This is a genomic window from Ruegeria sp. CJ6 (genome assembly GCF_056536665.1).
The window spans coordinates 112878-169440 of record NZ_JBQFQB010000007.1; the positions used below are offsets into that span (position 1 = coordinate 112878).

The 56563-nt window shown below is 58.8% G+C and carries 55 protein-coding genes and 1 tRNA gene (2 of these 56 only partly in view); 34 read left to right on the plus strand and 22 right to left on the minus strand.

The window, feature by feature from the left end:
* The 6 genes in view from napA to ACR0BT_RS18525 are tightly spaced (at most 27 nt apart) and all read left to right on the plus strand, a layout consistent with a single transcriptional unit that may run on beyond the window.
* On the plus strand, positions 1 to 1989 hold the 3' portion of the coding sequence (napA, locus tag ACR0BT_RS18500) for a nitrate reductase catalytic subunit NapA (RefSeq protein ID WP_480763799.1). The gene continues 504 nt to the left of window position 1, outside the view; the window shows 1989 of its 2493 coding nt (coding positions 505-2493); its start codon lies beyond the left edge, outside the window; its stop codon occupies positions 1987 to 1989.
* A gap of 27 nt (positions 1990 to 2016) precedes the next feature.
* Positions 2017 to 2835 carry a ferredoxin-type protein NapG gene (napG, locus tag ACR0BT_RS18505; protein ID WP_170737076.1) on the plus strand — a complete coding sequence of 273 codons (819 nt, stop codon included), beginning with the start codon at positions 2017 to 2019 and terminating at the stop codon, positions 2833 to 2835.
* Positions 2832 to 3743 (plus strand): quinol dehydrogenase ferredoxin subunit NapH, encoded by a 912-nt coding sequence (gene napH, locus ACR0BT_RS18510; RefSeq protein ID WP_480763800.1) that lies wholly within the window; start codon positions 2832 to 2834, stop codon positions 3741 to 3743. The genes napG and napH overlap by 4 nt, the downstream gene beginning before the upstream one ends.
* 12 nt (positions 3744 to 3755) lie before the next feature.
* Positions 3756 to 4190, plus strand: coding sequence for a nitrate reductase cytochrome c-type subunit (locus ACR0BT_RS18515; RefSeq protein WP_170398181.1), 435 nt, complete (start codon positions 3756 to 3758; stop codon positions 4188 to 4190).
* A gap of 26 nt (positions 4191 to 4216) precedes the next feature.
* The gene (locus tag ACR0BT_RS18520) at positions 4217 to 4921 is read left to right on the plus strand and encodes a NapC/NirT family cytochrome c (protein ID WP_170398176.1); all 705 of its coding nucleotides are present in this window, start codon (positions 4217 to 4219) and stop codon (positions 4919 to 4921) included.
* A 1-nt stretch (position 4922) separates the two neighbouring features.
* Positions 4923 to 5180, plus strand: a complete 258-nt coding sequence (locus tag ACR0BT_RS18525) for a hypothetical protein (RefSeq protein ID WP_170408114.1) — start codon at positions 4923 to 4925, stop codon at positions 5178 to 5180.
* Between the two features lie 33 nt (positions 5181 to 5213).
* Here the strand turns inward: ACR0BT_RS18525 and ACR0BT_RS18530 are convergent, their stop codons facing one another.
* Positions 5214 to 5915: a Crp/Fnr family transcriptional regulator gene (locus ACR0BT_RS18530; protein WP_170398170.1), complete on the minus strand. Its 702-nt coding sequence runs from the start codon at positions 5913 to 5915 to the stop codon at positions 5214 to 5216.
* Positions 5916 to 6100: 185 nt separating this feature from the next.
* On the opposite strand from ACR0BT_RS18530, the gene hemA reads away from it, so the two are divergent.
* On the plus strand, positions 6101 to 7324 hold the full coding sequence (gene hemA / locus ACR0BT_RS18535) for a 5-aminolevulinate synthase (protein WP_170513608.1): 1224 nt from the start codon (positions 6101 to 6103) through the stop codon (positions 7322 to 7324).
* A 59-nt stretch (positions 7325 to 7383) separates the two neighbouring features.
* Here hemA and ACR0BT_RS18540 read toward each other — a convergent pair whose 3' ends face one another.
* Genes ACR0BT_RS18540 through ACR0BT_RS18565 form a run of 6 tightly spaced genes read right to left on the minus strand, consistent with a single transcriptional unit; the run spans position 7384 to position 12802 of the window.
* Positions 7384 to 7671 (minus strand): cytochrome C oxidase subunit IV family protein, encoded by a 288-nt coding sequence (locus tag ACR0BT_RS18540; RefSeq protein ID WP_480459885.1) that lies wholly within the window; start codon positions 7669 to 7671, stop codon positions 7384 to 7386.
* Between the two features lie 5 nt (positions 7672 to 7676).
* Positions 7677 to 8225 (minus strand): cytochrome c oxidase subunit 3, encoded by a 549-nt coding sequence (locus tag ACR0BT_RS18545; RefSeq protein WP_170425549.1) that lies wholly within the window; start codon positions 8223 to 8225, stop codon positions 7677 to 7679.
* Positions 8222 to 10144 carry a nitric oxide reductase activation protein NorD gene (locus tag ACR0BT_RS18550; protein WP_480763801.1) on the minus strand — a complete coding sequence of 641 codons (1923 nt, stop codon included), beginning with the start codon at positions 10142 to 10144 and terminating at the stop codon, positions 8222 to 8224. The genes ACR0BT_RS18545 and ACR0BT_RS18550 overlap by 4 nt, the downstream gene beginning before the upstream one ends.
* Before the next feature lie 9 nt (positions 10145 to 10153).
* Positions 10154 to 10963, minus strand: a complete 810-nt coding sequence (locus ACR0BT_RS18555) for a CbbQ/NirQ/NorQ/GpvN family protein (RefSeq protein WP_170398158.1) — start codon at positions 10961 to 10963, stop codon at positions 10154 to 10156.
* A 5-nt stretch (positions 10964 to 10968) separates the two neighbouring features.
* Positions 10969 to 12336, minus strand: a complete 1368-nt coding sequence (locus ACR0BT_RS18560) for a cbb3-type cytochrome c oxidase subunit I (protein ID WP_170398155.1) — start codon at positions 12334 to 12336, stop codon at positions 10969 to 10971.
* A gap of 16 nt (positions 12337 to 12352) precedes the next feature.
* The gene (locus ACR0BT_RS18565) at positions 12353 to 12802 is read right to left on the minus strand and encodes a c-type cytochrome (RefSeq protein ID WP_170398152.1); all 450 of its coding nucleotides are present in this window, start codon (positions 12800 to 12802) and stop codon (positions 12353 to 12355) included.
* A gap of 272 nt (positions 12803 to 13074) precedes the next feature.
* Between ACR0BT_RS18565 and ACR0BT_RS18570 the strand changes: the two genes are divergently transcribed.
* Positions 13075 to 14187 (plus strand): Hint domain-containing protein, encoded by a 1113-nt coding sequence (locus ACR0BT_RS18570; protein WP_480763802.1) that lies wholly within the window; start codon positions 13075 to 13077, stop codon positions 14185 to 14187.
* A 15-nt stretch (positions 14188 to 14202) separates the two neighbouring features.
* Here the strand turns inward: ACR0BT_RS18570 and ACR0BT_RS18575 are convergent, their stop codons facing one another.
* Positions 14203 to 15393 carry an NnrS family protein gene (locus ACR0BT_RS18575; protein WP_480562910.1) on the minus strand — a complete coding sequence of 397 codons (1191 nt, stop codon included), beginning with the start codon at positions 15391 to 15393 and terminating at the stop codon, positions 14203 to 14205.
* Between the two features lie 242 nt (positions 15394 to 15635).
* Between ACR0BT_RS18575 and ACR0BT_RS18580 the strand changes: the two genes are divergently transcribed.
* The 20 genes from ACR0BT_RS18580 (at position 15636) to ACR0BT_RS18675 (ending at position 36040) form a co-directional block, all read left to right on the plus strand.
* Positions 15636 to 17312: a cytochrome D1 domain-containing protein gene (locus tag ACR0BT_RS18580; protein ID WP_170398146.1), complete on the plus strand. Its 1677-nt coding sequence runs from the start codon at positions 15636 to 15638 to the stop codon at positions 17310 to 17312.
* Between the two features lie 125 nt (positions 17313 to 17437).
* Positions 17438 to 19222: a NapC/NirT family cytochrome c gene (locus ACR0BT_RS18585; RefSeq protein WP_480763803.1), complete on the plus strand. Its 1785-nt coding sequence runs from the start codon at positions 17438 to 17440 to the stop codon at positions 19220 to 19222.
* Between the two features lie 54 nt (positions 19223 to 19276).
* Positions 19277 to 19678 (plus strand): plastocyanin/azurin family copper-binding protein, encoded by a 402-nt coding sequence (locus ACR0BT_RS18590; protein WP_170398140.1) that lies wholly within the window; start codon positions 19277 to 19279, stop codon positions 19676 to 19678.
* Between the two features lie 189 nt (positions 19679 to 19867).
* Complete coding sequence (cobA, locus tag ACR0BT_RS18595) at positions 19868 to 20629, plus strand: uroporphyrinogen-III C-methyltransferase (RefSeq protein ID WP_480763804.1); 762 nt, start codon at positions 19868 to 19870, stop codon at positions 20627 to 20629.
* Positions 20630 to 20711: 82 nt separating this feature from the next.
* A complete protein-coding gene (locus ACR0BT_RS18600; protein WP_170398540.1) occupies positions 20712 to 20993 on the plus strand; it encodes a c-type cytochrome in 282 nt (93 codons plus the stop codon).
* Positions 20990 to 22135: a cytochrome D1 domain-containing protein gene (locus tag ACR0BT_RS18605; protein WP_480763806.1), complete on the plus strand. Its 1146-nt coding sequence runs from the start codon at positions 20990 to 20992 to the stop codon at positions 22133 to 22135. The genes ACR0BT_RS18600 and ACR0BT_RS18605 overlap by 4 nt, the downstream gene beginning before the upstream one ends.
* A 1-nt stretch (position 22136) precedes the next feature.
* Positions 22137 to 23126 carry a siroheme decarboxylase subunit beta gene (gene ahbB, locus ACR0BT_RS18610; protein WP_480763807.1) on the plus strand — a complete coding sequence of 330 codons (990 nt, stop codon included), beginning with the start codon at positions 22137 to 22139 and terminating at the stop codon, positions 23124 to 23126.
* Positions 23123 to 23572: an Lrp/AsnC family transcriptional regulator gene (locus ACR0BT_RS18615; protein ID WP_170513576.1), complete on the plus strand. Its 450-nt coding sequence runs from the start codon at positions 23123 to 23125 to the stop codon at positions 23570 to 23572. Before ahbB (ACR0BT_RS18610) ends, ACR0BT_RS18615 begins: the two co-directional genes overlap by 4 nt.
* Complete coding sequence (gene ahbB / locus ACR0BT_RS18620; protein ID WP_170398124.1) at positions 23569 to 24051, plus strand: siroheme decarboxylase subunit beta; 483 nt, start codon at positions 23569 to 23571, stop codon at positions 24049 to 24051. Before ACR0BT_RS18615 ends, ahbB (ACR0BT_RS18620) begins: the two co-directional genes overlap by 4 nt.
* A gap of 3 nt (positions 24052 to 24054) precedes the next feature.
* Positions 24055 to 25269: a heme d1 biosynthesis radical SAM protein NirJ gene (gene nirJ / locus ACR0BT_RS18625; RefSeq protein WP_480562906.1), complete on the plus strand. Its 1215-nt coding sequence runs from the start codon at positions 24055 to 24057 to the stop codon at positions 25267 to 25269.
* Entirely contained in the window at positions 25244 to 26797 is a 1554-nt protein-coding gene (locus ACR0BT_RS18630; RefSeq protein WP_170425514.1) for a nitrite reductase, read from the plus strand. The genes nirJ and ACR0BT_RS18630 overlap by 26 nt, the downstream gene beginning before the upstream one ends.
* Complete coding sequence (locus ACR0BT_RS18635; protein WP_480763808.1) at positions 26754 to 27017, plus strand: hypothetical protein; 264 nt, start codon at positions 26754 to 26756, stop codon at positions 27015 to 27017. The genes ACR0BT_RS18630 and ACR0BT_RS18635 overlap by 44 nt, the downstream gene beginning before the upstream one ends.
* A 102-nt stretch (positions 27018 to 27119) precedes the next feature.
* Positions 27120 to 27584 (plus strand): DUF2946 family protein, encoded by a 465-nt coding sequence (locus tag ACR0BT_RS18640; protein ID WP_170737087.1) that lies wholly within the window; start codon positions 27120 to 27122, stop codon positions 27582 to 27584.
* Positions 27585 to 27601: 17 nt separating this feature from the next.
* The gene (locus ACR0BT_RS18645) at positions 27602 to 29752 is read left to right on the plus strand and encodes a 4Fe-4S binding protein (protein ID WP_480763824.1); all 2151 of its coding nucleotides are present in this window, start codon (positions 27602 to 27604) and stop codon (positions 29750 to 29752) included.
* A gap of 15 nt (positions 29753 to 29767) precedes the next feature.
* Positions 29768 to 31675: a TAT-dependent nitrous-oxide reductase gene (gene nosZ, locus ACR0BT_RS18650; RefSeq protein ID WP_170466506.1), complete on the plus strand. Its 1908-nt coding sequence runs from the start codon at positions 29768 to 29770 to the stop codon at positions 31673 to 31675.
* 2 nt (positions 31676 to 31677) lie between these two features.
* The gene (locus tag ACR0BT_RS18655; RefSeq protein WP_480562903.1) at positions 31678 to 32934 is read left to right on the plus strand and encodes a nitrous oxide reductase family maturation protein NosD; all 1257 of its coding nucleotides are present in this window, start codon (positions 31678 to 31680) and stop codon (positions 32932 to 32934) included.
* Positions 32924 to 33817 carry an ABC transporter ATP-binding protein gene (locus tag ACR0BT_RS18660; RefSeq protein ID WP_170398101.1) on the plus strand — a complete coding sequence of 298 codons (894 nt, stop codon included), beginning with the start codon at positions 32924 to 32926 and terminating at the stop codon, positions 33815 to 33817. Before ACR0BT_RS18655 ends, ACR0BT_RS18660 begins: the two co-directional genes overlap by 11 nt.
* Positions 33814 to 34635, plus strand: a complete 822-nt coding sequence (locus tag ACR0BT_RS18665) for an ABC transporter permease (RefSeq protein WP_480562902.1) — start codon at positions 33814 to 33816, stop codon at positions 34633 to 34635. Before ACR0BT_RS18660 ends, ACR0BT_RS18665 begins: the two co-directional genes overlap by 4 nt.
* On the plus strand, positions 34632 to 35147 hold the full coding sequence (locus tag ACR0BT_RS18670) for a nitrous oxide reductase accessory protein NosL (protein WP_170595018.1): 516 nt from the start codon (positions 34632 to 34634) through the stop codon (positions 35145 to 35147). The genes ACR0BT_RS18665 and ACR0BT_RS18670 overlap by 4 nt, the downstream gene beginning before the upstream one ends.
* The gene (locus ACR0BT_RS18675) at positions 35144 to 36040 is read left to right on the plus strand and encodes an FAD:protein FMN transferase (protein ID WP_480562901.1); all 897 of its coding nucleotides are present in this window, start codon (positions 35144 to 35146) and stop codon (positions 36038 to 36040) included. Before ACR0BT_RS18670 ends, ACR0BT_RS18675 begins: the two co-directional genes overlap by 4 nt.
* A 27-nt stretch (positions 36041 to 36067) precedes the next feature.
* Here ACR0BT_RS18675 and ACR0BT_RS18680 read toward each other — a convergent pair.
* A tRNA-Thr gene (locus ACR0BT_RS18680) sits at positions 36068 to 36143 on the minus strand.
* 160 nt (positions 36144 to 36303) lie between these two features.
* Here ACR0BT_RS18680 and ACR0BT_RS18685 point away from each other — a divergent pair.
* From ACR0BT_RS18685 to ACR0BT_RS18700, 4 genes are all read left to right on the plus strand, one after another.
* Positions 36304 to 37497 (plus strand): YcaO-like family protein, encoded by a 1194-nt coding sequence (locus tag ACR0BT_RS18685; protein WP_480763809.1) that lies wholly within the window; start codon positions 36304 to 36306, stop codon positions 37495 to 37497.
* Positions 37494 to 38831, plus strand: a complete 1338-nt coding sequence (locus ACR0BT_RS18690) for a TfuA-like protein (RefSeq protein WP_480763810.1) — start codon at positions 37494 to 37496, stop codon at positions 38829 to 38831. The genes ACR0BT_RS18685 and ACR0BT_RS18690 overlap by 4 nt, the downstream gene beginning before the upstream one ends.
* A 12-nt stretch (positions 38832 to 38843) precedes the next feature.
* The gene (locus tag ACR0BT_RS18695) at positions 38844 to 40154 is read left to right on the plus strand and encodes a gluzincin family metallopeptidase (protein ID WP_480737474.1); all 1311 of its coding nucleotides are present in this window, start codon (positions 38844 to 38846) and stop codon (positions 40152 to 40154) included.
* Positions 40155 to 40291: 137 nt separating this feature from the next.
* A complete protein-coding gene (locus ACR0BT_RS18700; protein ID WP_170397991.1) occupies positions 40292 to 41212 on the plus strand; it encodes a pentapeptide repeat-containing protein in 921 nt (306 codons plus the stop codon).
* 101 nt (positions 41213 to 41313) lie between these two features.
* On the opposite strand, the gene ACR0BT_RS18705 is transcribed toward ACR0BT_RS18700, so the two are convergent.
* Positions 41314 to 42078: a nuclear transport factor 2 family protein gene (locus tag ACR0BT_RS18705; protein ID WP_480763811.1), complete on the minus strand. Its 765-nt coding sequence runs from the start codon at positions 42076 to 42078 to the stop codon at positions 41314 to 41316.
* A gap of 181 nt (positions 42079 to 42259) precedes the next feature.
* Here ACR0BT_RS18705 and ACR0BT_RS18710 point away from each other — a divergent pair, with 181 nt between their 5' ends.
* Positions 42260 to 42637 carry a winged helix-turn-helix transcriptional regulator gene (locus tag ACR0BT_RS18710; RefSeq protein ID WP_170397987.1) on the plus strand — a complete coding sequence of 126 codons (378 nt, stop codon included), beginning with the start codon at positions 42260 to 42262 and terminating at the stop codon, positions 42635 to 42637.
* Between the two features lie 27 nt (positions 42638 to 42664).
* On the opposite strand, the gene ACR0BT_RS18715 is transcribed toward ACR0BT_RS18710, so the two are convergent.
* From ACR0BT_RS18715 to ACR0BT_RS18770, 12 genes are all read right to left on the minus strand, one after another.
* Positions 42665 to 44434 (minus strand): adenylate/guanylate cyclase domain-containing protein, encoded by a 1770-nt coding sequence (locus ACR0BT_RS18715; RefSeq protein ID WP_170407986.1) that lies wholly within the window; start codon positions 44432 to 44434, stop codon positions 42665 to 42667.
* Positions 44435 to 44512: 78 nt separating this feature from the next.
* A complete protein-coding gene (locus tag ACR0BT_RS18720; RefSeq protein WP_170425435.1) occupies positions 44513 to 45148 on the minus strand; it encodes a GNAT family N-acetyltransferase in 636 nt (211 codons plus the stop codon).
* A 175-nt stretch (positions 45149 to 45323) separates the two neighbouring features.
* On the minus strand, positions 45324 to 45623 hold the full coding sequence (locus ACR0BT_RS18725; RefSeq protein ID WP_039542759.1) for a lipid-A-disaccharide synthase N-terminal domain-containing protein: 300 nt from the start codon (positions 45621 to 45623) through the stop codon (positions 45324 to 45326).
* Positions 45620 to 46381: a glycosyltransferase family 2 protein gene (locus ACR0BT_RS18730; RefSeq protein WP_170425432.1), complete on the minus strand. Its 762-nt coding sequence runs from the start codon at positions 46379 to 46381 to the stop codon at positions 45620 to 45622. The genes ACR0BT_RS18725 and ACR0BT_RS18730 overlap by 4 nt, the downstream gene beginning before the upstream one ends.
* Positions 46382 to 46522: 141 nt before the next feature.
* Complete coding sequence (locus tag ACR0BT_RS18735; protein ID WP_170425430.1) at positions 46523 to 48007, minus strand: glycosyltransferase family 39 protein; 1485 nt, start codon at positions 48005 to 48007, stop codon at positions 46523 to 46525.
* 138 nt (positions 48008 to 48145) lie between these two features.
* The gene (locus tag ACR0BT_RS18740; RefSeq protein WP_480763812.1) at positions 48146 to 49135 is read right to left on the minus strand and encodes a C45 family autoproteolytic acyltransferase/hydolase; all 990 of its coding nucleotides are present in this window, start codon (positions 49133 to 49135) and stop codon (positions 48146 to 48148) included.
* 8 nt (positions 49136 to 49143) lie between these two features.
* Positions 49144 to 50592 (minus strand): biotin carboxylase, encoded by a 1449-nt coding sequence (locus tag ACR0BT_RS18745; RefSeq protein ID WP_170407976.1) that lies wholly within the window; start codon positions 50590 to 50592, stop codon positions 49144 to 49146.
* A gap of 22 nt (positions 50593 to 50614) precedes the next feature.
* On the minus strand, positions 50615 to 53347 hold the full coding sequence (locus ACR0BT_RS18750) for an aminotransferase class I/II-fold pyridoxal phosphate-dependent enzyme (RefSeq protein WP_480763813.1): 2733 nt from the start codon (positions 53345 to 53347) through the stop codon (positions 50615 to 50617).
* A 42-nt stretch (positions 53348 to 53389) separates the two neighbouring features.
* Positions 53390 to 54358 carry a carbon-nitrogen hydrolase family protein gene (locus ACR0BT_RS18755; protein ID WP_480763814.1) on the minus strand — a complete coding sequence of 323 codons (969 nt, stop codon included), beginning with the start codon at positions 54356 to 54358 and terminating at the stop codon, positions 53390 to 53392.
* Between the two features lie 130 nt (positions 54359 to 54488).
* On the minus strand, positions 54489 to 54839 hold the full coding sequence (locus tag ACR0BT_RS18760; protein WP_170397963.1) for a hypothetical protein: 351 nt from the start codon (positions 54837 to 54839) through the stop codon (positions 54489 to 54491).
* The gene (locus tag ACR0BT_RS18765; protein WP_480763815.1) at positions 54836 to 55309 is read right to left on the minus strand and encodes a VOC family protein; all 474 of its coding nucleotides are present in this window, start codon (positions 55307 to 55309) and stop codon (positions 54836 to 54838) included. The genes ACR0BT_RS18760 and ACR0BT_RS18765 overlap by 4 nt, the downstream gene beginning before the upstream one ends.
* A 137-nt stretch (positions 55310 to 55446) precedes the next feature.
* Positions 55447 to 56013 carry a cupin domain-containing protein gene (locus ACR0BT_RS18770; RefSeq protein ID WP_480763816.1) on the minus strand — a complete coding sequence of 189 codons (567 nt, stop codon included), beginning with the start codon at positions 56011 to 56013 and terminating at the stop codon, positions 55447 to 55449.
* Between the two features lie 149 nt (positions 56014 to 56162).
* Here ACR0BT_RS18770 and ACR0BT_RS18775 point away from each other — a divergent pair, with 149 nt between their 5' ends.
* Positions 56163 to 56563: the 5' portion of a 4-aminobutyrate--2-oxoglutarate transaminase gene (locus ACR0BT_RS18775; RefSeq protein WP_480763817.1), read on the plus strand. 877 nt of this gene lie beyond the right edge of the window; the window shows 401 of its 1278 coding nt (coding positions 1-401); it begins with the start codon at positions 56163 to 56165; the stop codon falls past the right edge of the window.

The following is a 56563-nucleotide window of genomic DNA, read 5'->3' on the forward strand; positions in this document are numbered from 1 at the left end:
TTCCGGTCCAACAACATCGACCCGAACGCGCGCCACTGTATGGCCTCGGCGGTTGTCGGCTTCATGCGCACCTTCGGCATTGATGAACCAATGGGCTGCTATGACGATTTCGAGCACGCAGACACATTCGTGCTCTGGGGCTCGAACATGGCCGAGATGCACCCGATTCTGTGGTCACGCCTGACCGACACACGTCTGACCAAACCGGGATCCGAAGTGCATGTACTGTCGACCTATGAACACCGCTCGTTCGAGTTGGCCGACAATGGAATGGTCTTTGCGCCGCAGACCGATCTGGCGATCCTGAACTATATCGCCAACTACATTATCCAGAACGGCGCGGTGAACGAAGAGTTCGTCAACAAACACGTCAACATCACCAAGACCGCCACCGATATTGGCTATGGACTGCGCGATAACAACCCGCTGCAGGAAGAGGCAGAGAATCCAAACTCTGGCAAGATGGAGCCGATCAGCTTCGAAGAATATGCCGAAGCGGTATCGGAATACACGCTGGAATACACATCGGAACTCTCCGGTGTTCCTGCCGCTCAGCTTGAGCGTCTGGCCCAGCAATATGCCGACCCCAACCGCAAAGTGATGAGTCTGTGGACCATGGGCTTCAACCAGCACACTCGCGGATCGTGGGTGAACTCGCTGATGTACAATGTGCACCTGCTGGTGGGTAAGATTTCCGAACCCGGAAACTCGCCCTTCTCGCTCACCGGTCAACCTTCGGCCTGTGGTACGGCACGTGAGGTCGGAACCTTCGCTCACCGTCTGCCAGCTGATATGGTTGTTGCAAACGACAAACACCGCGAGATTTGCGAGACCGCGTGGAAAATTCCTGCGGGCACCATCCCACCCAAACCCGGGTTCCACGCCGTTTTGCAGCACCGCAAGCTGAAGGACGGCGATCTGAATGCCTATTGGGTGCAGTGCACCAACAACATGCAGGCCGCGCCCAATATCAACGAAGAAGGCTATCCCGGCTATCGCAACCCGGAGAACTTCATTGCCGTCTCCGATCCTTATCCTACTGTAACAGCCCTGTCGGCTGACCTGATCCTGCCTACCGCCATGTGGGTCGAGAAGGAAGGCGCCTATGGCAACGCCGAGCGTCGCACCCAATTCTGGCGGCAACAAGTCAAAGCTCCGGGCGAAGCGAAATCCGATCTGTGGCAGTTGATGGAGTTCTCCAAACGCTTCACCGTTGAAGAGGTTTGGGGCGAGGAACTGCTGGCCACCATGCCAGAACATCGTGGTAAGACCATGTATGACGTGCTGTTCGCCAATGGCACGATCGACAAGTTCCCGCTGTCAGAGACCGCAGAAGGATTCGACAACGACGAGTCCGAGCACTTTGGCTACTACGTGCAAAAGGGCCTGTTCGAGGAATATGCCGAGTTTGGGCGCGGCCACGCGCACGATCTGGCCCCATTCGAAACCTACCACCAGGCGCGTGGCCTGCGCTGGCCAGTCGTGGATGGCAGGGAAACACTGTACCGCTTCCGAGAAGGCTATGATCCGTATGTGCCTGAAGGCGAAGACGTGAAATTCTATGGCCATAAGGACGGCAAGGCCAAGATCATCTTCGCGCCATACGAACCCGCCCCCGAGGTACCGGATGAGGAATTCAACCTGTGGCTCTGCACCGGGCGTGTGCTGGAACATTGGCATTCAGGTTCGATGACCCGCCGCGTGCCCGAACTGCACCGCTCCTATCCCGCCGCCGTTGTCTACATGCACCCGGATGATGCGCGCGACCGCGGTCTGCGCCGCGGGCAGGAGATCGTTCTTTCCACCCGCCGCGGCGAAGTTAACAGCCGGGTCGAAACCCGAGGCCGGAACAAAGTGCCGCGTGGCCTGGTGTTCATGCCATGGTTCGACGAAGGCCAGTTGACAAACAAGCTGACTTTGGACGCGACCTGCCCGCTCTCGAAAGAGACCGACTTCAAGAAATGCGCTTGTAAGGTCGAGCGCGCGTAAAAGGCTGGCAAGGCAAAGGTCGTCCCCATGTCTCGTGTTGGCACACCCCTTTCGCCGCAGCGGCGCCGGTTCCTGCAGGACTCAGCGCGCGCAGCGGGTGGCTGCGTAGCAGCCGGGTCCTTGCTGGCCTGGCTGGCGCGGGACGCACGGGCGTTGCCGGCCGAGGCATTGCGCCCCCCCGGTGCCTTGCCGGAAAAAGACTTTCTGTCAGCCTGCATCCGCTGTGGTCTGTGCGTGCGAGAGTGTCCCTATGACACGCTGAAACTGGCCGAGCTGGGTGTCGATGCGGTGGCCACCGGCACGCCGTATTTCACCGCCCGCGATATCCCTTGCGAAATGTGTGACGACATCCCCTGCGTCGCTGCCTGCCCGACCGGGGCGCTGGACCCGGGACTGGACAATATCGACGACGCCAAGATGGGTGTCGCCGTTCTGGTCGATCAGGAAAACTGCCTAAACTTCTTCGGCCTGCGCTGCGATGTCTGTTACCGCGTCTGCCCCGTCATCGACGAGGCCATTACGCTGGAGACCGAACACAACGCCCGCTCAGGCAGTCATGCAATCTTCATTCCAACCGTTCACGCCGATCATTGCACCGGCTGCGGCGTTTGCGAGAAAAGCTGCGTTCTTCCTGAAGCCGCAATTAAGGTTTTGCCCGCCCGACTGGCCCGGGGCAGCAGCGCCGACCATTACCGCAAGGGCTGGGAAGAGAAAGAAGCCAAAGGCGCGCCCGTCGTCGAAGGTATCATCGATTTGCCTGATCGCCTGCCGGGACCGGGCACCGATAACCTTGTCGCACCGGGCGGGTTTGAGCCCAGATTCAAATTGCCGGAGGTCACTCAATGACCGTCCGCACAAACATGCCGCTGGGGCATGAAGCTATCGCCGCCAAAGGTTGGCTGAGTGCCCATAAATACCTGCTGCTGCGCCGTGCCAGCCAAGTGTTCTTCCTGGTACTGTTCCTGTTGGGCCCGTGGTTCGGCATCTGGATTGTGCAGGGCACTCTGGCCGGGTCGCTGACCCTAGGCGTACTGCCCCTGACCGATCCGTTCGTCTTGCTGCAAAGTCTGATCGCAGGGCACTGGCCCGAGCTGACCGCCGCCATTGGTGCCGTCATCGTTCTGGCGACCTACGCGTTGGTCGGAGGCCGCGTCTATTGCTCGTGGGTCTGCCCGATCAACCCTGTAACCGACGGCGCGCACTGGCTGCACCGCAAGCTGGGTCTGCAAAAAGGCTGGCAGCCCAAACGCGGAACGCGGCTGTGGATCATGGCCACTGTGCTGATCGTCTCTGGCCTGACTGGCGCAATTGCATGGGAACTGGTCAACCCGATCACCATGCTGCATCGCGGGTTGATCTTTGGCATGGGCTTCGTCTGGGCGATGGTCGCCGCGATCTTCCTGTTTGACTTGCTTGTCTCGCGCCATGGATGGTGCGGCCATGTCTGCCCCGTAGGCGCATTCTACGGACTGGTGGGCAGCAAGGCGATGCTGCGGGTCAGCGCCGCCAATCGCGACGCCTGTGACGATTGCATGGACTGCTACGCGGTTTGCCCGGAAAACCATGTGATCTCTCCGGCGCTGAAAGGCAAAGACAACCCGCTGATCCTGTCGCCCGACTGCACCAATTGCGGTCGCTGCATCGATGTCTGCGCTGAAGACGTTTTCAAATTCACCCATCGGTTCGACGCCCTGACCGTCGCGCCACCGGAATCAACCGCCGCGCCCCAGCCGCGCGCCTCAAGACCTTTTTGAAGGAGTGAGAAGATGAAAAAGCCGATCCTAGTGGGCCTTGCCCTGATCCCGCCGCTGCTCCTCGGTGGCCTGGCCCTCGCGCAGTCTGCCGGAGTTAACAGCCTACGCGGTGCCGAAGTCGATGAACCCGCCGTCCTGGATCAGGTGCATCGGACAGTCGAAGGCCGTATGCAGCGTAATTATCGCCAGCAGCCGCCGCTGATCCCACATTCGATCGAACAGTACCAGATCGACCTGCGCACCAATCAGTGCCTCTCCTGCCATGACTGGACCAAGGCTGGTGAACGCAACGCTCCGACGTTGTCGATGACTCACTATCTGGACCGCGAAGGGCGAGAGTTGGATCAGATCGCCGGCACACGGTATTTCTGCAATCAGTGCCACGTACCACAGGCCGATGCGCTGCCTCTGGTCGATAACACTTTTGAACCTTCCTCCGGAAACTGAACACAGGTCGAAAAGGAGAGCGCGACATGTCCGACTCCCAAGAAAAACAAGGACTCATCCGGCGCCTCTGGACCTGGTTCTGGAGCCCGATCGCCGTCCTCAGTGTCGGCTTTACACTACTGGCCGGGTTTCTGGCAGGCATCCTGTTCTGGGGTGGGTTCCACTGGGCACTGGAATTGACCAACACGGAAGAGTTCTGCGTATCCTGCCACACGATGGAAACCAATCTGGGCGAATATCGGGAAACGGTCCATTACAATAACGATTCCGGCGTGCGGGCCATCTGTTCCGATTGCCACGTCCCGGACGAGTGGAACCACAAGATCAAAGCCAAGATCATGGCCGTGAAGGACGTCTACCACGAACTGGCAGGCACCATCAGCACGAAAGAGAAGTATGAGGACCATCGTCTTTCCATGGCGTCGGCCGTATGGAAGAAGATGAAGGAATCCGACAGCCGCGAATGCCGCAACTGCCACAACTTTGACTATATGGACTTCACCCTTCAGGAAACCCGCGCAGCCAGCGAACACCAGCGCGCAATCGACACCGGCATGACCTGCATCGATTGCCACCAGGGCATCGCACACAGTCTCCCACCCAACTATTTGGAAACGTATGAGAAGATTGCGAAAGAGGTAGATGGTGAGGTTCTGCAGGAACACGCTGCAGCATCAGGGGACGACATCCGCGCGTTCCTGAACAAAAGCTCGGAACAAGGTGGGGACTGAGATGTTAGAGATACTTGGAACCATCGGCGGTAACGTACTGGGTCTGCCCGGCATTCTGGGTCTGGCACTGGGAATGATGACGCGCCAATACTGGTTGGGTGCACTGATGGGTGGATTGGTTGGCCTAATCGCGCCTCTGCTCTTTGCCGGTTGGCAGATTTCCCACGTTGGAACGATAGCGCTGCTGATCGCAATTATCGTTGGTCTCTGCGCCGGAAGTCTGGGCACCGCCATTCGCCGCAAGGGCGCAACCGTCTGAAGTGGTTGGTCGGGCCCGGCGGCAATTCCGGGGTCACCGCCCCCAGTTTTCCGCCGGATCGCTTTCCGCATAGTCCCGCAAAAGCGCGATATCCGAGATTTCGGCGTGGTTGCGGTTGATCTTCACACCCACCGCCTTGAGCCGCGAAAACGCCCGGCTCAGGCTTTCCGGCTTCATCCCCAGACGGCCTGCGATGAGCATCTTATCGTAGGGCAGCAAAACCTCGCATCCGCCTTTGTCGCTGTCGCAGAGATTCAACAAAAACTCGGCCACGCGTTGCGCTCCGGTCTGAGCCTTGAGTTGCTCTAGCTGCGCCACCAACGAGTGAAGATGGGTAAAGGTCGCGGCCAGAATAGAAATACCGATCTCAGGGTCCTCTCTCATCAATGAGATCAGGATCGGACTGGGGATATGCATGACATCACAGGCCGATACGGCCTCGGCGGATACAGGATAGGGAACGTTACGCAGAGCTACGGCCTCACCAAAGCTGTCACCACGTTTGAAGACGCTCACGACGGCTTCGGCCCCGGTGGGGGTCATGCGGAACAGCTTGACCCAACCCTCAAGCACGACGTGGATGGCCTGCGCTTTTTCCTCCTGCAGGAATATTGTCTCACCACGGTCATACTGACGCCAGATCGCGTGGCTCAGCAGTGTTTCCACATGCTGTTCCGGTAAACTGCGCAGCAGCAGCGACTGACGTGCGATCGCTTTTTGTGCTTCGTGAGACAAGAGAATACCCCTGTTATTTCCTGCCGGCGCATGGGCGCGGTCGGTCCATCCCTGTTCCACGCTATGCCAGAGCCGGCAGTTGTGCACCATAGTTTTATGTTGCCTAAACTTGACTATTGTCATGTTGCGGCTTGGTTCGCTGCCCTATTCTCGGCTCAAAGCCAGTATTCCGGGGAGCACGTAACATGGACTACGAGCGTTATTTCAGTCAAAGCCTCAGTGACCTTCGGGATGAAGGGAACTATCGTGTTTTCATAGACTTGCAGCGTCGCTGTGGTTCTTTCCCGAACGCGCGTCAGACGGATGGATCTGTCCAGCGAAATGTGCGGATCTGGTGTTCGAATGACTATCTTGGCATGGGTCAGCACCCATCTGTTATCGATGCAATGCATGACGCATTGGATCGCTGCGGCGCGGGGGCCGGGGGCACGCGAAACATATCAGGCACCACTCACGACCACGTGCTGCTTGAGGCCGAACTGGCCGATCTGCATGGAAAGGAAGCCGCGCTTCTGTTTACTTCCGGGTATGTTTCGAATTGGGCAGCCCTTGGCACTCTCGCCGCGAAAATCCCCGGCCTGATCGTATTCTCTGATGCACTGAACCATGCCTCGATGATCGAAGGCATCCGCCACTCGCGGGCGCAGAAGGTGATCTGGAAACACAACGATTTGGATGACCTTGAAGCCAAACTGGCCGCAGCTGATCCCGATGCGCCGAAGATGATCGCGTTCGAGTCGGTCTATTCGATGGATGGTGACATCGCCCCCATCAAAGAGATTTGCGATCTCGCCGACAAATACGGCGCGATGACCTATCTGGATGAGGTTCATGCCGTTGGCCTCTATGGGCCACGCGGCGGTGGTATCGCTGAACGAGAAGGCCTTATGGATCGCCTGACGGTGATCGAAGGCACGCTTGGCAAAGCGTTCGGTGTGGTGGGCGGGTATATTGCTGCCTCGGCTGCGCTGTGCGATTTCGTGCGCAGCTTCGCCAGCGGGTTTATTTTTACCACCGCCCTGCCACCATCGATCGCGGCCGGGGCCGCGGCCTCGATCCGGCATTTGAAACAATCGAATGCTGAACGCGACCTGCAGAAAGCCCGTGTATCGCAGGTTCGGGCTCGTTTGGATGCGGAAGGTATTCCTCATATTCCTAACCCCAGCCACATCATCCCGGTGATGGTTGGCGATCCGGTGAAGTGCAAGTTTATCTCGGACACGCTGCTGGAAGAGTTCGGCATCTACATTCAGCCGATCAATTATCCCACCGTACCAAAAGGGACCGAGCGTCTGCGGATCACGCCGTCTCCGGTACATACGGATGAGGATATCGAGCATCTGGTTGGCGCGCTGTCCACACTCTGGCAACGCTGTCAGATTGCGCGCATGCCGATGGCAGCCCAGTAACCAAGAAGCGCCCCCTAGCGTAAAACTTCGCCGTCTCCCCGGAGGCGGCGTTTTTTGAGTCAGATCAGGTAGAGGGCGAAGACAATGATGGCAAAGCCCGTCAGCACCATGGTGAAACCTCGCAGCCAGGCCGGGCTGTTTACGAGATCAAGATAACAAGCCAGGATAACGCGACATTTCGCCAGTGCGAGGACCAGAATACACCCCGCCAGAACGGCTGGCGGGATGGGCAGCACAGTCAGCAGTGCAGATGCAACGCTGAGCGCCAGAAGGCTGAGCCATGCGCGCGTGAGCGTATTCGGGAGCCTCCGGCGGGAGTATTTGGGAAAAGATGAAGCTGCGGGCATCCGTATTATCCCAACAGGTAGATCACGGGGAAAAGCAGGATCCAGACCAGATCGACCATGTGCCAGAACTGCGCACCTGCCTCAATGTTGCGTGGATCGTCACGCCAGGCGACCAGCAGCAGGATACCGACCCCTGCCAACACATGTGCGGCGTGAAACCCGGTCAGCAGATAATAGAACAGGAAAAATGGGTGGGTCTCATAGGTGATCCCCTGTGCGGCTTTGCCCGCGTATTCCGCACCTTTGATGATCAGGAACACGACACCCAGCACGGCGGCAGTGATCAAGGCCATTCGAGCCACGCCCCGGCGCGCGATTTTTCGCCACTGCAGCGCCTGCGCCGCCAGATAGCCCGAAGTGACCAGCACCACCGTGTTTAGCGCTGCCCCTGTCCGGTAAAGGTGCGATTGAGCCTCGGCAAATCCTGTCGGGTCGGTCAGGCGCACGCCCATAAAGGCAATCAGGCCCGCGCCGAAAACCAGCAATTCCGAGATGATCAGAACCCACATCAGCAGCTCGCCCGGAAGCTCATCGATCAAAGAGGCGTCGCTCATGCTCCAACCAGTTGGCGGTAGATCTGAGGCAGGGCCATGATCAGCCGGTGCGGGTCGGGGATGACGGCGAAGCCGCCTTGACCGAACATGCGCGGGAACCAGCTTTTGCCGGTTTTGTCGATGGTAACGCCAAAGACCGATTGCCCTGCCCTACGCGCCTCGCGCACGGCCATGCAGGTGTCTTCGATACCGTGGCGACCCTCGTAATGGTCCAGGTCGTTGGGTTTGCCGTCAGTGATGATCAATAGCAACCGGCGTTTGCGCGATTGGCCGGCCAGATCGGCGGAACAATGGCGTATTGCGGCGCCGAGGCGGGTATAGTGGCCGGGGCGCAGCGAGGCGATGCGCTGTTCCACCAAACTACCCATCGGCTCATCGAAGCGTTTACAGCGCTGCACATAAACCCGCTGGCGTTTCAGCGAGCTGAAGGCGTGGATGGCGAAATCGTCGCCGCAGGCGTTCAGACCCCAGGCGAGTGCCGCAAGAGCCTCGCGTTCAATGTCGATTACGGCGCGGCCTGTGACGGCGCTTTCGGTCGAGCGGCTGACATCCAGCAGGATAGACACCGCCAAATCGCGCGCCTCGGGGCGCGATTGCATCCAAATACGTTCGGTGCCTTCGCCATTGGCACAACGGTCTACCTGCGCCCGAACGGCTGCCTCGATATCCAATTGATCACCATCCAGATGACCGCGTGTCATCACGCGGCCCGGGCGCAGCGCCTCGAACTGGCGTTTCACGGCGCGGATGCGGCGGGCAGTGGCGGGGTCTTTGCCGAACTCGGCGGCATCTTCGCGAATCTCGGCATCCGAGGTCAGAACGTTGACATGATCGGGCAAGTATTGGCCGATGCGCACGTCCCATTCGGGATACAAAACCCGTCCCGACAGGCGTTCGCGGTTCACGTCCTCCGGAGCGAGGTCCAGATGAAGTTTCAGTTTGGTCGGCGGCGCCTTCGAGATCTGACCCAAGCCAATCTCTTCCTGATCATCGGCGGCTTTCTTGGCGTTATCAGGATCGTCATCGTCGATGCGCCGGTTGATGTTCAGGAACTCGGCCCAACTGAGGATCGCTTCGAACTTGTGCAGGATGAAACTGTCGCTGCGGTTGGCCTGATCCGATTTGCGGCGGCGGGCACGGTGGGTTTTTTCGCCGGATTCCTCAGGCGGTCCTTCGGTTTCGGGGTTCTCCACTTCGTTATGTTCGGAGAACCCGACCGGGCGCAACTCGGGCCACAGCGGGACAGGCCGGAAATGCTGATAGGCGCGCGGGGCGGTGAGGTCGTCATCCAACGCTAGAAGATGTTCAGCCTTTGGCGACAAAGGCGCGGGGTCGCCCAGCATGTGGCGGACCAGTTCTTCAACCGCTGCCTCGACGGGTGGCAGCCCGGAAATGTCGCGTTGATACAGCACGCCCTTGCACAGCTCGGTATAAAGCGGGCGCAGGCCAGGGGCGTTGTGCAACGCCGCCTCGACCATCTGTCGGGCGGCGACAAGCGCATGCAGGTCGGCGCGCAACGGGTCGTCTTCGTCGCTACGAGTTCCGGCATGTGCAGCGGCGGCGGCCAGCCAGACATAAAGCGCACCGTTGGCTTCACGCGCGGGAAACACCGCTAGCCGATCCGGCAAACGCAGAACTTCGCCATCGAACGACGCACGCGGCATTAGCTCGGCCTCGGTTGCCAGACGACGACGCCACCCCAGACGGTGGCGCGAAATCTCGGGCGAGACCGGGCGCAATTCTACGCCCGGACTACCCCCAAGTCCTCGAAAGAGGACTGCCAGCCGCCCTGCGACCTCTGAGAGGTCGACCGCGGCTCCATCATGCACTTCAGGTGCATCAAGGCGACTGGCAAGGGTGTGCCACAGTTTCCCGATCGTTTCTTCGGGTTCCCATGGCTCAAAATCGATCCTGACCATCGGCCGGCCTCACCCAAAGACAGCCGTGACAAGATCGAGGAGCCCGCGTTTGATATCCTCATCATCAGTCAGAGGTTCGATCATTGCGGCGAGGATGGCGCGGTCGGTGGACATGCCCTGTGCGATCAGCGTCGCGGCATAAACGACCAGACGGGTGGACACGCCTTCCTCAAGGTCCTGACCCTTAAGCCCGCGCAACTTACCTGCAAGGCGTACCAGCGGTTTACAGCGTTCAAGCGGCAGACCACTTTCTTGCGCGACGACTTCGGCCTCCATCTCGGGCGAAGGAAAGTCGAATTCCAGCGAGATGAACCGCTGCCTGGTCGAGGGTTTCAGGGTTTTCAGGATATTCTGGTATCCGGGGTTGTACGAGGCCACCAGCATGAAGCCGGGCGCGGCCTCAAGCTCTTCACCGGTGCGGTCGATCGGCAGGATGCGCCGGTCATCGGTCAGCGGGTGCAGCACAACGGTGACGTCCTTGCGGGCTTCGACCACCTCATCAAGGTAGCAGATCGCGCCTTCGCGCACCGCACGAGTCAGAGGGCCATCAACCCAGACGGTTTCGCCGCCCTTCAACAGGTAGCGACCGATCAGGTCGGCGGCGGCGAGGTCATCGTGGCAGGCCACGGTATAAAGCGGGCGACCAAGCTTGGCGGCCATATGGGCCACAAAGCGGGTCTTACCGCAACCTGTTGGACCTTTCAGCAAAACCGGCAGGTCGTTGTTGTAGGCGGCGGTGAACACATCGCATTCATCGCTTTGGGCGAGGTAGAAGGGGGCGTTCGCCGCCCCCTCATTCAGTTTCATGGAGCCATCCATATCCATTACTCCGCAGGGGTTTCAGAGGCACCGGGTTCAATCACCTCTTTCCGGGGCACCCAGATCGAGTAGATGAACAGCAGCGCACCAAGCACCACAACCACACCAGAGCCAAGACGCATCCAGTAGAAGATCGCGATCTGGTCCTGCACGTCCATGAAGTAGTCACCGACCACACGTTGCATGTGAGTCTGCACGGTACCACCGAAGGTCAGGACGAAGGTCATGAAGACCATGCCGCTGGTCATAAGCCAGAACGAGCCCATGTTCAGAACCTGATTGTAGGGATCGCGATTCTTGAGGATCGGCATTGCATAGCTGAAGATCGCCAGGTTGAGGCAGACATAAGCACCGTAGAAGGCCAAGTGACCGTGGGCTGCGGTGATCTGCGTGCCATGGGTATAGTAGTTCACCCCGTGCAGCGTGTGCAGGAAGCCCCAGACACCGGCACCGAAGAAGGCAAGCGTTGCACAGCCCAGTGACCACAGCAGAGCAGCCTTGTTAGGGTGGTCACGACGGCCCTTCCAGACCATGACGAAGGCAAAGGCCATCATCGCGAAGAACGGGATCACCTCGAGGCTTGAGAAGATCGAACCGATCCACTGCCAATAGCCGGGTGTACCGATCCAATAGTAGTGGTGACCTGTCCCAAGGATGCCCGAGAACAGCGCGGCGGCGACGATGACATAGAGCCATTTCTCGACCACCTCACGGTCAACGCCCGTAAGCTTCAGCATCAGGTAGGCCAGGATCGAGGCCATAATCAGCTCCCATACGCCTTCGACCCATAGGTGGACGACATACCACCAGTATTGCTTGTCCAAGGACAGGTTGCCCGGGTTGTAGAAAGCAAACAGGAACAGCAGCGCCAGACCCCAGAGGCCCAGAACAAGGATGCTCGAAATCGCCGTCTTCTTGCCCTTCAGAACGGTCAGTGACACGTTGTAAAGGAACATCAGCGCGGCCACGACGATGCCCGCCTTGACCCATTTGGGTTGTTCAAGGAACTCGCGCCCCTCTTTGCCCAGCAGCCAGTTGCCTTCGAACAGGTTGAAGACATAGGTCACGACCACGCCCAGCGTGCCAACCACAAGAATAATCAACTGCAGATAGGCCAGCTTGGTCGAATGGATCTCGCGCTCGGTCTCTTCGGGGATCAGGAAGTAGGCCGCACCGAAGAAGCCCAGCAGCAGCCAGACGATCAGAGAGTTGGTGTGCAGCATCCGTACGATATTGAACGGCAGAAGCTCACTCAGGAAGTTCGGGAATACATAGATGAAACCGGCCAGCAGGCCGCCGATTACCTGTACCGCGAACAGGGCCATCGCTACTGCGAAGTAGGCGTAGGCGATTTTTTGGGATTCGTATTTCATTGCTCCGTTCCCTTTCTCAGCCTGCCTCGTTGGGCGGCCAGCCCTGCGCATCGATGTTGTCCGTCCAGATCAAGAAGTTGGTCAGATCGCGGATCTCTTCGTCGCTGAGGTTGAAATTGGGCATCTGCCGACGACCGGGAATGCCGGTCGGTTGCGCCTCCATCCAGCCCTTGAGCGCTTCAAAGGCCGATTCCGGGTCGTCCAGCACACCCCAGCGGGTCATCACATTCCCGACTTCCGGCGCGTAGTAGGCGCCCTCGCCCAGGATCGTGTGACAGTTGATGCAGGCATGTTTTTCCCAGACATGTTTGCCCCGAACCACACTGTCATCAAGCTTCGCCGAATTCTCGGAGTTGACGATGTACCAGTGCGAGTGGGCCGACAGGGCCAGGAAGATGAGGATGAAGAACAGTGACCCGCCATAGAATATGTTGCGAGCCATGCTCTTTGTCATGACTTCTCGCATTGCGCTCTCCTTTGCGCAGATTAGCTAGTCTGATGACAATGGCGGGTGGGTCGCAGGGCTGCCTTAACGAAAGTCAAGCATGCCAAAGTAAGCGCGGAATTGGACACCTGTGGTCATAATTGCGTCAGTATCACTAAAATGCCCTCAGATTGCCTTGAAAAATAGTACTTAGAACAGCATGTTTCCGGACGTTCGAAAAGTTGAAGCGAGCGTTCTCGATTTATCGGTGAATAGAGGTGCTTAGATGGCACCTGAAGCGTGGTGGTTAAAGAATGGCGAACTACTCATACATCGGGTACGCACCCGGCGTCATTACGGTGAATACAATTGGGCCTGATACGATCACCCTGGACGCAAGCTATGACCCCGCGACGGACCGAAGGGTATTCAATGTTGAGGACGAGGCCGGTGGTTTCATTCGAAATGGGTTTGGCCCGCCAGTTCCCGATACCGGGGATGTTTTCAATGGCGACAGATTCAACAACGAAAATGGCGACGACGATACACAGACCGGAACGGTAACAAACCTTGATGGTTCGACAACGTTTCTGAGCGGCGACATCTATCTGGAAGAATCCTACATTCTGACGAATCCCGGCGGTGGGACAATCACTGTGTACCTTGTCGAGGTTGAAGGAACCAACGCTGGCTACATAACCTCTGAGCCCCTAGATCCCGGGGTGACGTATTCGATGAGCGTCGTCAACGTTACACCGAGCAACGCACCGGACACGACTGACCCCGGTTCCATCGTTGATGTTCCTTGTTTCTCAGCCGGAACGCTTATCGCGACACCTGATGGTGATGTCGCGATAGAAACGCTTTCCGCTGGTGACATGGTTGTCACCTTGGATCATGGGCCACAACCAATTCGCTGGATCGGCGCGCGCGCTCTGGATAGGTCTGAATTTGCGCTCAATCCCAAGCTGCGCCCGATCCGAATCACAGCGGGCAGCCTGGGAAGCAACCTGCCGCGACGTGATCTGTTGGTCTCACCGCAGCATCGCATGTTGATCCGTTCGAGTATCGCCGTTCGCATGTTCGACAGCGAAGAGGTTCTGGTCCCAGCCCATAAGCTGGTCGGCATACCCGGCATAACCGTCGACGAGACAGCTCAGGGCGTGGTGTATTTCCATATTCTGTTCGACCGGCATGAGATCGTGCTGGCGGAAGGCGCGCCGTCAGAAAGCCTATTCACAGGCAAGCAAGCCTTGAAAGGAATACAGCCCGAGGCGCTGGCCGAAATTGTTGCGCTCTTCCCAGAGTTAGCTTTGCCAGACCATCAACCAATCGCAGCCCGCCAGATTCCAAAACGCGGAAGACAAATCCATACTTTGCTGCAACGACATATTAAGAATGACAGGGCGTTGCTCCGACCTTCTTGATCTAAAAACCGTTGCTCAGGCCGCTAGACGTGGCCCGGTCAACGCGGGCCACATCGCAACCAGATACAAGACGATGGCGCAGATCCACAGCCCATCTGAGGCCAGCATCGCAACCAGATATCCCTGGTCAAACGCCGACCCGACCCAGCGCAAAACTGCGGCTGCCGCCATCAAACCGTAAGCGATCGCCATGGGCGGCGGGGCCACGAGGGCGCGGCCACTATGGCCAAGGGCGGCCCGACTCATCACGGCAAGGGTCATGCCGCCGACGCAGCCAATGCCCAGAACATGCAGCGCCCCGATCTCGCTGCCGAACCCCTGCACTGCCAGCCCCCACAGGATCAGGCCCAGCGCCAGCATGCCCAGCCCCAGATGCAACGCGATCAGGATCGGCTGCCGCAGTGCCCAGCGTGCGCGCCAACGTGCCATGCGCAGGATCTGAGCAACGCCAAGCATCAGCGCGATAGCGCCTGATACAGGTCCGATTCCAAAGACGAGCACGCTCAGCGGCAGTGACAGTGCAAGCCCCATAGCGGCTTTATCAAACGTTCCTACCGAAATAGGCCAGTTGGATTCGGGCTCTCCCGCGCGTTTCATCGCATTTCGGGTGAAAGCTGGCGTAATGCGCCCGCCAAGTATCGCGATTAGGCTACAGAGCGTCAGCAACCCCGCCCGCAATCCGATGTCCAGCGTATCGCTGGTCACACCGATCCACTCTAAATGGGTTAACAAGTTGGCAATCCAGATCGCACTGAGCAGCAAAAGGAATACCATGTTCTGCGGTTTGGGGCGTCGGATCAGCTGAGTAGCAATCTTTGCCGCCAGAATTGGAACAAAGACCAGATCGAACACAGCGACCAGAACCGGCGGCAGCGCACCGGAGAACCACATCGCTACCCGCCCGGCCAACCAGAGACCTGCGGCCAGCATGATGAACCTGGCGCGCGCCTCTGGGGTCCCGGTCCAGTTGGGAACAGCCGTCAGAAAGAACCCGCCCAGAGCTGCTGTGGCATAGCCAAAGATCATCTCATGCGCGTGCCACATTGGGGGACTCATGGAATAGGTTGGGTCTTCGTATCCGACCAACCCGGTCTGCGTCATCAACCAAAAACCCCACGCGCCTCCCGCGAACAGACCAAAAAGTCCGGCGGACAGGAAAAAGATGCGAAACCCCTCGCCCAATACGCGCGCGATCACTGCCGACATGCCTGTTCTCCTCGGCCTCAATGGCTGTTGGAACAGGTTTAGCAAGGCCGACCAGTGATGGACTTAACCGAAATCAAGCATCCGAAAAACATGTCCCTGAAACTCAGGTTTTCCCTTTGTTTTATGGCTCATTATAGCCCGTCAATTTCCAATTTGCGCGCGCTCCGTTGACTTTCGTCAAGGATGACAAACGCGTGATGTTTCACCCTAGGACCTGCCTCACCAGCAAATGGAGAGTGATCATGTCACTTGGAATCAGCTACAACAGAACTGGCCGCGCCTTAGGGGTCGGTTTGGCAATGTTGCTGGGCAGCGTCGCTGCGCCAGTCTTTGCCGAAGAGCCAACCCTGAGCAAGGAAGCCTTTGAATCATCAAAACAACTTTACTTTGAGCGCTGCGCCGGTTGTCACGGTGTGTTGCGCAAAGGGGCAACCGGCAAAAGCCTTGAGCCTCTGGTTGAAACGAAGAATGACGATGGTACCGTAACCGAGTCTGGCACCCTGAAACTGGGGCAGGAGCGACTGGAAAAAATCATCGCATGGGGCACCGAAGGCGGGATGAACAACTTCTCGGACGTGATGTCCGAAGAAGAAATCCGCGATATGGCGACCTACATCCAGATGGAGCCGCCCCAACCGCCGGAAATGTCGCTTGAACAGATGATGGCGACCCGCAAGGTCTATGTCGAACCCGAAGATTACCCGACCGAGCCGCTGCATGGCCGCAACTGGGAAAACTTCTTTGTCGTCATCGAACGTGACGTGGGCAAAGTGGCCGTGATCGACGGCGACACCAAAGAGGTGCTGGCGCATATCCCGACCGGTTACGCCGTGCACGTCCTGAAAGCGTCCGAGCACCATAAACTGGAAGAACCCGAAAATCCGGGCCGCTTCTGGTACACCATGGGCCGCGACGGGAAGATGACCAAGATCGACCTGTGGCAGAACCCCGAGAACATGCTGGTTGCCGAGGTTACCATTGGTTATGACGCGCGCGACGTGGCGGTATCGGGTGACGGTAAATACGTCATCGGTGGCGCCTATTGGCCCCCTCATTTCGCCATCGTCGACGCCGAAACCATGGAGCCGAAAAAGGTTGTCTCGACCCGGGGTTACAACGTGGACGGGGATTATGTGGAAGAGGCCCGCGTGGCCGCCATCTACACCACCCCGAACGAGCCCACATGGATCGTGGCCGTCAAGGAGCTCGGTCAGCTTTGGCAGGTGGACTACTCCGATCTGGACAACCTGCGGATCGACAAGATCGACAGCGCAAAGTTCCTGCATGACGGGTTCTTTGATCCGACCGGCCGTTATTTCCAGATCGCCGCAAACGCGTCGAACAAGATGGTCGTGGTCGATACCGAGACTCACAAGCTGGAAGCTATGATCGATACCGCGCCGCTGCCGCACCCCGGCCCGGGCGCCAACTGGGATGACCCGAATTGCGGTCCTGTTGCCGGTACGACCCACTTGGGCGAAGGCACGGTTACCGTTTGGGGCAACGACCCCGAAGGCCGCCCGGACGATGCCTGGAAGGTCTGCTATGAGGTGGAAACCGACGGACCCGGTCTGTTCATCCGGACCCATCCGAACTCGGACTACATCTGGGCCGACCAGACCAAGCACCCCGAGCCTGAGATCCAGCAATCGGTGCAGGTCATCGACAAGGCAACCGGTGAGATCGTGAAAACGATCCAGATCACAGAAGAGGAAGGCAACGTCGCCGTCCACTTCGAGTTCAACCAAGACGGATCCGAGGTCTGGGTGTCCAAGTGGAACCGCTCGACCTCGAAAGAGCCAAATGGCGAGATCGTGATCTTCGACGCCAAGACGCTGGAAGAGATCGGCCGCGTGAAGGGACTGTTTGCACCCACCGGCAAGTTCAACGTCTACAACCGTTCGAACCACGTCACCTGACGGGTTTTGTACTCAGCACCGGAAAGGGCGGGCCCCTCGCCCGCCCTTTCCTCGTTTGACTCATCAGCCAAATCCACAGGCCTGACATCCAGGGCCAGAAAAAGAAGCCAAAACGGAGACCGGATATGACCTCCGAACCGGAAAAGAAAAAACCAATCTGGCGCCGGTATTTCCTGTGGGGAATGCCCGTGGCCGGGATCGCTGCGGCCTTTGCCGCCGGCATCATCTTCTGGGGCGGGTTCAACACCGCTATGGAAGCTACCAACACCAAGGAATTCTGCGTCTCGTGCCACGAGATGCGAGATTTCGTTTACGAAGAATACACCGGCACAATCCACGACGTGAACCGTTCGGGCGTAGGCGCGGTCTGTTCCGACTGTCACGTGCCCAAGGATTGGACTCACAAGATCATCCGTAAGATCAAGGCGTCCAAAGAACTGTATGGCAAGGTGGTCGGCACGATAAACACGCGCGAGAAATTCGAAGCCAAGCGCGTGCATCTGGCTATGAATGAATGGGAGCGGATGAAATCCACGGACTCGCGCGAGTGCCGCAACTGCCATGACTTCGAGTCGATGATGCCCGAGTTCCAGAAACCCCGCGCCCGTCAGCAGCACCTGAACGCGATGACCGTTGGTCAGACCTGTATTGACTGCCACAAGGGGATTGCGCACTCGGACGCCCGCGACCGGGCCGACGAAGAGTATCTGGAAAAGCTTGAAGCGCCGAACCCAGATTTCATTCGCGAAATCCCGGCCGAATACCTGGCAAGTCTCGAACGCATCGAAGCCAAGGAAGCTGCCGATGCCGAGGCTGAGAAAGCCGCGCGTGTAGCCCAGCAAGAGGCCGTACAGGCCCAGATCGCAGCAGCGGTTGACGCAGCCGTCGCGGAAGAGCGTGCCAAAGCTTCTGGCGAAGATGCCGCAGCCCCGGCAGATGGCGGCAGCGATGTTGGCACAAATATCGATTGGGCCGCTGTCCCCGGTGCAGATATGAAACTGTTCTATCCCGGTCAGGCCTCGTTTGAATGGGTTCAGAACGGCAGATCCCACGGCGGAGCACGTCCTTTGACCAAGGGCGGAGACAAGTGCACCACCTGTCACGCTGCCGAACTAGACGCGATCGGCAACAAGATCGTGGCCGGTGGGGATCTGGAACCAACCCCGATCCCGGGCAAACGCGGCGTGATAGACGCCACCGTTCAAGCCGCGCATGATGATGAGACCCTCTATATCCGTCTGCAATGGCCGGATGCGGGCCACAACCCCGCCCCCTTTGTCGATGGCGGCAAGATGGACCCGGACAACCAGATCAAGGTGGCCATGATGATCACCGGCACTGGGATTGAGCTGGGCGATCAGGTCGGCTGCTGGGCCTCGTGCCATGCAGACAACAGCTACATGCCCTTTGACCCGGGTGCCGAGGCGATTGCCGCAAATGGCGATGTCTCGGGTCGGCTGAGCACGCAGGACACTGTGACCAAATACATCAGCGAAAGCCGCACCGAGGTCGAGATCAAAGGCCGCCGCGGTAAGGCGCTGGGTGGCTGGGACAAGCTGCAGGCCGCCGATCAGATCGAGCAGTATCTGGCCGATGGCACCTATCTGGATCTGATGCGCGTCTACGCGGACGGCAGCGCCACCAACGGCTATCTGCTGGAACAGCGCGTGGTCAATGACGGTGAGATCGCCGCCTCGGCCAGCCTTGATGCAGGTATGTGGACCGTGGTCTTCACGCGCCCATTGAACTCGGGCGCAGCTGGTGACGTGCCGCTGGAGGCCGGTCAGACCTATACGGTGGGCTTTGCCATCCACGATGACTTTGCCGCCGCACGGTTCCACCACGTGACGCTGGATACCAGCCTGGCATTGGACGACGACAATGCCTTCATCAACGTCGTCAAACAATAAGGAAGAGGGGCCGGGCAATCCGGCCCCTTCCGCTTAAAAGAGGAGACTTGGACAATGAAACCCCAACACCTTCTCCCTGCGCTGCTGCTTCTGGCCGCGCCCGCATGGGCAGAGGACACCGCCGCGCTGTGTGCCGAAGCCGAAGAGCGCTATGTCGAGCTGTTCGGTCAGCCCTCCTCCGCCGTTGAGGGTGCCGATGTGGTACTGATGTACAAATACACGTTCTGCCCAGCCGAGCTAACCGTGAAACCGGGCACAACCGTGCGCTGGGTGAATGTCGATAAGCGCACCAGTCACTCGGTCCTGCTGAAAGACGGCAGCGAGCCCGAAAGCGACCGTCTGTTTCCTGAGGAGACGGTTGACCTGACCTTCCTCACCCCGGGTCCACAGGACTATCTGTGTGGCCCACATTGGGAGACACAGAACATGATCGGCATGATCACCGTCGAACCCTGAGCCGAGGCAATCATACAGGCAAGCCGAAAGGAGCACGGGGCAATTCCCGCGCTCCTTAACTTTAGTCAAGGAGGTTCCTTTCAGATTACGCCAGTCTGGCCGCATGACACGCCCGGCTCACCCAGCAACGTCCCCTGATCGCGCAGGAATTCCGGGCTCCGAAGACATTCAGACCAAGCGAGTTTGCACATGAGCGGTAAGGTTTTTCTGATTGGCGCAGGCCCCGGTGACCCCGAACTGATGACCCTGCGCGCGCTGCGGATGCTGCAAGAGGCGGACGTGGTGGTCTATGACCGTCTGGTCTCGGCCGATATCCTCAATCTGCACGCTGATGGCGCACGGCTGATCCCGGTTGGGAAGACCCCCAAGTGTCATACCGTGCCGCAGGATCGCATCAACGAAATCCTCGTCGAGGAAGCCAGCGCCGGTCACACCGTTGCGCGCCTCAAGGGGGGTGACCCGATGATCTTCGGACGCGGCTCGGAAGAGGCCGCGCACCTGATGGCAAACGGCATCCCAGTCGAATACGCGCCGGGCATCACCGCCGCCCAAGGGGCATCCTGTTCCACCGGCGTGCCGCTGACCCATCGCGGGCTGGCGACCTCGGTGCAATATGTCACCGGGCACCGACAGGCCGACAAGGTGTTGGATCTGGATTGGAAACGTCTGGCCGACCCGGACTCGACCTTGGTCGTCTATATGGGCGTCGCCAATATCGGTCAGATCGCCATGGGACTGATGACCGAGAACCTACCCGGTTCAACTCCGGTTTTGGCGGTTGGCAAAGCGACCACACCTGATGAGCGCCGGATGGTATCCCGGCTGGATCGGCTGGCCGCTGATGTGCGCAAGGCCGGGCTAAAGGCGCCCACGCTGTTCATCATCGGCAAAGTAGTTTCACTTTGCGCAGAACGGCCTGTGGCCGACCTTTTGGAGCAGGCGCATGGCTAAGTTCGGTTCCAGAAGGCCGGCACAGCAACCGGCTGTGAGAGGACGCAAAGGATGGGCGGCACGTGCTGTTCTCACTTCCGCAGTGCTTGTTGCCACCACGGCCTTCGCCGCCGACACTCTTGACCCCAACGCACTGAAGCGTCTTGTCCATCAGGACTGCGGCTCTTGCCACGGGCTGTCGCTGAAAGGCGGTCTCGGCCCTGATCTGAGATCCGAGACTCTGGAGCACTACGACGCGGACGTTCTGACCGGCGTAATCCTCGACGGCATCCCCGACACCGCGATGCCCCCATGGCGGCCCTTGATCAGCGAAGAAGAGGCCGAATGGATCGCCCGCTACCTGCTGGCACAGGAGGCACAATGAAACAGCTCATCCTTACCCTCGCCGCCACTTTGCTCATGACCACCGCCCAGGCTGAACCCACCGCGACGGGCGACCTTGGACTTGTGATCGAACGCGCCAAGGGCTCGGTTCTACTGGTGGACCAATCCGACCGCGCCGCGCTGGCCCGGATCGAAGGGTTGGGCGATCTGTCCCATGCCTCGCTGGTCTATTCACCCGATGAACGCTTTGCCTATGTTTTTGGGCGTGACGGCGGCCTGACTAAGGTGGATATCGTCACCCGCCAGATCGTGAACCGGGTCGTGCAGGCGGGCAACGCCATTGGCGGTGCCATTTCGGATGACGGCGAGCTGGTCGCTGTATCGAATTATGAACCTGGCGGTGTGCGCGTCTTCGATGCGGACACGCTAGAGATGGTCGCGGACATTCCTACCGACAGCAAAACCATCGGATTGGTCGATGCACCCGGCCGCCGGTTTGTTTTTACCATGTGGGACACGGGCGAGACCTGGATTGCTGATTTCTCCAACGGCGCACCCGCGATCACCAAGATCCCCGAAATGGGCAAGAACCCATATGACGCGCTGATCACCGCAAATGGCCGCACCTATATCACCGGCTTGTTTGGCGAGGATGGCCTGACCGCGCTGGACCTTTGGGCCGAGACGCCCGAACCCATCCGCGTGCTGCCCAACTATGGGCGCGGGCAAGAGGAGATGCCGGTCTACAAGATGCCCCACCTCGAAGGCTGGGCGCTGACCGGGCGCGAATTTGTGCTGCCCGCCGTCGGCCATCACGAGGTTCTGTGGATCGACGCCGACACTTTGACCGAAACCGGACGTACGCAGACCCATGGTCAGCCGGTCTTTGCCATGGCGCGTCCTGACGGGCGGCAGGTTTGGGTGAACTTTGCCCACCCTCTGAACGACACCATTCAGGTTATTGATTCTGTGACCAAGGAGATCATTCACGAATTCAAACCCGGCCCTGCCGTACTGCATATGGAGTTCACTCCGCGAGGGCATGAGGTCTGGATCAGCGTGCGCGACGCCAACAAGGTTATGGTCTACGACACGCAAACGTTTGAAAAACTGCGCGAGATCGACGCCGACAGCCCCTCGGGCATTTTCTTCACCGCACGTGCACACAGAACGGGGCTTTGACATGCAGCATATCACCGACCCGATCGACCGCCGTCTTTTGGACGATTTCCAGCGTGATTTTCCCATCGTAGAGCGCCCGTTTCAGGTTCTGGCCGACGCCCTTGGGCTGGAAGAGGCAGAGGTGCTCGACCGTCTGGCCCGGATGCGCAAAACCGGGCGCATAACGCGGGTTGGTGCGACTATCGCACCCGGCGCGGTTTCCGCCAGTACGCTGGCGGCTGTGGCGGCTCCGGAAGAACGGCTGGAAGAGGTCGCGGCGCTGATCGATGCGGAACCAGGTGTGAACCACAATTACCAGCGCGAGGATGACTGGAACCTTTGGTTTGTGGCCACTGGCCCGGACCGGGCGCATGTGAACGACACCCTCGCAAGGATCTCGCAGCGCTCGGGGCTGCGGGTTCTGGATTTGCGGCTGGTTCGGCCGTTCAACATTGATCTGGGCTTTCGTATGTCGGGCGAGACCCGCAATGCCCCTGGCCCGCGAAAAGTGGATCGTTCGGCAATGCGAGAAGGCGACCGCCCCCTGTTGCAGGCCCTCAGTTCCGGCCTGTCGCTGGTCTCAGATCCTTATGCGGCGCTGGCCCGAACCCTGGACCGCGACACAGACGACGTGATGGATCGCGTAGCCGCCTTGCACCGGGCCGGGATCATCTCTCGCCTGGGGGTCATCGTACGCCACCGCGCTTTGGGCTGGTCCGCCAATGCAATGGTAGTTTGGGATATGCCAGCCGAGCAGGTCAGCAGCGCTGGCCCGGCACTGGCAGCGCATCCAGGTGTGACACTGTGCTATGAGCGCAACCCGGTCAAGGATGTCTGGCCCTATCGCCTCTATTCCATGATCCATGCACGCTCGCGCCCCGAAGCGATGGAGGTTCTGGCCGCAGCCGCCGCTCTGCCCGAACTGGCAGGCGCACGGAACAAAGTGCTGTTCTCGACCCGTTGTTTCAAACAGACCGGCGCGTTGATCCAACCGAAAGAGGCAGCAGCATGACTATGGACGCAACCGACCGCGTAATCCTGAACCGGATGCAGGATGACCTGCCGCTGACCGCGCATCCCTTTGCCAGTGTAGCTCAGGAACTTGGGATTCCCGAAGACGAACTCCTAACCCGTCTCGCACGAATGAAAGAGCAGCGGATCATCACACGTTTCGGCCCGTTTTTCGACGCCGCTGCAATGGGTGGAGCGTTCTGCCTGTGCGCCATGGCCGTGCCAGAGGATGAATTCGAAACCGTCCTGACCAAAGTCAATGCGCACGCCGAGGTTGCCCATAATTATGAGCGTACGCACCGGCTGAACATGTGGTTCGTGCTGGCCACCGAAACGCCTGAGGGGATCGAGGCCGCCGCTGATGCGATCGAACGGGAAACGGGGATCGAAGTTCTCCGTTTCCCCAAACTACAGGAATTTTTCATCGGCTTCCGGGTGGCAGCATGATCGACGTTCAGGACAGAGAGATTATCGAAGCGCTGCAAAGCGGTCTGCCGCTTGTGCCTGCGCCTTACGCAGCCGTTGCCGAAAAGCTTGGGTTGGACGAGGATGCCCTTTTGTATCGTCTGGCGGAGCTGAAATCCCATGGTGTTATCCGCCGCATCGCCGCCGCTCCGAACCACTACAAGCTGGGGATGACGGCAAACGGGATGACTGTTTGGGATGTAGACGACAGCCAGATTGCGGAATTGGGCACTCAGATCGGGGCGCTGCCCTTTGTCACCCACTGCTACGAACGTCCCCGCGCCCTGCCCGATTGGCCATATAACCTGTTCGCCATGGTCCACGGTTCTGACCGGGACGAGGTCGAGGAAAAACGCGCCGAGATCACCGCCATTCTGGGCGAGGCCTGCCGGGCCAAGGACATCCTTTATTCCACGCGCATCCTGAAGAAGACAGGGCTGCGGTTGAAAAAGAAAGGCTGAGACATGTTCCGCCTGACTGAATACATGCAGCAGCTCGTCAAACCGACACCGGTGCGCAGACGCCGTCCCGGCCCGGTGAAGCCGGTAGTGATCTGGAACCTGACGCGGCGCTGCAATCTGAAATGCCGCCACTGTTACACCGTTTCAGCAGATGTCGCGTTCCCCGGTGAGCTCAGTCACGAGCAAGCCATGGTAACCCTTGAGGATCTGGGCCAATTCCGCGTCCCGGCCCTGATCCTCTCGGGTGGGGAACCGCTGGACCGGTTCGATTTCTTCGACATCGCCAAACGCGCCCGCGATCTGGTGCCGATGCTGGCACTGTCGACCAACGGTACGCGGATTTACGACGAAACCGCCGACATGATCGCCGACGTGGGCTTCAACTATGTCGGCATTTCGCTGGACGGGATCGGGGCCACAAATGACTGGTTCCGGGGCGTCGAAGGCGCCTTTGCCGACGCCCTGCGCGGTGTTCGCGAATGTAAGAAGCGCGGCATCAAAGTGGGTCTGCGGTTCTGCCTGACCGAGGGCACACAGCACCACCTGCCTGACCTGCTGCAACTGTGCGACGACGAGGGTGTCGACAAGTTCTACCTGTCTCACCTCGTCTATGCCGGGCGCGGTGACAAGAACCGAGGCGAGGATGCCGAGCATTTGCGCACCCGTAAGGGTTTGGATTTGTTGTTGGAACGCGCGTGGGAAGCCGTCTCAGGCGGTCGTCCGCTGGATATCGTGACTGGCAATAACGATGCCGATGCCGGGTATTTCCTGAACTGGGTCCGGACGCATTTCGACGACGACAAAGCCGCCCATGTGCGCGAGCATCTGGCGGCGTGGGGTGGGAACTCGAGCGGGCTGGGCGTGGCCAATATCGACAACCTCGGCCGCGTGCATCCCGATACCTATTGGTCCGATTACACTGTTGGCAATGTGAAGACCAAATCGTTTTCGGAACTCTGGACCAGCGATGACCCGATGCTCGCCATGCTGCGTACCCGTCCGCGTCCTTTGAAGGGGCGTTGCGGGGCTTGTCAGTTAAAGGATGTCTGCGGCGGCAACACCCGCATCCGTGCCTTGCAACTGACCGGCGACCCGTGGGCCGAGGACCCGGCCTGCTATCTATCAAACGAAGAAATCGGCGTGCAGGGCGCAGGCGAGCGTTTGCAGGTCACGCCGTTCCGAGGGAAAAGCCATGATCCGGCGCATCAATTCTTTTGACACCTTGAAAATCGGCACATTCTGCTCGCTGCTGCTGACCGGCGCAGCTTGGGCTGATGCACCTTCGGATTATGCCGAATTCTGTGCCTCATGCCATGGTGAAAACCGTCTGGGTGGAGTCGGTCCGGCGCTGATCCCCGAGACGTTGAAACGGATGCGTGGGCCACGCGTGGCGGCGGTGATTGCCGAAGGGCGTACGGCCACCCAGATGCCTGCGTTTTCGCACGAGTTGGACGCGTTGCAGATCGAGGAACTGGCGGGATGGTTGAAATCTCCGCTGGAGACCGATCCCGAATGGGGCGAGGCCGATATCATGGCCAGCCGGACTCTGGATGATGAGTACGTATCGGTTGACGCGCCTGTCTGGGACAGCGACCCGATGAACATCACGCTGGTGGTGGAAACAGGCGATCATCATGTCAGTGTGCTGGACGGCGATACGTTCGAGGTTCTGGATCGGTTCGAAACCCCGTTCGCCGTGCATGGTGGGCCGAAGTTCAGCCCCGATGGGCGCTATGTCTTCATCATGTCGCGCGATGGCTGGGTGCAGAAATATGATATCTGGGCGCTGAAACAGGTGGGCCGCGTGCGCGCGGGGTTAAACAGCCGCAACATCGCCATGTCGGGTGACGGCAAATGGGTGGCGGTAGCGAACTATTTACCGAACTCGCTGACCCTGCTGTCGACAGAGGACTTGTCGGTCGCGAAAGTCATTGAAGTCAAAAGCAAAAAGGGCGTTCCCAGCCGTGTTTCCGCCGTTTATCAGGCACCGCCGCGCGAAAGCTTTGTTCTGGCGCTGAAGGATGTCCCCGAGATTTGGGAGGTGTTCTACGGGGCCAACCCGCCGCAATCCGGTATTGGCCACGATTTCCGCATCGAGGGGCAGTTCAAGAACCCTGACCCGTTCCCCGTGCGCAAGATCACCACGCCTGATTACCTGGACGATTTCTTTTTCGATCAGAGTTATGAATACGTTATGGGCGCCTCGCGTGATGGCAAGGGCGGGCAGGTGATTGATCTGGTGATCGGTCATAAGATCGCAGATCTGGACCTGCCGGGGATGCCTCACTTAGGTTCGGGGATCACCTGGCAGCAGGGCGACACCACCGTGATGGCTACGCCGCATCTGACCGATGGCACGGTCTCGGTGATCGACATGGGAACATGGGAAACCGTCAAGCGGATCAAAACCGAAGGGCCAGGATTTTTCATGCGCAGCCATGAGAACTCGCCTTACGTCTGGGCCGATGTGTTCTTTGGCCCGAACAAGGATGCCATGCACGTGATCGACAAGCAAAGCCTTGAAATCGTGAGAACTTTGCGCCCCGCGCCGGGTAAGACCGTGGCGCATGTAGAATTCACCAAGGATGGCAGTCACGCGCTGGTTTCGATCTGGGAAGATGACGGCGCGGTGATCGTCTATGACGCGCAAACGCTGGAAGAGGTCCGCCGCCTGCCGATGCGCAAACCGTCTGGGAAGTACAATGTCTGGAACAAAATCACCTTCTCGGAAGGCACCAGCCACTGAAGGCAAATGGCCGGTCTGGAAGCTGGCCATCCTGCTTTATCCGGCCACGGCTCTGACCGTGGCCATCAACCTGTTTCTGGCTGGGCTGATCCTGCACAGCGCGGGGTTTGGTGCGATTGAACCAGTACCTGCGATCTTATGGTCCATCCCCTTGGGCGTGCCCGCCTCATGGCTGGCAGGGCGCTGGGTGCGTGGCCTGATGGATGAGGCAGACAATTGATTTGAAAAGAAAATCAGAAATTTGCTTCACCTAACCTAAGTCAAGTCGCGACTCGGTAGAATCCAATACCCCAAAGGCATAGCTTTCCGAGTCGGAGACTCCATGCCTGCCCTGATCCCTCTGCACAATCTCCCTGTACGCGCAACTCGCGCGGCATGTGGGTTGGCAGGCATATTCCTTCTGTTGTTGCAGGCCTTTGGACCGGTGCTGGCGAGTCCCGGTGAAAGTGTCTGGATGGAGATCTGCTCGGAAGGCGGCGCGGTCTGGGTTGAAGTTGATCTTGAGGAGGACACCGAAGACCCGACCGCGTACTGCCCAAAATGCGCCGATTGCGCGCTGTGCGCTGTCACCAGTGCAGCGCCCGCACCCGAGCTGGTGCAGATACCGCAAATCGGAAACTTCCGTGTTGTACAGCTTCAGAACAGCAAATCTTCCATGTTGTACAAGTCGCATAAGCTGTGGCCCGAAACCCGGGGACCTCCGCGCCCGACCCAAGAAACTGCTGAACGCGCCCTGCGCGCGTCCATGGCGTCCACCCTAAGTATCGGAGGTGCGCCGTGGTCGTAAGTCGCGCAATCCATATAATGCTGGCCCTTGCCCTGTCCTGCCTGATGGCGATTAGTGCCCATGCCGACAGCCTCGCCAGCTTCCTGCCCGAGATTGAACCCGCCGATCTGGCCCCCGGTGCTGATGCCATTGGGCCGGTCCGCGATGACGTTCCGGTTGCACCCGTTCTGAAGGCCGGCGAGACCGTTGCTTGGGCCTTCCTAACCTCTGACTTCGTTGGCACCACCGGCTATTCCGGCAAACCGATCCATGTGGTCGCCGCCATCGATGATCAAGCGGTGCTGACCGGTGTGCAATTGGTCAAACACTCGGAGCCCATCGTTCTGATTGGCATCCCCAACGCGCGCATGGTTGAGCTGACCGAAGGCTATGCCGGTCTGGACTTGAAGGTTGAGGCTGAAACCGGCGGTGAGGGGCATGACCTCGATATCATCTCGGGGGCCACCGTCACGATCATGGTGATTGATGACAGTCTTGTGCGCGGCGGCATCAAGGTGGCGCGGGCGCTGGGGTTGGGCGGTTTGTCTCCGCTGCAGGCCGATGGGCCGAAACGCGAAATCGATCTGGCGCAGGATGCGGTATACGACTGGACCACCCTGTCCGGCGACGGCTCGGTCCGGCGACTAACGCTGGATATCGGGCAGGTCAACGCTGCGTTCGAAGCCACCGGAGATCAGCGCGCCATCAAACGCCCTGAACCCGGCGAACCAGATGACACCTATATTGATATGCATATGGCGTTGGTATCCGTGCCGTCGATCGGCAAGTCGCTGCTGGGTGAGGCCGAATATCAAAACATGGTCGACTGGCTGGACGAAGGCGAGCAGGCCATTCTGGTGCTGGGGCGTGGGGCCTACAGCTTCAAGGGCTCGGGCTATGTCCGGGGCGGGATTTTCGACCGGATTCAGTTGATCCAAGGCGACAATTCGGTGCGATTCTTCGACAAGCAGCAGCGCCGGTTGGGCAAGGTTGCGGCACCCGATGCCCCAAGCTTCACGGAATTGGACATCTTCAAGATCCCCGCTGAGGCCGAGTTTGATCCGGCCGAGCCCTTCCGCCTGCAACTGTTGGCGCAGCGGGCTGTGGGCGCGGTTGAGAAGACCTTTCTGACCTTCGATCTGGGCTACAAACTGCCCGAGCAGTATCTGCTGCCCGTTACGGCCCCTGTAGTCGTCGATGACGCCACCGGGGAGGCAGCAGCCAAGGCCGCGCTTTGGAAACGCATCTGGAAGGATCGCACGGTTGAGATCGGGGTGCTGGGCGTCATGCTTTTGGTGCTGACGGCGACATTCTTCTTCCAGTTCCACGCCACCATGAACGCCCGCGTCTTCTATTGGTTCCGCATCGGATACCTGACCATGACGCTGTTCTTCATCGGCTGGTACGCCAATGCGCAGCTGAGCGTGGTGAACCTGATGGCGCTGGCAGGCAGCTTGCGCACCGGCTTCTCCTGGGATGCCTTCTTGCTGGACCCGTTGGTCTTCATCCAATGGTTCGCTGTCGCTGCCGCGCTGCTGTTCTGGGGTCGGGGTGCTTATTGCGGCTGGCTGTGCCCGTTCGGCGCGCTGCAGGAACTGACCAACAAGATCGCGCGGGCCTTCAAGGTGCCGCAGTGGACACTGCCCTGGGGCCTGAATGAGCGGCTCTGGCCCGCGAAATACATGATCTTCCTCGTGTTGTTCGGGATCAGTTTTGTCTCGATCCCGCTGGCAGAAACCTATGCCGAGGTCGAGCCGTTCAAGACCGCGATCATTCTGAAATTCATGCGCGACTGGCCCTTCGTGGTCTTTGCGCTGACCCTGCTGGGGATCGGGCTGTTCATCGAACGGTTCTATTGCCGCTATCTCTGCCCCTTGGGTGGTGCGCTGGCGATCCCTGCCCGTATCCGCATGTTCGACTGGCTGCGCCGCTACAAGGATTGCGGCACCCCCTGTCAGACCTGCGCCAACGAATGCCCCGTTCAGGCGATCCACCCAACCGGTGAGATCAATCCGAACGAGTGCGTCACCTGCCTGCATTGTCAGGTGCTCTACCAGTCCGAGGACAAATGTCCCGTCGTTATCCGCCAGTTGAAACGGCGGGCCAAGACAGGGTCGGTTCAACCGAAAACCCCCCTCGGACAACCACCGGCGAACCATCCGAACGCCAAACCGCAAACCGTTTCCTAAAAAGGAGGAACGATCATGTCGGAACACGATAAGAAACTGAACGTCACACGCCGCGGACTGCTGGGTGCATCTGCAACCGGCGCCGTGTTGGCCGGAACCGGTCTGGGCAGCACCCTGATGACCGCGAAAGAGGCCAGCGCCGCCGCCAATGCCGCGCTGGAGCCCGGCGAGTTGGACGAATATTACGGCTTCTGGTCCTCGGGTCAGACCGGCGAGGTGCGTATCCTCGGCGTGCCGTCGATGCGCGAGTTGATGCGCATTCCGGTATTCAACCGCTGCTCGGCCACCGGCTGGGGCCAGACCAACGAGTCGCTGAAGATCCTGACCGAAGGGCTGCTGCCAGAGACCAAGCAGTACCTGGCCGCCAATGGCAAAGTCACCTACGACAATGGCGACCTGCACCACCCGCACATGTCCTTCACCGATGGCACCTATGATGGCCGCTATTTGTTCATGAATGACAAGGCCAACACGCGCGTCGCGCGCATCCGCTGCGACGTGATGAAATGCGACAAGATCATCGAAATCCCGAACGCGCATGACATCCACGGTCTGCGTCCGCAGAAATACCCGCGCACCGGTTACATTTTCGCCAATGGCGAACACGAGGCCCCGCTGGTCAATGATGGTGAGATCCTCGACGATCCGTCGCAATATGTGAACATCTTCACCGCCATTGATGGTGATACGATGGAGATCGCATGGCAGGTGATGGTGTCGGGCAACCTCGACAACACTGACTGCGACTATCAGGGCAAATACGCATTCTCGACCTCGTATAACTCGGAAATGGGTATGAACCTGGCCGAGATGACCGAGAATGAGCTGGACCACGTGGTCGTGTTCAACCTGAAAGGCATCGAAGACGCGATTGCTGCTGGCAACTATCAGGAGCTGAACGGCGTCAAGGTCGTGGACGGGCGTAAAGAGGCGGGCGGCAACCTGACCCGCTATATCCCGATCCCGAACTCGCCGCACGGAGTGAACGCAGCACCCGACAAGAAACACATCATGATCAACGGCAAGCTGTCCCCGACCGTATCCGTGATCGATGTGGAAAAGGTCGATGCGCTGTTTGCCGACAATGCCGATCCACGCTCGGCCATCGTGGCGGAACCGCAGCTGGGTCTTGGCCCGCTTCACACCGCGTTTGATGGCAAAGGCAACGCCTACACCACCCTGTTCCTGGACAGCCAGGTGGTGAAGTGGGACATCGCCAAGGCCATCGAAGCCTACGGTGGTGCGGATGTTGATCCGATCCTAGACAAAGTGGATGTGCATTATCAGCCGGGCCACAATTCGACCTCGATGGGCGAAACGGCTGAGGCTGATGGCAAGTGGCTGATTTCGATGAACAAGTTCTCGAAAGACCGCTTCCTGAACGTCGGGCCACTGAAGCCGGAAAACGAGCAGTTGATCGATATCTCGGGTGATAAGATGAAGGTGGTCCATGACGGCCCGACCTTCGCGGAACCGCATGACTCGATCCTCGTGCACCGGTCCAAGGTGAACCCGGTCAATGTCTGGGATCGCAACGATCCGATGTGGGAAGAAGCGCGCCAGCAGGCTGCCGCCGATGGTGTGGACCTTGAAGAGGGCGCCGAGGAGCCGATCCGCGATGGCAACAAGGTGCGGGTCTACATGACCTCGACCGCGCCGGTGTTCAGCCTTGAGAAGTTCACCGTCAAACAGGGTGACGAGGTAACGTTGTATGTCACCAACCTGGATGACGTGGATGACGTGACCCACGGGTTGTGTCTGTCGAACTTCGGCATCGCGATGGAGGTTGCGCCGCAGGCCACCGCCTCGGTCACCTTCATTGCCGACCGTCCGGGCGTGCACTGGTTCTATTGCCAGTGGTTCTGCCACGCGCTGCACATGGAGATGCGCGGCCGGATGTTCGTTGAGCCGCGGAGCGCATAACCATGCGTTGGTCCCTGCTCATACCGCTCCTGCTCGGCTCGCCCCTTTGGGCGGCGGATTGGGATGTGCCCAACCGGGCAGGGGCCATCAACGAGATACTGGCGCAGGCGGCGGATGGGGACACCCTCCGCCTGAGCCCCGGCGTTTACACAGAAACGCTGGTTCTGGACCGGCCCGTCACGATTGACGGGCTGGGACAGGCCACCATCGACGGACAAGGCGAAGGCAGCGTCATCACCGTGACCGGGCCGGGTGTGACCGTGCGCGGGCTGACGGTGATCGGATCGGGCTCGGACCATGACGGGATCGACAGCGGCATTCAGTTGACCAAGACGGCCCATGCGCCGGTGGTCGAAGACAATGTGCTGCTGGGCAATCTCTATGGCATCGACATCCACGGGGCGAAGGACAGCATCGTCCGGGGCAACCGGATCGAAGGACGGCAAGACCAACGCATGAACGAGCGCGGCAATGGCGTCTATGTCTGGAACGCGCCGGGTGCGGTGGTTGAGGACAACGATATTCGCTATGGCCGCGACGGAATCTTTGTAAACTCGTCGAAGAAGAACACCTTCACCGGCAACCTGTTTCGCGATCTGCGTTTTGCCGTGCATTACATGTATGCCGACAATTCGGTGGTCAGCGACAACGTCTCGATCGGCAATGATCTGGGCTACGCGGTGATGTTCACGACCAATGTGACCGTGGCCAATAACGTCTCGATCGGTGACCGCGAACATGGCGTCATGCTGAACTATGCCAACAAAAGCACCATCACCGGAAACGTTGTGAAAGGTGCGAAAGAGAAATGCACCTTCCTCTATAACTCGAACAAGAACGAGTTCACCGATAACTGGTTTGAGGGATGCGGCATCGGCATCCACTTTACCGCTGGCAGCGAGCGCAACCGCATCGTTGGCAATTCATTCATCGGGAACCGGACGCAGGTGAAATACGTCTCGACCAAATGGGTCGAGTGGTCCGAAGACGGGCGCGGCAACTACTGGTCCGATTTCGCCGCTTATGATGTGGATGGCAACGGCATTGCCGATGCCCCCTATCGCCCCAATGACAGTATGGACCATGTGCTGTGGACCCAACCCTCAGCAAAATTGTTGCTCGGCTCCCCTGCCGTGCAGCTGGTGCGCTGGTCTCAATCGGCCTTCCCGGCGCTGTTGCCGGGGGGTGTGATGGACAGCAACCCATTGATGCAAGCCCCTGAACCCCCAGCTATGAAAAAGGTGCCTCATGACGGATAAGGCCCTGTCAATCGACCATGTTCTCAAGGACCGTGGAAAAACCCGCGTTCTTGATGATATCACCCTGTCTCTTGCCCCCGGTCAGCGCGTTGCGCTGCTGGGCCATAACGGCGCGGGTAAGTCGACCCTGATCAAATCCATCCTCGGCCTGACGCCGATCCATGGCGGAGCCATTCGGATCGGAGACGCCACCCCCGGTAGTGCTCAGGCGCGTCGCGAGACGGCCTATCTGCCCGAAGCGGTGTCATTTCATCCCGCCTTGACGGGGCGCGAGCAGTTGACCCTGTTTGCGCAGCTTTCAGGTGCAAAGGCCGACGTGCTTGGCCTGTTGGAGCGCGTTGGTCTCAGCGACGCATTGGACCGTCGGATCGGCACCTATTCCAAAGGCATGCGGCAACGTTTGGGTCTGGCGCAGGTGCTGCTGGGTCAGCCGAAAGTGGCCTTGCTGGATGAGCCGACAAGCGGGCTGGACCCGATCTCGCGGCAGGACCTTTATGCCATCATCGACGAGCTGGCTGCCCAAGGCACAGCCGTTCTAATTGCCAGCCATGCGCTGACCGAGGTCGAGGCCCGTACTGATCGCATCGCCATCATGCGCAAGGGCCGGATGGTCGCTGATGACACGCTGAACAATCTGTCGGCTCTGGCCGGTCTGCCGATCCGCCTGAAGGTGCGCGCCAGTGCCAATCCTGATGTGCTGGCCGCCGAACTGGGTGGCAACCGGATCAATGGGGCATCCGTTGAATTGCTCTGCGCACCCGAAGACAAGATGGAGGCGCTGCGCCGGATCGCCGGATTGGGCGACGCTGTGGCGGATGTGGAAATGACCCCGCCCAAGCTGGAAGACCTCTATCGCCACTACGCACAGGAGGATTTGCAATGACCCGCTTCCTCGCCATCACCCGCACAGAAATGCTGATCCTGCGTCGCAACCGCTGGCTGCTGGTCGCAACACTGATCATGGTTCTGTTCGCCTTGGCGCTGACCTTTGCAGGCAGCGCACCAACGGGCACTTTAGGCGTCGACATGCTGACCGTTTCGGTGGCCTCGATGACCACGCTGTCGGTCTATCTTGCGCCGCTGCTGGCGCTGATGATCGCCTTTGACGCCATCGCCGGCGACGTGGATCGCGGCAGCCTGTCGCTGCTGCTGTCCTACCCGGCGGGGCGCGGAGAAATCCTGCTCGGCAAGTTCACCGCCCATCTGGCCGCTTTGGCCTTCGCCATGACCGTCGGTTTCGGCACCGCAGGCGCAGTGGCCGCCTTCTTTGGCGGCGCGGGTCCGGAAAGCCTGATGGCTCTGGTCCGCCTGATCCTCACATCTATCCTGCTGGGCGCTGTCTTTCTGGCTCTTGGATACTTGCTGTCCGCCCTGGCAAAGGGGGCCACGGCGGCGGCAGGTTTGTCGGCCGGGCTCTGGCTGGTTTTTGTCGTCCTCTATGATCTGGGCCTGTTGGGGGCCGTCGTCATGGACAAGGGCGGCACCTTCACCCAATCCGTCTTTCCGTGGGTGATGGTGGCCAACCCGGCCGACGCATTCCGTTTGTGGAACATCGCCGCAACCGAGGGCGTCGCGATAGCCTCGGGCATGACCGGGGCGGCGCAGGCCCTGCCGGTCTGGGCCGCGCCCGCCTCGCTGCTGATCTGGCCGGTGCTAGGCTTTGCCCTTGCGCGTCTCGCATTTCGGAGAGTTGAGCCATGAGATACCTAGCCCTGATCGCTCTGGTCGCGTTGACGGCCTGCAAAGAAGAGGTGGCCGAGGCCCCCGACCCGGTTGATCTCACCCCGGATGCGCTGAGTTATTTCTGCCAGATGAACATCGCGGAACATGGCGGGCCCAAAGGGCAGATCCATCTGGAAGGCTATCCCGCGCCTTTGTTCTTTGCGCAGGTGCGCGACATGCTGGCCTATCTGAAAAGCCCCGAACGTGACGCCAAGATCACCGCTGCCTATGTCAGTGACATGAGCGTCGCGCCCAGCTGGCGGCAACCGGGGATTTCCAACTGGATCGCAGCCGATGGTGCGACCTTTGTCGTCGGCGCCGATGTGGCCGGTGGCATGGGTGCGCGAGAAGTCGTGCCCTTTGGCGACCCCGCTGCGGCAGAGGCGTTCATTGCCGAATATGGCGGCGCCGCCCTGCCACTGTCTGATATTCCCGATGCCGAAGTGCTGGGCCCCGTCGATCTGGACCTCGCGCTGGAGACCCCCGCATGACCATTCTGACCCGCCGCCGTTTCCTGGCCATCTCAGCCGCCTGCGCCGCCGTACCCGCCGCTGCTGGCAACGTCGCCCAATGGCGCGGTATCGCGCTGGGCGCACCCGCCAGCCTGAGGCTGGAAGGCTCGACGGACGCACAGGCCGCGCCGATCTTTGCTGCGGTCGAGGCAGAGCTGAATCGGCTGGAGAATATATTCAGCCTCTACCGGACGTACTCGCAGATCAGTCAGCTTAACCGGATCGGCCACCTGGTCACCCCGGCGCCTGAGCTGCTGGAGGTGCTGAGCCTGTGTACCACGCTTCACGACGCTTCGGGCGGGGCGTTTGATCCGACGATCCAGCCGCTGTGGCTAGCACTCGCCAGTGGCGCGGCGGGGCCGCAGGTGGAACGTGCACGCCAGACGATTGGTTGGGACAAGGTTCACGTAAGCGCCGGTGAGATCCGCCTGCCGCATCCCGGACGCTCGGCGATTACCCTGAACGGGATTGCTCAAGGTGCGATCACTGACCGGATTGCCGCTTTGATGCGATCCTTCGATCTGCGCGATGTGCTGGTGGATATGGGCGAGGTCGCCGCCCTTGGCCAGCGGAGTAATGGCGAGCCGTGGCGCGTCGGGCTGGCCAAGCCCGACGGTGCTGTCGCCAAACGGATCACACTGCAGGACCGCGCCGTCGCAACCTCGGCCCCCGAAGGCACCATGCTGCAGGGCGATCAGGGGCATATCCTGAACCCAAAGGGGTTGGGTGCGCCCTATCAGGCTGTATCAATCTCAGCCTCACAGGCAGCATTGGCAGACGGGCTCTCAACCGCCCTATGCCTGACCCCACGTGCCAAAGCAAACGCGCTGATATCGCGTTTTCCGGGCGCGCGTATCGAGATGAGTATCTGAACTCGGGTAAAGCTTGTCGTAAGGGGATGGTGCCTCAAGAGGGACTCGAACCCCCGACCTTGTCCTTACGAAGGACCTGCTCTACCAGCTGAGCTATTGAGGCGATGCGGAAGCTCGTTTAACGGCAGCGCGCGGGTCATGCAAGCGTGGATTGCCGGGCCGGTGCGCGGTTGACCACTACGCATTCATCCCGCATCCTGACGCCAACATGATCCGCCCGGCGGGTTACGGTGGTTTATCAGATATTTGGCAAGGTCATTTGGATGTCCGGGAATTCGCAGAAGTCTTATGTGCTAGACACCCACCGGCTGCGCGACCCGGAAGAGACCCTGGCCATCGTCAAACCATTCCTCAAGCAGATGGGCATAACCCGGATCGCCAACCTGACGGGACTGGACCGGGTTGGATTGCCGACAGTGATGGTGACGCGGCCAAACTCGCGCTCGGTCGCGGTGTCGCTGGGCAAGGGGCTGTCGCTGAGCGCAGCCCGGGCTTCGGGCGTGATGGAAGCGATTGAATCCTGGCACGCAGAGCGGATCGAACTGCCGCTACGGCTGTCCAGCTTTGCTGATCTGGCGGTGGAGTATGTGGTCGATGCCGACCGTCTGCCCAGCGTCACCGGCGGGCAGTTCGACCCTCATCAGGCGATACTGTGGGTGCTGGGGCGCGATCTGCCCTCGGGCCAGCCCTGCTGGGTGCCGTATGAGATGGTGGACACCGATTATACCACCTCGCCCGTGGCTGGGCAGCGGGCGTTTCCGCGAACGACAAACGGGCTGGCGTCCGGCAACAACCTGACCGAAGCCAGTTGCCACGCGATCTGCGAGTTGATCGAGCGTGACGCCACAACGCTGTGGCACCACCGGGGCGCAACCCCGCGTGTTGATCCCCGTACAGTGGACGACCCGCGTTGCCTTGAGGCGATGGAACAGATTACTGCGGCGGGGCTGGATTTGGGAATCTGGGAAACGACCTCGGACATCGGCATCGCCAGCTTTCGCTGCGCGATCTGTGAGGGCGGAAGCACGACGGGCCATATCGGCATCGGCGACGGCTGCCACCCGGATCGCGCCATTGCCCTGCTGCGGGCGCTGACCGAGGCGGCGCAAACACGGTTGACCTATATCTCGGGCGCGCGGGATGATCTGGACCCGGAAGAGTTCTCGGACACTGCCCGGAACTGGCGCAGCGGATACATCCGCGAACTGATCGATGGCTCGGCGCCTATCGGTGATTTCACCGAATGCCCAACCTACGTGACCGGATCTTTCACGGATGACCTGTCTTTGTTGCTGGCGCGCCTGTCCGAGGCAGGCATAGATCAGGTGGTCACTGTTGATCTGTCGCGACCCGAAATTGACATCGCAGTGGTGCGCGCGGTGATACCGGGCTTGGAAGCGCCCCATGACGATCCCGACTTTGTCGCAGGCCCCCGTGCGCGAGCGGTGATGTCATGAGTGTGGTTGTTTTTGTCGGGCCGACGCTACGGGCCGAAGCCGTACGCGAACATCTGAACGCCACTATCCTGCCCCCGGTTCAGCAGGGCGATGTGTATCGGGCAGTGGGGGAAAAGCCGCGTGCGATCGGGATTATAGACGGGTATTTCGACGGGGTGCCCTCGGTCTGGCACAAGGAAATCCTGTGGGCCTTGGAGCAAGGTATACCGGTCTTTGGCAGTGCCAGCATGGGTGCGCTGCGCGCGGCAGAGCTGGCGGATTTCGGGATGATCGGGATCGGCCAGATTTTTGAGGGTTACCTGAATGGTGCCATCGAAGATGATGACGAGGTGGCGGTGCTGCACGGCCCTGCCGAGCTTGGCTTTCCACCGCTGAGCGAGCCTATGGTCTCGATCCGCGCCACCATTGCGCAAGCCAAGACAGCGGGTGTGTTGTCGTCAGAGACGGGCGACGCGTTGCAGCAAAAGGCGAAAAACCTGCACTACCGTGACCGGGTTTGGGATCGCATCCTTGAGGGCACTTCTGACCCGCAACCCTTTCTACGATGGTTACCCGACGGGCAGGTGGATGCGAAAGGGGACGACGCCCGCGCGATGCTGGCTGAGATGGCCCACTTTCTGAATGCTGGAACGAATGTGTCAGACGCACATCGCACCGAACGGACGCTGGTCTGGCGTGACCTCTGCGCCCGTGTGGATGGGGAAGCCGCACAACAGGATAGCGAGGCGCGGGCGCTAGTGGATGAGCTGCGGCTTGATCCGGTTCTCTACGCGCATCTGCGTGATCGCGCAGCGTTAGGCTTGCTGTCTAAGGACGAGACCCGCCGACAGGGTTTGGAGCCGGATAAAAACGCCGTGGTCAAGCAAATGACAGAGCATCGGCTGGAGGCCAGACTGCCCCGCCACGCGGATTTACTCGAATGGCTGGAAGAAAATGACCTGACCCTTGTGCAGTACGAGGCGATGCTGGCTGACAAATCCCGTATCGAAATCGCAATCCAGACGCTGGCCGAGACAATGGATGCCGCTTTGCTGACCGAGCTTCGACGCTCGGGCGACTACAGCGCGTTGCGCGACCGGGCGCAGCGCAAAGCGGCGCTGTTGCCGGATCAAAGCAACGCTGCAACCCGGACGCGCGCCTTGATCTGGTATTTTGAAACACGTCTTGACCAGAGGGTGCCGGATGATCTTGACTCCTACGCGATCGGGCTTGGCCTTGAGGGGCGCGATACCTTGGTTGATTTGATTGCCGCCGAGTTCATGTTTTGCCAAGCTGGTGGCGATCCGGTTGACCAAGAGGCCGGATTGGCAGCCGGTCTGCACGCCGGCGGATAACGGGAGGGAAAATTGGCAATCTGGCCCGACTATTCAGAGAATGACCCCCCCGGCACGCGGTTCTTACTATATCCGCAATCGCCCTTTTTAGAGCCGAATTCCAAGCCCGAACTGGTCGAAATATCGGCCCCGCAAGGGACCATAGGCCCAGGCCCATCGGGCCCCCGCATGTATGCGATGTACCCGGTCGACAAAACGACCCCCTATGGCGCGATAATCGAGGGTGAAGACGGCCCCGAGATGTATCTGCCCGCATGGGACGGCTATATCCTGCCGCCGCCCGAGCCCGATGAGTTTGGCAATTTCATCCATATCGATCCCGAGGACCCGGCCTTTGAAGCCGCCCATCTGTTCGGAGCGGCCCATTTCACCATGGATGTGTGGGAGGGCTATTTTAATCGCCCGATCCCCTGGCATTTCGCGCGTGATTTCGAGCGGCTTGAGCTATCGTTGCTGCCAAGTCTAGATAACGCGCATATCGGTTGGGGATTTCTGGAAACCGGTGGCACTCGCGATATCGGTGACGAATACCGCCCCTACAGCCTGAACTTCGATGTGGTCGCGCATGAGATCGGCCATGCCATCATCTACAGCGTGGTCGGCATGCCATCCGAAGAGGATGCGACCGGCGAATATTATGGGTTCCATGAATCGGCGGCCGATATGGTGGCGCTGTTGGCGTCGCTGCATTTCGGCTCGGTCGTGGATGAATTGCTGAAAAACACACGCGGCAACCTTTATACTTATAACCGGCTGAGCCGCTTTGCCGAGCTGTCGCAGAACTCGCAAATCCGGATCGCCGCCAATGACCGGACGCTTTCTGAATTCTCGCATGGATGGTCCAGCGAACACGCCCTGTCGGAACCACTGACCGGGGCGATGTTCGATATTCTGGTCGATATCTACCACGAACGACTGGTAGCACATGACGTGATCGACCCGGAGATGGAGGAGCTCTCGGACGAGTTGGAAGGGACCGACGAATACAATGCGATCATGCAGGACCTGTTCGACGAACATTACGCAGCCGACCCCGAAGGCTTTCGGGTTGCCCTGATCGAAGCGCGTGATTTGCTGGGGTCCTATCTTGCAGATGCGTGGGAGAAATTGGACCCCGATATGCTGAGCTACTTCGGCGTTGAACGCGCCTTGGTCATGGTCGATCACGAGGTCACCGGCGGCGCATTCCGGCAGATTATCGAAGGCAATTTCCGCATGCGCCACATCGGTTTGACAGCGCCCGGCCCCCGTTTGACCAAGCCCGACGGCACGAGCCATGCCGCGTCGGTTCGTACGCTGTCACCCGAGGTGAATGAACCTTAAAGTCTTTGTTTTTCCCCCGCTATTGTGGCAGGTTACGCGCACGGGGTGATAATAGTGACATTCAACGCGCACTGAATGCGCAAACCGGGACAGGCGAGGCAATCGGCAGCGTCGACCCCCGATAGGGAGAAAGTGATATGTCTGAGTCCTTACTCAGTTTTTCCGAGGTATTACTGTTTGGGCGAGAGTTAAGTGATTTAAAACTGAAACAACGCTCGGTCCGGTTGGCCGAAGAGGTTGAGGAAGACTACGACTTCAGTAAGAAATTCACCAAAATCGACGGCGTACATGTCCGGGAAGACGATCGTGTTCTGGTCCAGGTCGGGGATGCGGCAAACGAAAAGTCCGGCATCTACAAGGTCATCAAGGACGGCGATAAGTTCAAGTTCGACAAGCGGAAGAAGGTTCCGCACGACTCGTTTGTCTACATCCGTCGCGGACGTCAGTTCAAACATACCCACTGGCAGCAGATCGCGAACCGTCACTCGGAGCAGCTGTTCATCGAACAGGATGGCCGCCGGAGGGGTCGCGGCGTCAATAATTTCATCGGGGACCAGTTCGGAGGCGATGCACGACTGGCCCGGATTTACGGCTTCGCCTATGACGGCACCTATTACGAGATGCCGGAACCCACGATCTTTCTGGTGCATGGCGAAGGCGAGAGCGCGACGGGTGGCAACCTGCCCCATGGCTTCAAGCTGCAGACCAGCAATGACGCTAACGCGCCGGACACCACGCAACAGGCCGCACGCGCGCCGATGAACCCCTCGGTTTCGGGCGTCGCGGCAGCGGATTACCAGATGGCCAATGATATTCGCGTCTGGAACTACGATCAGGCCGATTACACCATCCGCATGGATATCGCAGCCGGTCAGATCGAAGACGTGCTGCTGGACGTCTATTTTGAGTATGACGCACCGATGATGTCCGGAGCCAAGGTCTCGGGCGCCAAGGTGAGCGGGGCCAAGGTCTCGGGCGCGAAGGTCAGCGGGGCCAAGGTGTCCGGTGCTAAGGTGTCAGGTGCCAAAGTCAGCGGCGCAAAGGCACGTGGTGAATAGGAAGGTTGAAATGATCCTGACCGATTGACGTTTGGTTTTATTCCAACGTCTGCTTTGGGTTGGCGGGCCATTTATGCCTGACCCGCCATCCCTTTCGAAGATCAGAACTTGCCGTTTTCGTGCGCCATTTCGGCTGGCGTAGGCGAAACGACGTCCCAATGTTCAACGATCTTTCCATCTTCGACGCGCCATAGGTCGAAGAAGGCCCAAGGGTTCCCTCTGACGGTGGCATCTGAGGCGACAAAGACAAAGTTGCCTTCGGCCACCACAATCTGCGGCTCGAATTTGGTGATCACATTCCCCTGCTCTGCCCAGGCTTTGGTGCCCTCGATCAGGCCATCGATCCCATCGGCAAGCATTGGATTGTGCTGCATATAGACCTCGGAATACATCGGAGCTTTCTCGGGCGCGGCACCGCCCAGAACGTCACGCACAAACCCCAGAACCAGCGCCTTGTTTTCTTCTGTTTTCTCAAGATCGGTGATCTCGGTCGGCCCATCTGTCATGCCACGGCCCGACACTGTTGTTTCGGGAACGGGCTGCAAATTGTCCCAATGTTCAGCAACTTTGCCATTCTCGACGCGGAATATGTCAAAGGCGGCGAGGGTCGGTGCACCAAAAGCGTCCGCGTTGTCGAACGTGCTGTGCAATACAACCATATCGCCCTCGGTGATGACCCGGTGGGTAGTTGCAGTCATCCCGGATTGTTCGACCAAAGGGATCAGGCCGGCCAGGCCTTCGGCTCCGGTCGGGACTTGCGGGTTGTGCTGAATATAGTCCGGGGTAACGAGCTGTAGCGCTGCCTCCGGATCATGTTCAGCAAAGGCAGCCGTAAAAAGTGCGATTACAAGTTCTTTGGGGGACATGTTGATTTCCTGTGATTCGTATCTACTGGATACGTGGTAGCAAATCCATACTACATTTCAATTACGTACTTTAAAATGACCTGGTATGCTTGAGGCTACTGCCTGAATTTTCAGGGAGTTGTACCGAAGCTAAGGTGACGCTATTGTGCGATTAAGTTTCAAAACAATACCAGAGACTGAGATGCTACCAATTGGTGTTGCCAACAAGGCAGAAGCTTCCAACTGCTCAATCCGTTCCGTACTGTCCAATGTGACGGGCAAATGGCGGATGATCATCATCCTTGCGCTGGAGGATGAGCCGAAACGCTTTGGCGATCTCAAGCGCTGTATCGGAGACATCACACAAAGTGTGTTGACCGAAAACCTGCGCGGGTTGCAACGCGATGGTTATTTGACCCGCACCGTCGATCCCGGACCGCCAGTGGCAGTGTCTTATGAATTGACACCTTTGGGCAGAAGCTTGCTTGAAATGCTGAAACCGCTTGTCTTCTGGTCGCATGAGCAGATGGATGAAGTCAGGCGACTACGCATGCAGTTCGACCGCGAACAGGCGAGTTGATTTTTATAGGCAAGATCGGGCAGCAGCTCAGAACCCGGCCTTTTTGAGCCCCTCGACAAAATGCTGCGTGTCGTCGGACAGGCGGTCTGGCTGAACCTTGGCCCAGCGCGACAATGAGAAATTGGGATGCGCTGCGCGGTGTTTGTCTGCGATTTGGCGGGCCATTTCCAGCTCGCCCTTATGGGCATAGCTGGCAGCCAGCACGCGCTGCCCCTCGGTCGGGTTGTTCATCTTGTTCACGCATGAGATCACGTCGTCATAGCGTTTGAGATTGTAATAGGCCCCGCCCAGATGCCACAGGTACTGATCGGGGAAATAGGGGTTCAGGCGCATCGCCTGCTGCAGATGTTTGATGGCGGTTTCGTTGTCGCCCCAATGGGCCAGCGCATCGGCGTAGTCCGAATGCATGTCCGCATCGTTGGGGTTAAGCTGCAGGGCGCGTTTGTAGGATTCGATCGCCGAGTCATGCTCTTTACGATAAAGCTGCACATAGCCCAGCTCTCCAAACCCGCGCGCGTCTGTGGGGTCAAGCTCCACCGCGCGCTGAGCCAGCGACAGGGCCTTGTCCAGCGCGCTGTTTGGGTCTTCGGTCCATGAATAGCGCCAATCGATGTTGAGCGTGCGTGACAGCGCCGCCGCGGCCCGTGCATACCCGCCGTCGCGCTCAAGCGCGGATTCGTAGCAATGCTGCGCCTTGCGGTTGTCGTTGCGGGTGTATTTGAAAATATGGTGCTGCCCCTGCAGAACCGAACCATAAGCCCGCAGGTCTGACGGGATTGCCTGCACCATGCGCAGCTTTTCATGCGACTCGATCATGACTGCAGTGGCGGCAACGATGCACTCGGTCACCTCATCCAGGATGTCGAAGATATCATCGAGTTTACGGTCGAACCGTTCACCCCAGATGGTGCGTTCGGTGTTGGCGTCGATTAGCTCGGCCGTGATCCGGATACGACTGGACGAGCGGCGCACACTGCCGCGCGCGATATAGCGCACGTTCAGACGCCGAGCGGCCTCTTGCGGCGACATCGACTGGGTCTTGAAGAAGAACGAGGAATTCCGGGCAATGATGAACAGGTTCCGGAACTTGGACAGGTTCATGATGATGTCGTCGGTCAGCCCTTCGGCGACCCAGCTGTCATCTTCATCCCCGCCTTGGCTAGTAAAGGGCAGCACCGCAACCGACGGGTTATCGGGCCTTTCAAGCACTTCCAGCTGCATCTCAGGACGTAGGGTTGCGGCCATTGTTGCACCCTCGACCTCGGTTCGGACACAGTAGGTCGCGACCGGAGACATGATGTTCTTGAGCTGCTTGGGACCGAGGAATTCATAGCCATAGCGCAGGCGGTTACGGATCTGTTCATAGACGGCTGCGCTGACATAAACCCGTTCTGGCTCGGCAATCTCCTGCAGGCGGGCAGCGATATTGACGTTGTCACCGTGGATGCCGCGTTCGTCCATCAGAACTTCGCCCATGTGAACGCCAGCGCGAAATTTGATGTTGTGCTCGTCATCCCGCGCCTGATTATGTTCCGCAGCGATCCGATGCAGTTCGATGCTGAACTCTACCGCACTGGTCGCCGTGTCGAATAAGGCAAGAATGCCGTCACCGCGCACTTCGATGATTTTGCCCTGATACTTTGAGCAAGCCGATTCAAGCTGCGAAAGCAAAGACTTCAACGCGTTATACGTATCCATCTCGTTCTCGCTCATCAGGCGGGAATAGCCGACAACGTCGGCAAAAAGCACCGCGCCTAGTTTCTGTTTTATTGATGCGTCCGAACCGGTCGTGTTCACTGGCAATACTCAATTGTGTTGTCATGTCGAATCCGACAGGACTGTTTTAGCAAAAAATGACTCAGAATACGTAACATTTTAGGTATCTGCACCGGAATCGGGGGGCCAAGACCACCCAGAGGCATCAAAACTGACCACTGTTTGGGTGCCTAACTCCTGCGCGAGCACCTCTCGACGCGCGATCCAGTCCTGCTTCAACATGCCGACGACAACCATGTCATGGAACTGCCCATCCGCGAACCAGGCCTGACGCATCGTGCCCTCGATCTCACAGCCGATTCGCTGGATCAGATCACGGCTGCTGTGATTGTCGGCCCGGTAATACGAGGTGATACGGTTCAGCCCCAATTGCCGGAATGCGAAATCCAGCATCAGCGCAACCGAACGCACCGCCACGCCATGTCGACGGATGGATTTGTCGACAAAAACCGGAACCACCGCATCCCTGTTGACGCTGGAAATTGCTTCAAGCCCGGTCATCCCCACCAGATCACCACTGTCAGATTCGATTGCGAACCAGCATTTGCAGCAGTCCTTTGAGGTGTTTATCGCGTCTTCCCAATATTGTTCGGTCTGTACCAGGTTCTGAGGAATGCGCGACGTTCGGTCGAACAGTGCCAGGTCATGGATATCCTGAAACCAGCGCGCAACTGTTCCCAGATCCGCCTTTTCCAGAGGGCGCAATCTGAACAACCGGGGTGAGCTATCGGGCAAGAGAAAATATCCTCCGAGTACAATTCTGAAAATCTATTCGCGGGATACTAGCACGAAAATTTCAGAAACAATAAGAGGTTGTTCACACAACGCAGCCGTAGGCCGCTACCCGCTGAACGGGTGCAACCGACAAACTTGTAATGGGTGGCAGGTCGTAAAGAAGCGTTACGATCAATCAGCGGTTTTCAGCGCGAATGAGGAAGATGTTGCGCAGGTAGATGGACAGGCCCATCGACTGACCCAGAATAAAGACCGGGTCACGGCGATAGATCGCATAGCTCAGCAGGATAAGCCCGCCGCCGATCGAAAGGTACCAGAACGCCATCGGGATGACGGATTTCTTGGCGCGCTCTGACGTGATCCATTGCACGATAAACCGGGCGCTGAACATCAGCTGACCGGCCAGACCGATAAAGACCCAGAGCGCCTCGGTCGGGCTGTCGACGTGCAGGATTTCCAGAATGGTTTCTTTCATGACCGGGACGCCTCGGTTGCGGAAACGGATTTGGCGCGGCGGGTCAGCCAGACGACGCCGAACAGATCCCAGATGCCGACCATGGCCCGCCCGAAATTGGTGTATTTGGATTCGCCCGACAAACGCTGCTGATGCGCCACATCCACCAGCGCGATATTCCAGCCATAGGCCTTAAACAGGGCGGGCAGATAACGGTGCATATGATTGAAAAAGGGCAGATCGAGGAAAGCCTGCCGTCGGAACGCCTTGAAACCGCAGCCGGTGTCACGTGTGCCGTCTTTCAGCATCCAGCCCCGCAGTGCATTGGCAAAGCGCGAGGCAAGCTTCTTTGACGCAGTGTCTTGTCGGCCAACCCGTTGCCCCGCCACCAGGCCGATCGAGGTATCACCACCCGACACCAGCGGCGCCCAAATCTTTGGCAGCTCTTCCGGCGGGTTCTGTCCGTCGCCATCCAGCGTACAGCAGATATCCGCGCGTGCTTCCTTGACGCCGGAATGCACGGCAGCACTTTGGCCACCGGCCGTTTGGTGCTGCAGGATGCGCAGTTGCGGACAGTCTTTCTGCATCTGTTGCAGCGCCGCAAAAGTGCCATCGGTCGATCCATCATCAACCGCGACAATCTCGAACGCGGGCAATTCGGCCGCAGCAGCGCAGATGCCCTGGATAAGACCGGCAACCGCCCCTTGCTCGTTATGCATGGGAATCACGATCGACACGGTGGGTCGATTGTCAGCGTTGGCATCATGATCAGCATGCATGGTGGGTAGCTTTACTTGTTTCAGTCTCAGGGCTTTTGCGGGATCAACGGCGAAAATTCAAGTGGCCACCGCATCGCAGGCCAACATCTGCGCAACTTGTTGGGGCATTGTTCAGCGATGGGGCGGATTGCACCGTGTCTCCTATTCAGGGGCGGGCGTGACACCGGTTGCCGACCAATAGACCAAACCCTCAACCGCAGTTGGCTGCGTCTCGAGCCCGATCAGGTCAGGTGCCAGCTCAGACAACTCACCCTCCGAACAGAGCCCTCGCAGCGGGCCGGTGGTATAGCCGAACCTGTCGAGGTATTTGTGCAGCTCCAGCCGTCTCAGATAGACAAAGCGCCTACCGTTGGAAGCAAAGACCGATGCGGCCCCGGGTGGTACGCGCAACTTGCGGTCATAGGCGCAGAGCAGCAGGGTTTCATCCGGCTGCAGCATTGCACCCAAAGGGGTCAGAATCTCGGCCTCGGGCACGCCCAAACGCACGCGACCCTTGCCCAGATCGGTGGCATCGCGGTCATAGAACAGGCCGCCTGCAACAAAGACCAGACCCAGCGCGGCCACCATCCCGGCCCAGCGCAGGCGCTTGACCGAAAACAACAAACCGGTTGCGGCGACCATCAGCATCGGCAGGATCAGCAGGGTGTAGCGTGCATAAACCTTGCCGGCTGCGGCCCACATCATGATGACGAAAAATGCGGCTATCCCTGTTGCAGCAAGAAGTCTGGGCCGCTTTTGCAGAAATGGCAGAGCGCAGATGCCGACAAAACCCAGCAGCCGCAACCACGGCTCGCCCGCGATGATCAGATCATAGAGCTTCCCGAAGCCGCGATCGCTGAGCGATGGGCGAAAACGATCCAGCATCTCGCCTTTGATGTTGCCATCCAGCGAGTCGCCAAAGAGGAACCGAAGCTCTTGCAGGATCGGCCAGGCGAAGGCCAGCGGGATCGCAATCTTGAGCGTCCGGCGAAACGTTCTGTTCTGCCAGATCTCGCTGAACGGTTCCGTCTGCCATCTGTTGGTCAACTTCAGCGTCAGTAGTGCCAGCGCCAGAAAGGCCAGCGGGGTTGGGCTTTTCTGCAAGGCGGCCAACACCAGAGTTGCGCCGAAATAAGGCCAGTATTTCGGCTTTTCCAACGCTGCCAACAGGGCTGCAATTCCAAGGGTCGAAAAGAAAACCGCACCGGTATCAAGCATCGCGGATGTGGCGTGTTGCCAGAACTGAAGCGACGTGGCCACCAGCAGGACCGAAGGCAGCATGGCCCAGGGGCTGTCCGGGATCATCACCCGCGCCAGTACGGCCGTTGCCATCAGCGCGCCCAGCGCAAAGATCATCGACGGCAGGCGCAAGGCCAGAATATCAGATACGCCAAACTCCATCAGCAGTGCAGACATCCAATACTGCATGGGCGGTTTTTTTAGGCTAGGTTCGTTGTTGGAATAAACCGCCAGCCAGTCCCCATTGCGCGCAAAGCCTGTACTGCGGTCATAAGTGTAAAATTCATCGTAGTGATAGATGTTCCCAACACCCAGATCAGTCAGATACCAGGACCAGACCAGGACCATCACCAATGCGGTGACGAAGTAAGGAAGCAATCTTAGCCAATTTGGGGAGGTACCGGTCATGCTTTCCGTGGTCCTATCGCGTCATAGAAATATGTGGTGTTGATACCGCCGGGCCTTGTTTGAAACTGCCGCGCGTCGCGCTCCCATTATTGCGTCGCCCGTCCAAGAGCAAGAAGTTTAGAAGGGCGACCGCGCTTGTCAGACTGCAGGCTCGGCCTCGTCGGGCAACATCAGGCTCAGCTCACTCTCTTTGAAGCCATCGAAGGACAAGTCCCAGCTGGCACCGGGCCAAAGCAGTTGCAACTGCTTCTTCGCAGGCCGATAGACCGCAGTATAGAGCGTGCCGAAACCTGATCTGAAAGCCGTTGAATAAAGCGGCGGACGCAGGAACGCATCGATAAACCGCTTCTCGCTTTCCGGGTGCTGGTTGAGACGGTTGAGCAAGAACCTTTCGCGTTCCACGGTGGCCGTAAAGCGCGCATGGGTGGACCATTCGACATGGCCCTGATGGTTTGTCGCCACTGGTTGGTCCGAGATTTGCGGGTGCCGGTCCGGGGCAAGGTACACCGTGCTGTGATTGTGTTTCGCATCCAGAACGGTGACGTTATAGCTCATATGACAAGGGATGCGGCACAGGCAGTCAACCGCTTGCGCAGTGGTCTCGCAGGTTTGAAGGACATAGCGCAGGATCAGCGGCACGCCAAAGCCGTCGCCGACCTCGCGCCGCCCGCCAAAGGTGAGCGAGACCGTCAGACCGGCATCGTTGATGCCATCAAGCAGACCCAGAACGCCGTCGCTCATCCCGATGATCCCGCGCCCGCCCCATTGGGTTTTCAGCAGAGCAGCGTCAAAGGTTTTTGGATGGTAGTCGTAATTGCGCACCAGAAACGGTGTCTTGCCACGCCAAATCGCCTGGCTGCAGCCCGAAAGATATTTCGGCGGGCAGTAAAAGCTGAGAAACCGTGCCTGGCTGTCGCTGCCGCCGACCAGTTCGACGATCTCTTCGTACAGCGGCAGAATCTCGGGCATGTGTTTTTGCAGGGCGCGTAGACATTCGCGATAGGTGGGGCGGGCCGAATACCCCTCTTGCGCCCACCATTTGCGGTAGGCGGGCCAGTATTCGGCAAACAGCCCGGCCAGCTTGGGACCGGGCTGCGCTTCGTCAATTGAGCGAAAAACAAGCGCCATGGGGCTTTCTACATGATTTTGAAGGCGGGGTCTTCCATCGGTTGTGCGGCGGGCAGCGGTTCAGCCGTATAAGCCGAAGTGATCCCATGAATCCACTTCTTCGATTTGTCTGTCAGTTTGAAGCCCTTGGTCATCGACCGCCCGCGAGTCACGAGGATACCCAGATCAGCACCCTCATAGCGGTAATCACCGACATTCGAGATACGCAGGAAGAACGCTTCGTTCTCGCCCACCGCGCGGCGGTGATAGTCGAAGCGGTCGAACACGACGCGGCCATCTTCCAGCATCTTGTAGATGCCCGACTGTGGGGCCTGCGTGATCCGGTCGACACTGTCATCGGTGTGTTTGATTACCATTTGCGACCAGCTGTCGATCATGTCCGGATCCGCCCAGCGGGCATTCAGTTCCTCGACATCCAGCTCGAAGGGCTTCTTTGAAAACTCAAGTAGATGGAACAGAAACAGTGGCGCATCAGCGTGCGCAAAGGCCGCGTGGTTGGTCATCGAGCTGGCGCCAGTGATACGGGGGTTCAATTCGCCCAACCACAGTTCGTCGGTTTTCTTATCGATCAGGAAGTCGAGTTCGAAATAGCCGCGATAGCCTGATTTGCGCAGCTCTTCCCCGAATTGGAAGGTCAATTGCCGCGCCTGTTCACGTGCTTTCGGTGGAAAGGCGGTTGAGAAAATCTCATTCCCGCACCAGCCGCCGCGATAAGGCGTGAGTTCCTTGAAGCCCACAAGCTCAGTCATCAGCGGGCCAACGATGGTACCCTCCGAGGTCGCACAAGCCTCGATCGCCGCCCCGCGGCAATCGATCCGCTTCATTATCTTGATCTCGCCTTCGCCGATGATCTCGTCTTTGTGCTTGTTGAAATCGGCCTCGGACTTGATGAAAAACGTCGTATGGCCACTGTCGCCGAAGGCGGATTGTAGCACCAGATCATTCCCCAATCCGGCCTTTTCGCAGATCTTTTTCAGGTGATCATAGCTTTTGACAACGCTCAGCGTGTTGGGCACCGAAGGCACACCCGCCTTATTGCCGATACGGACAGTTTCGATCTTGTTGTCACATTTGGTGCGCAGCTTGGCTTTGGGGAACCAAAGCTGACCGCCCAGCTCCTTGACCAGCTTCTCGGTCGTCTCGTCGAACATCAGGAAGACAAACTTGGGCTTTCCACCACGCCGCTTGACCAGGTCGATGACCTCTTTGTGCTGCAGCAGATAATTGTTGATGTCTTCGATGGACTGAAACTCATCATGCGGCATTTCCGAAGGCACAAACACGTTCGGATGTCGCCCGTCAAAGCAATCCATGTAGCAGATATAGGTGAAGTTCATCACCCATTCATCCAGCCCCAACAGGTTGAAATTGGTTGCCGATACGAAATAGATCGGGTCCTTGTTGGTATGGAAATACCGGCGGATTTCCGAGATGTTTTTCAGCACCTTCTTTGGCATGATTGTTGTCCTCCCTGACCCCTTAGGGGTTCTTTACTGATTTCAAAGCGTCTTCGGTAAAAATGCGCAGGCCCAGATCGGCACGGAACCCATGGATTTCCGAGACGTCCAGTTCCTGCATGAATTTGAGAATTTCAGGGCTGATCACCTGCCCTGGTACCAAAATGGGAAAACCCGGCGGATAGGGAATCACGAAGGTGGCCGAGACCATCTCTTCCCCGGCTTCGAGCCGTTCCAACATCTCCTTGTCGGGCTCGACGTAGTCGCAATTGTCTTCGTCATAGGACAGGAAAAACGCCGTACGGATGTCACCGGCTTCGGTACCTGCTTCACAGCGGAACGCATCGTGGAACCGACTAAAATCGGGCAGAGGTGGGACGTGTTCGCTCAGATTCCTGACGCGCTTTTCAAAGGCCCGTTTTTCCATCTTCGAGGCATCGTCCATCAGATCGTCCAACTCCTTGGCGATCTCGACCAGCACCTCGATCAGATAGGCGACCGAGCTGCGCGTGGTGCCGATATTAGTCATAAACAGCACGGTATTACGTGAGGTCTTGTTGATCTGAATGCCGTATTTATCCATCAGGATCTTGGTCTTGAACGTATCGCCGTCCCAGCCCGTGGCGCCCACATGCAGCGTGATGCGGGTGGCATCCAGAACAAACTCGTCCTTGGCCCAGCAATCCCAAACATCGGCCCATCCCTGATCGGGATCGAAATAGCTGGTCATGCCGCTTTCGCGATATTGCTCGGGGATCATGTCGCCCGCCGTGACCAGCTTGAAATACTTTCTGAGCAGCGGATGGGTCGTCACGGCCCGGCGAATTGCCATCGCGCTTTCGACCTGCCGCTGGACGAATTCGTACCCTTCGATCTCGACCTGTCTGCGGCCTACATCCAATGAGGCGATGATCTGGTAATTGGGAGAGGTCGAGGTGTGGGTCATATAGGCCTCGTGAAACGCCTCTTCGACCGCACCTTTGAACTGCTGGTCATTGACATGGATCATCGAACCCTGCCGCAGCGCAGTTAGCGTTTTATGCGTCGACTGCGTGGCATAGACCCTAACGCGTGCATCGGGCGGTGCGATTAGGCGGGTGTTCAGAAGGGTTTCATCATCCGCGCCCTTCAGTTCCTCCTGCTGTTTGGCATAAGCCTCGGCATGTTCTGGGGTGCGGAATTGTTCGCGCAGGATATTGGCCGATCGCATCGCGGTACGTACGCGCGAATTCGGGGCAAAGCGCGCGTAACCGAACCACGCCTCATCCCATAGGAACACAAGGTCCTTTTTGATCGCCAGACATTCCTGCATCACCCGCTGCACGTTGTAGACGATGCCGTCGAATGTGCAGTTGGTCAGCAGAACCATACGAACCTGATCCAGCTTGCCTTCGGCCTTCAGGGTCAAAAGCTTGTGCTTGATCTCTCGGATCGGCACCGCGCCGTACATCGAGTAATCGTGCAGCGGATAGCTGTCCATATAGACCACGCTCGCCCCCGCCAGCACCATGCCGTAGTGGTGCGATTTGTGGCAATCGCGGTCGATCAGCACGATATCTCCGGGCCGTACCAGCGCCTGCACAACGATTTTGTTGCAGGTCGAGGTGCCGTTAGTCGCAAAAAACGTCTGTTTAGAGCCGAATGCGCGGGCTGCGGCTTCCTGCGCCTCTTTGATCGGACCTTTGGGTTCCAGCAGCGAATCCAGCCCGCCAGACGTGGCCGAAGTTTCCGCCATGAAGATATTTGATCCGTAGAACGCCCCCATGTCCTGAATCCAGTGGCTTCGACTGATCGATTTACCCCGGCTGATCGGCATTGCGTGGAACACGCCCGTGGGCTGTTTTGAGTATTCCTTGAGCGCCGTGAAGAACGGCGTCTTATAGCGCCGCTGCACTCCGCGCAGGATGTTCAGGTGCAATTCCAGAAAGTCTTCCTGATTGTAGAACACCCGCCGGCACAGGCCCAGATCGAGACCGGCAATATCTTCCGCCGAACGGTCGGTGATTAGATAAGCGTCCAGCTCGGGGCGCAGCATGCCGATCCTGCGGCAGGTTTCAGGGCCGTATTCCGAGGGGGACAGCGCATCAAGATCGGCGCCCTCGCCATAGAGGCTGATATAGCGGCCCAAAACATTGGTTTCGTTCTTAGACTTCAGGCTAAGGCCCGGACGAACGATGACCGCCTGTACATTCTGGTTGAACAGGACCCCGATCAGAGCATCCTCGACGCTGGGGACCACAACGGTTTCATAGATGAACGGATCTTCGCTGCGGCGCATCCGTTGCAGGCTGGTTTGCAGGAACCGTTCCTGATGTTCGTTGACCTTGTCAACGATCATCACCTCGAAATATGGGCGGCCCAGCGCGCGGGCTTCATGGCTTTGGGTGGACTCGTCCTCAAACTCATCAACCTCGGTCTCATCCGCGATCAGCGGGATCGAGCGGCGACGATACGCCCCTGAGGTCAGCGCCCGCGACACCCGGCGCACGGCGGTTGAGAAATCGCCAAAGTTGCCATGGTCCAGCAAACGGCGCAGATAGTCGAACGCCGATCCGCCCGGAAAAGCGAAATACATCTCGATCGGGGCCAGCGCCTGCAGCAACTGCCGTGCCCGGTCCCGATCTTTTTCGTTACCGCCCTGATCCAGAGACTCGGCCGTTTCCCGCAGCGCGCTCCATCGGTCTGCCCTCAATTGTGAGGCGCTGTAGTAGTCCGAGATAGTGTGGAGCTTTTCGCTATCGGAAATGCCGTGCATGAAATTTTTCCTTTCTGCCGATACCGAAAAGCTGAGCCGGTATCAGTCTGTGCCAGAGCGCCCTTTGTAGAGATACAGATTGTCGGGCTTGGTCGCGGCGTCTTCAGTATATCCCAGCGCCGTTCTGGGGTCGGATGCAGCGACGCCCGCAACGTCGCCTTTCTGCGGAATGCGCAGCGGGCCGAGCGTGTGCAGATAGGCATCCGCCCCGCTAGTACGGTCATAGACCGGGAACTCCGCCTCGCGGTCGCGGAAGCTTTTGAGAACCTGCCCCAGACCTTTCAGTCCGACCTCGCGTTGGCGGCGGACCTGATCAAGATCGATCTCGATAGGGAAGATATCCTCCTGTCCCGCAGACTGGTGCAGCACGGTGGCCGAGGGATCAACGACCAGTGAGCGGCCCACGCCCCCGGCGGCCAGCCCGTTCACGTCAAACACGTAGCATTGGAACTGCGCAGCGGTCGCCTTGGCGATCGACAGCTCGGCCTCGCGGTCGGTTGTGCCGGTCAGAACCGGGTGCAGCAGAACCTCGACCCCTTGGCTGGTCAGGTGGCGGGTGGTTTCGGGGAACCAGATGTCGTAGCAGATCGACAGGCCAAACCGGCCCACATCCGGCACATCAAAGATGCTGAATTCGGTACCCGAGGCGATGTTCTCTTCATAAGGTTTGAACGGGAACATCTTGGAGTATTTTGAGACGATCTCACCTTCGGGGTTGATCACCACCGAGGTGTTGAAAATCCGTCCATCTTCGTGTTTTTCGAACATCGAACCGGGGATCAGCCAAATCCCATAACGCCGAGCGGCATCCTGAAAGCGCGACAGGTCGTCATTGGGAAAGGGCTGGGCAAACCGGTCGAGCGGACCATGAGGCGCCAGTTCGCTGAACAGGGCCATCTGGGTCCAGGGGAACCGTGCCATCATAATGTCGATCCGGTGCAGCATCGCGTCGACATTCGACTGCAACGCACCGACATGCATCTGGATTCCGGTTATCGCAAAAGGGGTCATTTTTCGTTTCTTCTCATTTTCTTGCCGATTGCGACCGCCGATTTGATCCGGCGTTCTTCATCGGAACATAAAACCGTGTGGTCACGCAAGCCTGCTGTCCTCAGGCTATGGTTTTCCGAGGCGACTGCCCTCATACTGCGGCTTCCTCGGCGGTATCTTCTGCCTGCGGTTCCACAAAATCGATGTCGTTGCGAACCCAGAAGAACCGGAATCCGCAACTGCGCAGCCATTTCTCGAGCCGATCAAGGCTGGACCACTCCCGCCGCAGCCCGCGCGTGGATTCGACCAGCGCCCATTGGCCATCGACCAGAAAGTATACAGTCCAGGTATTGGGATGCGCCGAGTGGTTGGCAAAGCCGCCGCTGATCACCTCACGCGCCGTGCGAACGGCGACCGGATAGTCGCCGATGCGACCCTCAGCCGCGAGAATGGCCAGATCGTTTTGACGGATCGTGAATGTGGGAAGGGGGGCGTCGTTCATGCAGCCTCGATCTGCGCCGCGTCCAGCAGCGCTTTGCGCCGTTCACTGATATCCGCTGGCTTCAGGTTTTCGACGCGGGTCGCCAACGTCCAGACATGACCGAACGGATCGGCAATCGTGGCGCAGCGTTCACCCCAATAGGTGTCCGCCGCCTCAGCGATCAGGCTGGCACCGCTTTCCAACGCGGCTGCAAGGGCAGTGTCCACATCTTCGACATACATATGATGCCCAATCGGAGTGACTGTGCCCGGAACGGCGGGGCCGTGCGCACCCCATCCGGCGGTGACAAACAGCATCGAGTTACCGATCTTGATCGAGGCAAAGCCGGGGGCCTCTTCCGCGTCATAGGCCTGTATCTTCGCATCAAAGGCACTTTCGTAGAAAGTTAGCGCGGCATCGACGTCGGCGACGGCAAGCGATGCGGTGCAGGTGCGATAGCCACGTGGCAGAGTGGCAGGTTTCTTTTTCATTCCGGTACTCTCTGAATTGGGCGGCGGACACCCTGGATTATCTGCAGGAATTTCCCGCACTATGCATCATACTGTGGATCAAACCAGGAGATACTGCAACACTATGATGCATAGTGCTGAAATTTCTGCCGTAATGCTTAGAATGTAGGCGGAGTACAGGCGCTGATGACCCGGCAAACTTCGGGGCCGATCTGCCTGAACCGGTGCGGGGTGCGACTGTCGAAATAATAAGCATCGCCTGGTCCCAGTACCTTGCGCTTATCGCCCACGGTCACCTCCACCCGACCCGAGATGACAATACCGCCCTCTTCCGCCTCATGCCCGTACATCACGCGACCGGTGTCAGCCCCTAACTCGTAAGTTTCCTGCAAGATCATCATCGCGCGACCATGCAGGTTTGATCCTACCTGCCGCAGAGACAGCCCACCCTTTCCGATCTCAGTAAGTTCTTCTGAGGCGTAAAACACGGTCTGCTCAGGTTCGATTTCGAAGGAAAAGAAATCGGACATGCCAATCGGTATGCCTTGCAGAATACGCCGTAACGCACCAACCGATGGATTCATCTTGCCCGACTCGATCAGCGAGATGGTTGAGTTCGGCACATCCGACTTCTTGGCCAGCGCCCGCTGAGATAAGCCTGCACGCTCTCGCAAGGTTCGCAGGCGCAATCCGAGGGTCAAATCCTCTTGGCTGGTGTTCTTCATGTTCAGTATCCGCAACACTTGATCCTGTCGGGACGGTAAATCAATGGCTTATGAATCACAAGAAACAGGCTTTCGCTTGCAGGCGCAGATACTACAGTCGCGCAGTCAAACATACGGGCACCGCGCCCGGAAACGGGAAAGGACGCAAGATGCTGAACGCTCAGATTGCTGAACGCCGGAATACCTCGATCGCGCAGGGCGTGGGAATGCAGACACAAGTCTATGTGGACCGTGCCGTGAATTCCGAGGTCTGGGATGTCGAAGGCAAACGCTATATTGATTTCGCCGCAGGCATCGCCGTTGTGAACACCGGGCATTGCCACCCCAAGGTGATGGAGGCTGTTCAGAAACAGGCCGCGAACTTCACCCATACCTGCCATCAGGTTCTGCCTTATGAGAACTACATCCGCCTGGCCGAGCGCCTGAACGAGAAGGTGCCTGGCGACTTCACCAAGAAAACCGTCTTTGTCACTACAGGTGCCGAGGCGGTCGAGAATGCCGTCAAGATCGCGCGTGCTGCCACTGGCCGCCCGGCTGTAGTCGCCTTTGG

What these genes read in the sequence shown, in the direction of transcription:
- napG (WP_170737076.1), top strand. Translation starts at nt 2,017, where the DNA reads ATGTCTCGTGTTGGCACACCCCTTTCGCCGCAGCGGCGCCGGTTCCTG.
- napH (WP_480763800.1), top strand. Translation starts at nt 2,832, where the DNA reads ATGACCGTCCGCACAAACATGCCGCTGGGGCATGAAGCTATCGCCGCC.
- ACR0BT_RS18515 (WP_170398181.1), top strand. Translation starts at nt 3,756, where the DNA reads ATGAAAAAGCCGATCCTAGTGGGCCTTGCCCTGATCCCGCCGCTGCTC.
- ACR0BT_RS18520 (WP_170398176.1), top strand. Translation starts at nt 4,217, where the DNA reads ATGTCCGACTCCCAAGAAAAACAAGGACTCATCCGGCGCCTCTGGACC.
- ACR0BT_RS18525 (WP_170408114.1), top strand. Translation starts at nt 4,923, where the DNA reads ATGTTAGAGATACTTGGAACCATCGGCGGTAACGTACTGGGTCTGCCC.
- hemA (WP_170513608.1), top strand. Translation starts at nt 6,101, where the DNA reads ATGGACTACGAGCGTTATTTCAGTCAAAGCCTCAGTGACCTTCGGGAT.
- ACR0BT_RS18540 (WP_480459885.1), bottom strand. Translation starts at nt 7,671, where the DNA reads ATGCCCGCAGCTTCATCTTTTCCCAAATACTCCCGCCGGAGGCTCCCG.
- ACR0BT_RS18545 (WP_170425549.1), bottom strand. Translation starts at nt 8,225, where the DNA reads ATGAGCGACGCCTCTTTGATCGATGAGCTTCCGGGCGAGCTGCTGATG.
- ACR0BT_RS18550 (WP_480763801.1), bottom strand. Translation starts at nt 10,144, where the DNA reads ATGGTCAGGATCGATTTTGAGCCATGGGAACCCGAAGAAACGATCGGG.
- ACR0BT_RS18555 (WP_170398158.1), bottom strand. Translation starts at nt 10,963, where the DNA reads ATGGATGGCTCCATGAAACTGAATGAGGGGGCGGCGAACGCCCCCTTC.
- ACR0BT_RS18560 (WP_170398155.1), bottom strand. Translation starts at nt 12,336, where the DNA reads ATGAAATACGAATCCCAAAAAATCGCCTACGCCTACTTCGCAGTAGCG.
- ACR0BT_RS18565 (WP_170398152.1), bottom strand. Translation starts at nt 12,802, where the DNA reads ATGCGAGAAGTCATGACAAAGAGCATGGCTCGCAACATATTCTATGGC.
- ACR0BT_RS18570 (WP_480763802.1), top strand. Translation starts at nt 13,075, where the DNA reads ATGGCGAACTACTCATACATCGGGTACGCACCCGGCGTCATTACGGTG.
- ACR0BT_RS18575 (WP_480562910.1), bottom strand. Translation starts at nt 15,393, where the DNA reads ATGTCGGCAGTGATCGCGCGCGTATTGGGCGAGGGGTTTCGCATCTTT.
- ACR0BT_RS18580 (WP_170398146.1), top strand. Translation starts at nt 15,636, where the DNA reads ATGTCACTTGGAATCAGCTACAACAGAACTGGCCGCGCCTTAGGGGTC.
- ACR0BT_RS18585 (WP_480763803.1), top strand. Translation starts at nt 17,438, where the DNA reads ATGACCTCCGAACCGGAAAAGAAAAAACCAATCTGGCGCCGGTATTTC.
- ACR0BT_RS18590 (WP_170398140.1), top strand. Translation starts at nt 19,277, where the DNA reads ATGAAACCCCAACACCTTCTCCCTGCGCTGCTGCTTCTGGCCGCGCCC.
- cobA (WP_480763804.1), top strand. Translation starts at nt 19,868, where the DNA reads ATGAGCGGTAAGGTTTTTCTGATTGGCGCAGGCCCCGGTGACCCCGAA.
- ACR0BT_RS18605 (WP_480763806.1), top strand. Translation starts at nt 20,990, where the DNA reads ATGAAACAGCTCATCCTTACCCTCGCCGCCACTTTGCTCATGACCACC.
- ahbB (WP_480763807.1), top strand. Translation starts at nt 22,137, where the DNA reads ATGCAGCATATCACCGACCCGATCGACCGCCGTCTTTTGGACGATTTC.
- ACR0BT_RS18615 (WP_170513576.1), top strand. Translation starts at nt 23,123, where the DNA reads ATGACTATGGACGCAACCGACCGCGTAATCCTGAACCGGATGCAGGAT.
- ahbB (WP_170398124.1), top strand. Translation starts at nt 23,569, where the DNA reads ATGATCGACGTTCAGGACAGAGAGATTATCGAAGCGCTGCAAAGCGGT.
- nirJ (WP_480562906.1), top strand. Translation starts at nt 24,055, where the DNA reads ATGTTCCGCCTGACTGAATACATGCAGCAGCTCGTCAAACCGACACCG.
- ACR0BT_RS18630 (WP_170425514.1), top strand. Translation starts at nt 25,244, where the DNA reads ATGATCCGGCGCATCAATTCTTTTGACACCTTGAAAATCGGCACATTC.
- ACR0BT_RS18635 (WP_480763808.1), top strand. Translation starts at nt 26,754, where the DNA reads ATGTCTGGAACAAAATCACCTTCTCGGAAGGCACCAGCCACTGAAGGC.
- ACR0BT_RS18640 (WP_170737087.1), top strand. Translation starts at nt 27,120, where the DNA reads ATGCCTGCCCTGATCCCTCTGCACAATCTCCCTGTACGCGCAACTCGC.
- ACR0BT_RS18645 (WP_480763824.1), top strand. Translation starts at nt 27,602, where the DNA reads ATGCTGGCCCTTGCCCTGTCCTGCCTGATGGCGATTAGTGCCCATGCC.
- nosZ (WP_170466506.1), top strand. Translation starts at nt 29,768, where the DNA reads ATGTCGGAACACGATAAGAAACTGAACGTCACACGCCGCGGACTGCTG.
- ACR0BT_RS18655 (WP_480562903.1), top strand. Translation starts at nt 31,678, where the DNA reads ATGCGTTGGTCCCTGCTCATACCGCTCCTGCTCGGCTCGCCCCTTTGG.
- ACR0BT_RS18660 (WP_170398101.1), top strand. Translation starts at nt 32,924, where the DNA reads ATGACGGATAAGGCCCTGTCAATCGACCATGTTCTCAAGGACCGTGGA.
- ACR0BT_RS18665 (WP_480562902.1), top strand. Translation starts at nt 33,814, where the DNA reads ATGACCCGCTTCCTCGCCATCACCCGCACAGAAATGCTGATCCTGCGT.
- ACR0BT_RS18670 (WP_170595018.1), top strand. Translation starts at nt 34,632, where the DNA reads ATGAGATACCTAGCCCTGATCGCTCTGGTCGCGTTGACGGCCTGCAAA.
- ACR0BT_RS18675 (WP_480562901.1), top strand. Translation starts at nt 35,144, where the DNA reads ATGACCATTCTGACCCGCCGCCGTTTCCTGGCCATCTCAGCCGCCTGC.
- ACR0BT_RS18685 (WP_480763809.1), top strand. Translation starts at nt 36,304, where the DNA reads ATGTCCGGGAATTCGCAGAAGTCTTATGTGCTAGACACCCACCGGCTG.
- ACR0BT_RS18690 (WP_480763810.1), top strand. Translation starts at nt 37,494, where the DNA reads ATGAGTGTGGTTGTTTTTGTCGGGCCGACGCTACGGGCCGAAGCCGTA.
- ACR0BT_RS18700 (WP_170397991.1), top strand. Translation starts at nt 40,292, where the DNA reads ATGTCTGAGTCCTTACTCAGTTTTTCCGAGGTATTACTGTTTGGGCGA.
- ACR0BT_RS18705 (WP_480763811.1), bottom strand. Translation starts at nt 42,078, where the DNA reads ATGTCCCCCAAAGAACTTGTAATCGCACTTTTTACGGCTGCCTTTGCT.
- ACR0BT_RS18710 (WP_170397987.1), top strand. Translation starts at nt 42,260, where the DNA reads ATGCTACCAATTGGTGTTGCCAACAAGGCAGAAGCTTCCAACTGCTCA.
- ACR0BT_RS18725 (WP_039542759.1), bottom strand. Translation starts at nt 45,623, where the DNA reads ATGAAAGAAACCATTCTGGAAATCCTGCACGTCGACAGCCCGACCGAG.
- ACR0BT_RS18730 (WP_170425432.1), bottom strand. Translation starts at nt 46,381, where the DNA reads ATGCATGCTGATCATGATGCCAACGCTGACAATCGACCCACCGTGTCG.
- ACR0BT_RS18735 (WP_170425430.1), bottom strand. Translation starts at nt 48,007, where the DNA reads ATGACCGGTACCTCCCCAAATTGGCTAAGATTGCTTCCTTACTTCGTC.
- ACR0BT_RS18740 (WP_480763812.1), bottom strand. Translation starts at nt 49,135, where the DNA reads ATGGCGCTTGTTTTTCGCTCAATTGACGAAGCGCAGCCCGGTCCCAAG.
- ACR0BT_RS18745 (WP_170407976.1), bottom strand. Translation starts at nt 50,592, where the DNA reads ATGCCAAAGAAGGTGCTGAAAAACATCTCGGAAATCCGCCGGTATTTC.
- ACR0BT_RS18750 (WP_480763813.1), bottom strand. Translation starts at nt 53,347, where the DNA reads ATGCACGGCATTTCCGATAGCGAAAAGCTCCACACTATCTCGGACTAC.
- ACR0BT_RS18755 (WP_480763814.1), bottom strand. Translation starts at nt 54,358, where the DNA reads ATGACCCCTTTTGCGATAACCGGAATCCAGATGCATGTCGGTGCGTTG.
- ACR0BT_RS18760 (WP_170397963.1), bottom strand. Translation starts at nt 54,839, where the DNA reads ATGAACGACGCCCCCCTTCCCACATTCACGATCCGTCAAAACGATCTG.
- ACR0BT_RS18765 (WP_480763815.1), bottom strand. Translation starts at nt 55,309, where the DNA reads ATGAAAAAGAAACCTGCCACTCTGCCACGTGGCTATCGCACCTGCACC.
- ACR0BT_RS18770 (WP_480763816.1), bottom strand. Translation starts at nt 56,013, where the DNA reads ATGAAGAACACCAGCCAAGAGGATTTGACCCTCGGATTGCGCCTGCGA.